This window comes from Micromonospora sp. WMMD712 (assembly GCF_029581295.1).
GTDB classification, from domain to species: Bacteria; Actinomycetota; Actinomycetes; order Mycobacteriales; family Micromonosporaceae; genus Micromonospora; species Micromonospora carbonacea.
This window is the reverse complement of record NZ_CP120743.1, coordinates 460,999-518,669: the sequence shown is the minus strand read 5'-3', so window position 1 is coordinate 518,669 and position 57,671 is coordinate 460,999. Positions and strand designations below refer to the sequence as shown.

Sequence of the window (57,671 nt, the reverse complement as noted above, 5' to 3'; positions counted from 1 at the left end):
GCGCAGGTCGACGGCGGTGGTGCCGGTGACCAGCTCGAACGCGGCCCGGGACCGCCCGCCCAGGGGCGCGGTGACCGTGTGCGGGAGGCCACCGCCGGCTGCCGGGCCGCCGCCGCCCACCGCCGGCCCGGTCCCCGCCGCGCGCAGGCCGGGCGGGCCCGCGGCGAGGGCGAACGCGCCGACGGCGAGCAGGGCCAGGATCACCCCGACTCCGACGACGCCGAGGACCGGCCGACGGCGGGGGGCCGCGCGGCGCCCGGGTTCGACGTCGATCACCGGGCCCGCGAAGAAGCCCGACCCGCCGTACGCGTCGGCCCGGCGCGCTGCGTCGACGTCGACGTGGGGATCGGGCTCCACCACCACCCCCGTGACGACACGCGGCCGGCGACCGTCGGCGTCGGACGGTGCGGGACGCGTCTCGGGTACGGACATGCGCTGAACCTCTCTCCCGGTGGACGGCACCGGGGAGTACGGATCCGGGGCCGGGATCGATCGACGCCCGGCGCGGCGAACCGAGCGTCGTCGCCGGCCGCCCCGCGCAGCACGGCCACGCCGCCGCCGGCACCCCGGCGGCGGCGTGGCGCGGGTGGGTCCGGTCAGTAACGCGACCACTTCTGGTTGGCCGCGCCCGTGCAGTCCCAGAGCTGGAGCTTGCCGCCGTTGGCCGGGTTCTGGTCGCGGACGTCGACGCAGCGGTTGGCGCTGAGGTTCACCAGGTCACCGTTGCCGTTGAGGGTGAACCGCTGGACCGGGTTGCCGTTGCAGGTGACGAGGTTGACCTCGGTGCCGTTCGCGGTGCCGGCCCAGGCCGGGTCCATGCACTTGCCCATCGCCCGCACGGTGCCGTCGGAGGCGAACGTCCAGGCCTGGGCGGCGGTGGTGTTGCAGTCCCAGATCTGGAGCTTGGCGCCGTCGACGGGGTCGGCGTTGGGGATGTCGACGCACCGGCCGCTCTGCGCGCCGCGCAGCCGGGTGGTGCCGGCCGGCGGGTTGCCGCCGGAGGTGTACCCGGACACCCGGACGTAGTCGACCAGCATCTGCTGCGGGAACTGCGTGGTGGCGTCGGGGTAGCCCGGCCAGTTGCCGCCCACCGCCACGTTGAGGATCATGAAGAACGGGTGGTCGAACACCCAGCGGTTGCCGCCGAGCCGGCTCGGGTCGACCCGGTGGTACTCGACGCCGTCGAGGTACCAGATGATCGAGTTGGGCTCCCAGTCGACCCGGTAGGTGTGGAAGGCGTCGGCCAGCGGGGCCCCGATGGTGCGGCTGTTGGTGATGCCGCCGCCACCGGAGTAGCCGGGGCCGTGGATGGTGCCGTACACGGTGTTCGGCTCGCGGCCGATGTTCTCCATGATGTCGATCTCGCCCGCGTTCGGCCAGCCGACGCTGCCCATGTCGTTGCCGAGCATCCAGAACGCCGGCCAGATGCCCTGACCCCGGGGGATCTTGATCCGGGCCTCGAACCGGCCGTACGCCTGGGTGAAGGTCGCGGCGGTCAGCAGCCGGGCGGAGGTGTACTCGCACCGGCCGTAGTGGCACTGGTAGTTGGCCGGGTTCTCCTTGCGCGCGGTGATGACCAGGTTGCCCTGGCCGTCGTGCACGGCGTTGCTGGTGCTGTTGGTGTAGTACTGCCGCTCGTTGTTGCCCCAGCCGCTGCCGCCGATGTCGAACCGCCACCGGCTCTGGTCGACGGGCGTGCCCGCCGGGGCGTTGAACTCGTCCTGCCAGGTGATCCCCCCGATGGCCGCGGCGGCGGGTTCGACGTGGCCGGGCAGGACGAGGGACACGGTGGAGGCGACGAGCGCGGCGGCGGCGAGGGCGAGCGCCCGGGGGACGGATCGGAGTCTGGTCACTGGGTCTCCTCGGTGGACGGTCCGGGCGGCGACGAGAGTGAGGCGGCCGCCCGGCGACGGCGCGCAGAGAGCGCTCTCTCTATAGCGAAGTCTGTCGATGTATCATCTTTCCGTCAAGACTCCTGCCAGTTCCGGAGGGTCACCGGGGGAACCCGGGGCGTCGCCCCGGCGGGCCGGCGGGCGGCGGAACCCGTAGAGTCTCGCCGTGATCGAGATCGGCGCACGGGTCGACCTGCCCCACCCCACCGGCCGGGTCTGGCGCGCGTTGACGGACCCGACGCTGCTGGCCCGCTGGTACACCGAGGTCGAGCCCGCCGCCGGCCGGCCGGGCCGGCTGCTGCTCTACACGGCGGGGCTGCCCGGCTTCGACGCCGCCGTCGACGCGGAGGTGACCGAGCGGCGGGAGCCGGACGCGCTCGTCCTGCGCTGCCAGGAGGCCGGCCGGCGCACCCTGCTGAGCTGCGCCGTCACCCCCACCGCCGAGGGCTGCCGGCTGACGGTCCGCGAAACCCTCGACCACGGCCCCTGGCCCGTCGAGCAGCGCGTGCGCCGCGAGCAGTTCTACCAGCAGGCGCTCGCCGGCCGGCTGCCCGCCATCCTCGACTGGCTGGCGTTCCAGCAGGTCGACCTGCTCCGCGACCAGGGCCCGCCGACGGCCGAGATGCCGGTCGTCGAAGCGGCCGGCCCCGCGCCCCGGGCGCGCCGTCGGCGCCGGGCCCCGCTGGTCGCGGCGCTCGGCGGCGGCGTGCTGGTCACCGGGCTCGTGACCTGGGCGCTGCTGCCGTCGGACCCGGACCGCGCCGCCGCCCCGGAACCGGCGACCGTCCCGCCCGTCGCGACCACCGCCGCCACCAGCGGTCCGCCCCGGGCCACCCCGACCGCCCGGCCCACCCGCGAGGCCACCCCCAGCGCCCGCCCGAGCCGCTCCGCCTCGCCCACGCCGTCGCGGACGCCCACCGCGGCCCCGACGCCGGCGACGCCCCTCGCCGCCCGGTACGAGACCGTGGACACCCGGTTCTTCGGCTACACCGGCGAGGTGGTCGTCGACAACGCGGCCGGCGCGGCGGCCCGCGACTGGACGGTGGTGCTCACCCTGCCCTCGGGCAGCACGGTCGACGACGTCGAAGGCGGCGAGTGGGAGCAGGACGGCCGGTCCGTGACCATCACCGGGCCGGCGGTGCCACCGGGCGGATCGCAGACCGTCCGGTTCGACGTCCGCGACGCCGACCCGTTCGTCAAGGCGCCCGAGGCGTGCGCGGTGGCGGACACCCCGTGCGCCGGCCTGTGACGGTCGCCGGGGCGGATCACCGGAAGGGCCGGCCCCGGCCCAGGGCGTCGGCGTACCCCCAGCGGCCCCGGATGTCGAGCAGCTCGATCTGGCCCATCTCCTCCGGCACCCCGGCGTCGACCGCCAGGTGGTCGTTGTGGGGTTCGAGGCCGAGCAGCGCGCGCAGCAGCAGCAGCGGCGCCCCGGCGGAGGGCGCGTACGGGTTGTCGGTGAAGTGGTGCGGCACGGGGACCCGGGTGACGGCCCGGTCGTAGCCGGCGAAGTACGGGGGCAGCGCGCCCTCGAAGTGCTGTCCCGCCTCCAGCAGCGCCAGCGCGATCCGGGCCGCCTCCTGGCGGAAGCCGTAGCGGCGCAGCCCCCAGACGATGAGGGAGTTGTCCGCCGGCCAGATCGCGCCGGTGTGGTGGCCCAGCGGATTGAACTGCCCCTCGGTACTGGCCAGGGTGCGCACCCCCCAGCCGGAGAACAGGGCCGGCCCGAGGAGGTGGCCCACCACGCCCGCGGCGCGTTCCGGCGCGACGATCCCGCTCCACAGCAGGTGCCCGAGGTTGGACGCCAGCGCGTCGACCCGCTGGCCGTCGGCCTGCAACGCGAGCGCGTAGCAGCCCCGGTCGGGCATCCAGAAGTCCCGGTCGAACCGCTCCCGCAGCGCGACGGCGTCGCGTTCGAGCCGGTCGGCGTAGGCCGGGTCGTTCCAGAACAGCCGGGCCATCCGGGCCGCCCGCAGCCGGGCGTCGTAGGCGTACCCCTGGATCTCGCAGATCGCCTGCGGGTAGGTGGCGAGCCGGCCGTCGCGGAAGCAGATGGCCTGCGCCGAGTTGCGCCAGCTCTCGTTGACCGGCCCGGCCCGGCGCTGCCGGCGGCTGGACCAGACGTAGCCGTCGCCGACCGCGTCGGCGTAGTCGTCGAGCCAGCCGATCGCGGCGCGGACCTCGAACTCGTAGCGGCGGACCAGCTCGGCGTCGCCGGTCCAGCGTTCGTACTCGTCGAGCAGGATGACGAACAGCGGCGTGGTGTCGGCGGCGGAGAAGTCGGTCGCGTCGGGGGTGTCGGCGAAGGCGGCCGACTCGCCGTAGCGGCTCTCCTGGACGATCCGGCCCGGCTGCTCGCCGCGGAACGGGTCCATCCGGGCGCCCTGGCTCAGCGCCAGGATCCGCAGCGTGCTCACGGCCCGGTGCGGCAGGAACGGCAGCACCTGGAGGCTGCTGACCAGGCTCTCCCGGCCGAGCAGGGTCATCGACCAGGGCAGGCCGGTGGCGGGCAGCCGGTCGCGGTAGTTGAGGCCCTGGTAGTACAGGGCGGCCAGGTCGCGCACGCTGCGCCGGTACGCCTCGGCCAGCGGCCCGTGGTCGGCGCGCAGCTCGGGCACCCCGGCGACGATCTCGTCGATCTCCCGGCCGGCCTCGGCGCGGGACCGGTGGATGGCGCTGCGCAGCCGTTCCCGCAGGTCCCGTCGGCGCAGGTCCCGCACCAGGGTCAGCACGCGCAGCCGGACCGTCCAGGTGTCGTGCGGGGCCACGGAGACCGCGAAGGAGAATCCGCGCTCGTCGACGCTGGCGGGCGCGCTGGCCGAGACGACCGTCTCCCGGTGCAGGGTGTGTCTGCGGTAGTGCAGCCGCAGCGAGCTGTCGTCGATCGTGGCGGTCACCTCGCGGGCCCGGCGCAGGCCGTCGCGGATGTCCTGCACCTCCGCGAAGTCCGCCCCGACGTCCAGCCGGACGGTGTACCGCACCGGGTCCGCGCCGTAGTTGAACAGGGTGACCTCCTCCTCGAAGGCCTCCCCCACGAAGCGGTGCCGCAGGATCGACGTGGTGGCGTTGACGTAGTGCGTGGGCTCGCCGGGCACCAGGGCGAACTTCGACTCGAAGGAGCGCACGTCGTCGATCGACAGTTCGGTGAGTCGTTCCCCGTCGAGGCTCAGCCGCCAGGTCGACAGGAAGCGGGTGTCGAAGAAGAAGAGGCCCAGCGGGGTGACCGGTTCGGCCACGACGTCCCCGTTGCGGGAGCTGAGCATGAACATGTTGCCGTAGAAGATGCTGGTCGTGTCGTGCGACCCGACGCCGTCGCGCTCGACGTCGGGCAGCACGTCGGCGCCCGGTCCGGTGCCGCGGCTGTCGGCGCGGACGGGCAGCAGCCGGCGGAAGACCAGGAACAACGGCAGGTCGCCCTCGACGGACACCACGCCGCGAAAGAGCATCGCCACACTGTGGTCGGCGCCGGCGACCAGCCGTTCGAACGTCTCGGGCCGCATCTCCACCAGGCAGTCCGGGTCGTGGCCGTGGCGGGCCACCCGGGCCCGCCCGCCGTCGAGGGTGACGAACCAGGTGCTGGTCGGCCCGTCGTCGGTGACGAAGCGGAACGCGATGAGCCCGGTGGGCGTGGTGGGCAGTCGGCCCCGGGACGCCTCCGGGAGGCCGGCGAAGAAGCGGTCGATTTCCGCGCTCACGGGGCGCTCCTGTCACCACGCACCCGCACACCCCTTCCGCTATAGCTGACGAAACGGATGTAATGGCACGAAGGCCACAGTACGCTATGGCGGCCCGCGACGGCCGCGCTTCAGTGGAACGAGAAGCTCACCCACCCACCGCCCGGGAGGGCCCGATGACCGACCGACACACCGCCGCCGGGATGCGCTACTGGACGTACGGACGCGGCCGGCGCGACACGTTTCTGCTGGTGCACGGCTGGTGCTGCGACCACCGGTTCCTGGAGCCGGTCGCCCGGCACCTGGCCGGCCGACCGGCCCGGGTGATCGCGGTCGACATGCCGGGGCACGGGCAGAGCCCGCCGCCGCCCGAGGGCTACGGCGTGGAGCAGCTCGCCGCCCGGCTCCGGGCCCTGGCCGCCGAGCTCGACCTGCGGCGGGTGGTCGTGATCGGGCACAGCCTGGGCGGGGTCTGGTCGCTCGCCGCCGCAGCCGGCGACCGGGACCGCTTCGCCGGCCTGGTCATGCTCGACTCCGCCGTGGCCGGGCCGCCGGGTGCCGCCGCCGCGATCGAGGAGATCGCCCGGTCGCTGCGCGACGACACCACCGGCGCGGTCCGGGAGTCGATCGTCCGGTCGTACTTCCTGCCGCAGTCCGACCCCCGACTGGTGGGGTGGGTGGTCTCGGCCATGGCGCGCCCGTCCACCGAGGTCGCGTACGCGCCGATCGCCGCCCTGGCCGCGTTCGTCGGCGACGGCGGCGACGAGGCGGCCCTGAGCCGGTGGGACCGCCCGCTGCTCCTGGTCGGCAGCAACGCGCCGTTCGCCGACTACGCCCGGCTCGCCCGGCTGGCCCCGCAGGCGAACATCGGCCAGGCCGCCGGCTCGGGACACTTCGTCCAGCTCGAGGTGCCGGACCAGGTCAACGCGATGATCGACCGGCACCTGGAGCTCAGCGGCTGACCAGCCACCGGCGGGGCCGGGCCGCCCGGTCAGCGGGAGTAGTGCTCGACGACGAGCTGCTCGTCGCAGACCACCGGCACCTCGGCCCGCCGGGGCAGCCGGGTGAGCCGGGCGGCGAGGCCCGCCAGGTCGACGTCGAGGTACGGCGCGGGCCGCTGCGGCGCGTGCGCTCCCCCGGCGGCGACCAGGAACGGCGTCTTGCCCCGGCTGCGCGCGGCAACCGCGATCTCGTCGCCCGGGCGCAGTCGCGCCGACGGGCGGTCCACCCGGCGGCCGTTGACGGTCAGGTGCTGGTGGGTGACGAGCTGCCGGGCCTGGTAGATGGTGCGGGCGAACCCCGCGCGCAGCACGAGGGCGTCGAGCCGGGTCTCCAGGTCGACGACGAGCTCCTCGCCGGTCTTGCCCGGCCGGCGCGCCGCCCGGTCGAACGCCCGCCGCAGCTGCCCCTCCCGCAGGTCGTACTGCGCCTTGAGGCGCTGCTTCTCCAGCAGCCGGACCTTGTAGTCGCTGTCCTTGGTCCGGGCCCGGCCGTGGTCCCCGGGCGGGAACGGGCGGCGCTCCAGGTAGCGCACGCACTTGGGGGTCAGGGCGATGCCGAGGCGGCGCGACCGCTTGGCCTTGGGGCGGGACTGATTCATCATCTGCCTCTCAGGTAAGGTAAGCCTAACCTAATAGGAGGTGCAGATGTCGGGCAACATCCCCCCGGCCACCGTCGCGGTGGCCGCCGGCACACCGGCCGAGCGGCTGCGTACCCTGCTCGTGGCCGCCGACTCGGTGACGCTGCTGACCCCGACGCACCGGGCCGAGCTCACCGGCCGGCACCGGGTGGGCCCCGACGGCCGGCTCCGCGTCGAGCTGCCGGCCGACTCCGGCGCGGCCCGGGAGCTGGCCCGGGAGGGGGACCTGCCCGCCGTCGTGCACGCGGCGGACCTCGCCCCGGTCCCGATGCCCGACCGGGTACGTGGCCGGGCCGCCCTCACCGGCTGGCTGACCGTCGAGGGGCTGCGCGGCCGGCGACCCGACCTCGTCGCGGTGCTGCACCTCGCCACGGCCGGGATCACCGACACCGGCGGCACCACCCCGATCGACCCGGACGCGTTCGCCACGGCCCGCCCCGACCCGCTCGCCCCCGTCGAGACGGAGCTGCTGCGTCGCCTCGCCACCGACGCGAGCACCGTGGAACAGCTCACCGGGCTGGTCCCCGCGCGGCTGCGGCCGGCCGACGCCCGGATCCACCTGCTGCGGCTGGACCGCGCGGGCATCGTCCTGCGGGTGCAGGCCCCCGCCGGGTCCACCGCGGGCCCGCACGACGTGCGGCTGTCCTTCGCCCGGCCGCTGCGCGACCCGGACCAGCTCGCCGCGCGCCTCGACGCGCTGCTCGGCCGGCCACCGCGCCGTGTCTCCCACACCGGGCGGTGAGGGCCCACGCCCGACCGCCGGTGGCGGACGTCGGTCATGCTCGAAGGGTGATTCGCTTTCTGTTGAACGTGTTGTGGCTCGTCTTCGGCGGCGGGATCGTGCTGGCCCTCGGGTACGGGATCGCGGCGCTGATCTGCTTCGTGCTGGTCGTCACGATCCCGTTCGGCGTCGCGTCACTGCGCCTGGCCAGCTACTCGCTGTGGCCCTTCGGGCGGACGGTGGTGCCGAAGCCGGGCGCGGGCGTCGGCTCCGGTCTGGCCAACGTGCTGTGGGTGGTGCTCGCGGGCTGGTGGCTGGCCCTGTCGCACATCGTCGCCGGCGTCGCCCTCTGCGTCACGATCATCGGCATCCCGTTCGGGATCGCCAACTTCAAGCTCGTCCCCGCCGCGTTCTGGCCCCTGGGGCGGGAGGTCGTCGACACGCCGTAGCCGCCGGTCGCCGGCCGGCCCCGAGGAGCGCGACGCCGCCGAGCCGGCGGCCCGGCAATGACCTGCGCCGTCGGGGTCAGGGGCGGTAGCGGTAGCCCATGCCCGGCTCGGTGATCAGGTGCCGGGGCCGGGCCGGATCGTCCTCCAGCTTGCGCCGCAGTTGGGCCATGTACTGCCGCAGGTAGTTGGTCTCGTTCTGGTATTCCGGGCCCCACACGTCGTGCAGCAGCTGCCGCTGGCTGACCAGCTTGCCAGGGTGGCGCAGCAGCTTGTCGAGCACCGCCCACTGGGTGGGGGTGAGCCGCACCGGCGCGCCGTCGTCGCGGGTGACGGTGCGGTCGACCAGGTCGACCGTGTGCCGCCCCACGCGCGGGGCCGGGGTCGCGCCGTCCGCCGACGGCGCGGCGAGGCGGCGGGTGACGGCGCGGATGCGGGCGAGCAGTTCGTCGACGCCGAAGGGCTTGGTGACGTAGTCGTCGGCGCCCGCGTCGAGGGCGGCGACCTTGTCCTCGCTGCCGGCCCGGCCCGACAGCACGATGATCGGCACGCTCGTCCACCCGCGCAGGCCCCGGATCACCTCCACGCCGTCGAGGTCGGGCAGCCCGAGGTCGAGCACCACCAGGTCCGGCGGGTGGGCGGCCGCGGCCTTCAACGCGGCCGTGCCCGTCTCGGCGACCCGCACGTCATAGCCGCGGGCGCGCAGGTTGATCCGCAGGGCGCGCAGGATCTGGGGCTCGTCGTCGACGACGAGGATGCGGCTCATTCCTGCGGCCCCTCCGGCTCACCTTGTGCTTGCGACTCCTGCTGCGCTTGCGGCTGACCCCGTTCCCCGGCCTCCGGCGGCCCGGGCCGACCCGGCGGATTGGCGGCGGGCAGGCGCAGCACCATGGTCAGCCCCCCACCGGGGGTGGTCTCGGGGGCGATGGTGCCACCCATGGCCTCGACGAGGCCGCGGGACAGGGCGAGGCCGAGGCCCACCCCGGTCTGGTTGTCACGGTCGCCGAGGCGCTGGAACGGCAGGAAGACGTGCTCCCACTGGTCGGCGGGGATGCCGGGGCCGGTGTCGACCACCCGCAGCTCGACCTGGCCGGCGTGGGCGCTGGCGGCGACGGTGGGCGGCCGGCCGGGCGGGCTGTGCCGCAGGGCGTTCGCGACGACGTTGACCAGCACACGTTCCAGCAGCCCGGGGTCGGCCCACGCGGCGGGCAGGTCGGCGGGGAGGTCGGTGCCGACGTCGGCGGCGGCCGGGCCGAGCTCGTCCAACGCCCGGGGCACCACGTCCTCCAGCCCGACCGCGGTGGCGGTGACGCCGAGCGCGCCGGCCTGCAACCGGCTCATGTCCAGCAGGTTCGCCACCAGCCGACCCAGCCGGTCGAGGGACTCGTCGGCGGTGGCGAGCAGCTCCTCGCGGTCGTCGGCGTCGAACTCGACGTCGGGGCTGCGCAGGCTGCTCACCGCCGCCTTCGCCGACGCCAGGGGCGTACGCAGGTCGTGGCTGACGGCGGCGAGCAGCGCGGTGCGCATCCGGTCGGCCTCCGCGAGGGGCCCGGCGGCGGCGGCCTGAACGGCGAGGCGTTCCTGCCGCAGCGCGACGGCGGCCTGGGCGGCGAACGCCTCGACGACGCGCCGGTCGGCGGCCTCCAGCCGCCGGCCGGACAGCACGACGGTGAGCGTGTCGTCGACGGGCACGGCTGTCTCCCCGGCGTCGGGGCTGCCGGCCGGGGCGTCCCCGACGCTGGCCACCACCCGCCAGGCGGCCCGGTCGCGGGCCCGGTCGGGGCGGCCCCGCGCCTCGTCGACCAGCTCCAGGACGCTGACCGCGCGCAGCGCGAACGTCTCCCGCAGCCGGTCCAGCAGGGCCGGCAGCGGGCGCTCGCCGCGCAGCACGCCGCCGGCCACGGTGGCGAGGGTCTGCGCGTCGGCGGAGGCCCGGGCGGCCTCCCGGGTGCGCCGGGCGGCCACGTCGACGACCCAGCTCACGGCGACGGCGACGCCGACGAAGACGCCCAGCGCCAGCAGGTTGTCGGCCTCGGCGATGGTCAACGTGCGATACGGCGGGGTGAAGAACCAGTTGAGCAGCAGCGACCCGCCGAGGGCGGCGACCAGCGCCGGCCAGAGGCCCCCGACCAGGGCCACCCCCACGACCCCGGCGAGGAACAGCAGGATGTCGTTGGTGAGGGTGAGATCCGGCAGAGTGCGCAGCGCCAGGGTGAGCGCCGGCATGCCGAGCGCCGCGAGGGCGAAGCCGAGCAGCCTGCGCCGCCGCGACAGGGCGGCCGGCGTGGCGGCGGCCCGCCGGCCGCGCCCGGCCTCGGGGTGGGTGACCAGGTGCACGTCGATCGGCCCGGACAGGGCGGTGGTGGTGACGCCGACGCCCCGGGAGAAGAGCTGGGCGAACCGGCCCCGCCGGCTCGCGCCGAGCACGAGCTGGGTGGCGTTGACACCCCGGGCGAAGTCGAGCAGCGCCGCCGGGACGTCCGCGCCGAGCACCTGGTGGTAGGTGCCGCCGAGGCCCTCGACGAGGACCCGCTGGCGGGCCAGCCGGGCGGGGTCGGCGCCGGCCAGGCCGTCGCTGCGGGCGACGTGCACGGCCAGCAGGTCCGCGCCCCGGCCCCGGGCGGCGATCCGGGCGGCGCGGCGGATCAGCGTGTCCCCCTCCGGCCCGCCGGTCAGGGCCACGACGACACGTTCGCGGGCCTCCCAGGTGTCGGAGATGCCCTGCTGGGCGCGGTACGCGCCGAGCTGGTCGTCGACGGTGTCGGCGAGCCAGAGCAGGGCCAGCTCGCGCAGGGCGGTGAGGTTGCCGACCCGGAAGTAGTTGCCGAGGGCGGCGTCGATCCGGTCGGGGCCGTAGACGTTGCCGTGGGCCATCCGCCGGCGCAGCGCCTCCGGGGTCATGTCGACGAGCTCGACCTGCTCGGCGGCGCGGACGACGGCGTCCGGGACGGTCTCGCGCTGGGTGGTGCCGGTGATCCGGGCGACCACGTCGTTGAGCGACTCCAGGTGCTGGACGTTGACGGTGGTCAGCACGGTGATGCCGGCGTCGAGCAGCTCCCGCACGTCCTGCCAGCGCTTGTCGTGGCGGGAACCGGGCACGTTGGTGTGGGCCAGCTCGTCGACGACGGCGACCTCGGGGCGGCGGGCCAGCACGCCGTCGAGGTCCAGCTCGGTGAGCTGCACGCCCCGGTGGGTGAGGATCCGCCGGGGCACCTGTTCGAGGTCGCCGACCATGGCGGCGGTGTGCGGGCGGCCGTGGGTCTCGACCAGCCCGATCACCACGTCGGTGCCGCGCGCGGCCCGCCGTCGGGCCTCTTCGAGCATCGCGTACGTCTTGCCGACGCCGGGCGCGGCCCCGAGGTAGACGCGCAGCTCTCCGGTGGGCACCGTGTTCCTCCTTCCGTGGGTCGACGTCGTCCGGGCGGGCATCGCCGGGCGGGCCGGCGGTGGTCCGCCCCGGCGAGGGTTCACCGAGCGGGGAACCACCGGTCGAGGGCGAGGTTCAGCTCCAGCACGTTAACGCCGGGCTCGCCCAGGAAGCCCAGCGCCCGGCCGGTGGTGTGCGCGGCCACCAGCCGCCGGACGGCCGCCGGGTCCGCGCCGCGCTCGCGGGCCACGCGGGTGACCTGGAGTTCGGCGTACGCGGGGCTGATGTGCGGGTCGAGGCCGCTGCCGCTGGCGGTCACCGCGTCGGCGGGCACGGCCGGGTCGGCCGGGGCGTCGCCGCGCACCGGGACGATCACCGCCCCGGCCGCGACGTAGTCCTCGCCGGGCCGCGCCAGCTCCACCGCGACGCCCTGCCAGGCTGCCACGAACGGGGTGGCGGGTGCGGTCTGGTTGACGCTGACGACCCGGGTGACCGGGCCGGTGAACCCGTCGCGGTGGAACACGCCGAGGACCGCGCCGACCCCGTCGACGGTGCAGTACGGCCTCCGCCCGTCCACCCCGTTCAGCGCGCCGACGGCCCGGCTGCGGGCGCAGACCCGGGTGAGCAGGCTCGCCGACGAGTCGGCGGGGTCGGCGGCCAGGGTGTCGACGACGCTCTCCGGGCCGAGGTTGCTCGCCGCCGTGGCGGTGGGATCGTAGCCGTCGCCGGCCGCCGAGGGGCGGGACTGGAAGTAGCGCGGGACGGGGTCGCCGTCGGCGTCGGTGAACGCCTGGCCGATGACCGCGCTGCCGACGGTCCGGCCGCCGGCGGTGACGAGCGATCCGTCGGCGCGGGCGTCGAGGCCGGGCAGCCGGCCGGCGGCGACCAGGGCGAGCGGGTACGCGAGGCCGAGCAGGGCGGTGAGCACGAGCAGGGCACGCAGGGCGGCCAGGTGTTGGGCGAGCCAGGTGGGTAGGCGCATCACGAGATCCCCGGGACGAACTGGACGAGCAGGTCGATGAGCTTGATGCCGACGAACGGCACGACGATGCCGCCGAGGCCGTAGACCAGCAGGTTGCGGCGCAGCAGCGTCGTCGCCGCCGCCGGCCGGTAGCGCACGCCCCGCAGGGCCAGCGGGATGAGCGCGACGATGACGATCGCGTTGAACACGACGGCCGAGAGGATCGCGGACTCCGGGCTGGCCAGCCGCATGACGTTCAGCGTGTCCAGGCCCGGGTAGATGCCGGCGAACATGGCCGGGATGATCGCGAAGTACTTCGCGATGTCGTTGGCGATGGAGAAGGTGGTCAGGGCGCCCCGGGTGATGAGGAGTTGCTTGCCGATCTCGACGATCTCGATGAGCTTGGTCGGGTCGGAGTCGAGGTCGACCATGTTGCCGGCCTCCTTCGCCGCCGACGTGCCGGTGTTCATGGCCACCCCGACGTCGGCCTGGGCCAGCGCCGGGGCGTCGTTGGTGCCGTCACCGGTCATCGCGACCAACCGGCCGCCGGCCTGCTCGCGCCTGATCAGGTCGAGCTTGTCCTCCGGCGTGGCCTCGGCGAGGAAGTCGTCGACGCCGGCCTCGTCGGCGATCGCCTGCGCGGTGCGGGGGTTGTCGCCCGTGATCATGACGGTGCGGATGCCCATCCGGCGCATCTCGTCGAAGCGCTCCCGCATGCCCGGCTTGACCACGTCCTTGAGGTGGATCACGCCGAGCGCCCGCGCCGGTGCGCCCCGGACGTGCTCGGCCACCACGAGCGGGGTGCCGCCGAGCCCGCTGATCTCGTCGACCACCCGGCCGACCTGCTCGGTGGGGTGGCCGCCGTGCTCACGGACCCACTTCGTCACGGCTGCCGCCGCGCCCTTTCGGACCCGCCGGGCGGGACCGGTGGCGTCGCCGTCCGGGGCGAGGTCGACGCCGCTCATCCGGGTCTGGGCAGTGAACGGCACGAACGTGGCGTGCGGCACGAGGCCCGGTTCCCGCTCCCGCAGCCCGAAGGCGTTCCTGGCGAGGACGACCACGGACCGGCCCTCGGGGGTCTCGTCGGCGAGGCTGGACAGTTGGGCCGCGTCGGCCAGCTCGGCGGCGTCGACCCCGTCGACGGGCCGGAACTCGGCCGCCTGCCGATTGCCGAGGGTGATGGTGCCGGTCTTGTCCAGCAGCAGGGTGTGCACGTCACCGGCGGCCTCGACGGCCCGGCCGCTCATGGCCAGCACGTTGCGCTGCACCAGGCGGTCCATGCCGGCGATGCCGATCGCCGAGAGCAACGCGCCGATGGTGGTGGGAATGAGGCAGACCAGCAACGACACCAGCACCACGCCGCTGACGCCGGCGTCGGTGATCGCGCCGGTGTCCGGCGCCGCGCCCTGGTAGCCCTTCGAGAAGACGGCGAGGGGCTGGAGCGTGACCACGGCCAGCAGGAAGATGAGGGTGAGCGCGGCGAGCAGGATGTTGAGCGCGATCTCGTTCGGCGTCTTCTGCCGGTTCGCGCCCTCGACCAGGGCGATCATCCGGTCGACGAAGCTCTCCCCCGGCCGCTGGGTGATCCGCACGACGATCCGGTCGGAGAGCACCCTCGTGCCGCCGGTGACGGCGCTGCGGTCGCCGCCGGACTCCCGGATGACGGGGGCGGACTCGCCGGTGATGGCCGACTCGTCGACGCTGGCGATGCCCTCGACGACGTCGCCGTCACCGGGGATGATCCCGCCGGCGCGGACGAGCACGACGTCGCCCTGCCGCAGCTCGGCGGCGGGCACCGCCTCGTCCCGGTAGGCGTCGGCGGGCGCGCCCGCAGACCAGCCGACCAGCCGGGTGGCGATGGTCTCCTGCTTGGCCCGGCGCAGGGTGGCGGCCTGGGCCTTGCCGCGCCCCTCGGCGACGGCCTCGGCGAGGTTGGCGAAGACCACGGTGAGCCAGAGCCAGCCGGTGATGGCCCAGGCGAAGACCGAGGGGTCGGTCACGGCGAGCACGGTGGTGAAGGCCGCGCCGAGCTCCACGATCAGCAGCACCGGGTTGCGCCACAGGGTGCGCGGGTCGAGCTTGCGCAGCGCGTCCGGCAGGGCGGCCAGGAGCTGCCCCGGGTCGAGCAGGCCGCCGCCGGCCGGGTTGCCCCGGGTGGCGGGCGTGCCGGCGGTGCCCGCGTCGGCGGTGCCGTGCGGTGCCGGCATGGACGTTGTCATGTCCTTCTCTCTCATGGTGGTCACAGCCCCTCGGCGAGGGGGCCGAGCGCGAGGGCGGGCAGGAAGGTCAGCGCGACCAGAATCACCGTGACGCCGACGACCATCCCGACGAACAGCGGCCGGTGGGTCGGCAGGGTGCCCGCGGTGGCGGGGGTGGGCGCCTGGCGGGCCAGGGCGCCGGCCAGGGCGAGCACGAAGATGATCGGCAGGAATCGGCCCAGCAGCATGCACAGGCCCAGGGCGGTGTTCCACCACGGGGTGCCGACCGTGATGCCGGCGAACGCGGAGCCGTTGTTGTTGCTCGCCGAGGTGAACGCGTAGAGCACCTCGGACAGGCCGTGCGGGCCGGCGTTCAGGGCCGTCGAGTCGTTGCCGGTGGCGAAGGCAGCCGCCGTCCCGGCCAGCACCAACGCCGGGGTGACCAGGAAGTACAGCGACGCGAGCTTGATCTCCCGTGCGCCGATCTTCTTGCCCACGTACTCCGGGGTCCGGCCCACCATCAGGCCGGCGACGAAGACGGTGATCACCGCGAGGACCAGCATCCCGTAGAGGCCGGAGCCGACACCGCCGGGCGCCACCTCGCCGAGCATCATGTTGACCAGCGGCATCATCCCGCCCAGGGCCGTGTACGAGTCGTGGAACGAGTTCACCGCGCCGGTGGAGGTGAGCGTCGTCGCCGCGGCGAAGGTCGCCGAGCCCGACACCCCGAAGCGCACCTCCTTGCCCTCCAGCGCCGCCCCGACCGCCTGGGGCACCGTGCCGTGGCCGGCCAGCTCGAAAACGTTGGTCAGGGCGACGCTCGCCACCGCCAGGATCGCCGTGACCGCGACGATGGCGTACCCCTGCCGGTGCTGGCCGACCATCCGGCCGAACACCCGGGGCAGGCTGAACGGGATCACCAGGAGGAGGAAGATCTCCAGCCAGTTCGTCCAGGCCGTCGGGTTCTCGAACGGATGGGCGCTGTTGGCGTTGTAGAAGCCGCCGCCGTTGGTGCCCAGCTCCTTGATCACTTCCTGGCTGGCCACGGGCCCGCCGGTGATCGTCTGGGTCCCGCCGGTGAGCGTGGTGACGTCGGTGCCGGCGGAGAGGTTCTGCACCACGCCGCCGAGCATCAGCACGAGCGCCCCGAGCACCGCCACGGGCAGCAGGACCCGCAGCACGATCCGGGTCAGGTCGACCCAGAAGTTGCCCAGCTCACCCGTGCGGCCCCGGGCGAACCCGCGGACCAGGGCGACCGCGACGGCGATGCCGACGGCGGCGGAGACGAAGTTCTGCACCGCCAGCCCGGCCATCTGCACCAGGTGGCCCATGGTCGACTCGCCCGAATACCACTGCCAGTTCGTGTTGGTCACGAACGACACGGCGGTGTTCCACGCGCCGTGCGGCACCACCGGGGCGAAGCCCAGGGACAGCCACAGGTGGTCCTGCACGCGCTGGAACGCGTACAGGAAGAGGATCGAGACGGCGGAGAAGGCCAGCACCGCGCGGGCGTACACGCCCCAGGTCTGCCCGGCGGCCGGGTCGACCCCGACCAGGCGGTAGACGACCCGCTCGACGCGGGCGTGCCGGGTGCCCGCCACCACGCGGTACAGGTGGTCGCCGAACGGCCGGTAGGCGGCGGCCAGGGCCGCCACGAGCGAGAGCGCGGACAGCGCGCCGGCTGTCGTCGTGGTCATCAGAACCGCTCCGGGAACAGCAGGGCGATCACCAGGAGCACGCCCAGGCCGATCGCCAGCACCAGGCCGACGGCGTTGACGGCGTTCACAGCTTCTCCACGCCCCTCACCAGGAGGGCGAGCGCCGCGAACAGCGCCACCGTCACCAGCACGTACCCCAGGTCGGACACGGTCGTTTCCTCCTACCGGACACGGTCGCCGCGACCGGGCCGGCCGCGCCGGGCCATCACATCCCGCCACGCGGCGCGCGGACAGGGGCCATAACGCGACCGTGACGGCGGCGGGCCGTTTCTTGACGCCGTTTTCACGCGGACCGGTCGCGGCCGTGAGGGCGGTCACCCCCGCCGGGCCGGAGCCGTCGCGCCGGCGCGGCCCGACGGGGAGGCGGCAGGGTGACCGCCCGGTCGCGCAGCGCCACGGAGCGGACGCTGAGCGCGGGAAAACGCGCTCCGGAGGTACTTCCCGGTAACCCGGCTATTGACCGGTTTTCATCGGCCCGCAATACTCCCCCGTGTTAGCGCTCACATCCAATTCCGTCCGGCCGGGGCGCGGCGCGTCGGGCCCCGGCCACGGCGCGCCCGGGGCGGTGCCGATGTCCAGGAGGCACACATGTTCCGACCGCACCCACTGCTCGGCCTCGCGGCGGCCGCGCTGGTGGCCACCACCGTCGCCACCGCCGCGCCCGGCCTGGCCAGGACGCCGGCCCCGCAGCCCGAATACACCATCACCGTCGACCCGGCCGCCGCCGGCACCCCGATCAGCGACTCCATGTACGGGGTGTTCTTCGAGGACATCAACTTCGCCGCCGACGGCGGGCTCTACGCCGAGCTGGTCCGCAACCGCTCCTTCGAGTTCGGCCCGGCCGACAACCGGTCCTACACGCCGCTGACCGGCTGGACGCCCACCGCCGACGCCGGCGGCGTCGGCACCGCGTCCACGGCGGACGACGCCGCCCGGCTGCACGAGCGCAACCGCACCTACCTGCGCCTCGACCTCGACAACCCCGGCGGCGGCCGGTACGGCGTGACGAACGCCGGCTTCACCACCGGGATCGCGCTGCGCGCCGGCGGCGCGTACGACTTCTCGGTCTGGGCCCGCACCGACGCCGCCGCCGGGACCCCCCTGACCGTCACCCTGCACGACGCCGCCGGCCGGCCGCTCGCCGCGCCCCTGACCCGCGCCGTGCGCGGCGACCGCTGGACGAAGTACACCGGGACGCTGAAGGCGACCCGCACCACCGACGCCGGCCGGCTGTCCGTGCGCGCGGGCGGCACCGGCGTCCTGCGGCTGGACATGGTCTCGCTGTTCCCCCGCGACACCTTCCGCAAGCGCCCCAACGGCCTGCGCCGCGACCTCGCCGAGAAGATCGCGGCGCTGAAGCCCGGCTTCGTCCGCTTCCCCGGCGGCTGCCTGGTCAACACCGGCAGCATGTCCGGCTACGACGCCGCCTCGAACTGGCCCCGGGCCCGCTCCTACCAGTGGAAGGACACCGTCGGCCCGGTCGAGACCCGCGCCACCAACGCCAACTTCTGGGGCTACAACCAGTCCTACGGCCTGGGCTACTACGAGTACTTCCAGTTCGCCGAGGACATCGGCGCGATGCCGCTGCCCGTCGTGCCCGCCCTGGTCACCGGCTGCGGCCAGAACCAGGCCACCGCCGACGAGGCCCTGCTGCAACGCCACATCGCCGACACCCTCGACCTGATCGAGTTCGCCAACGGCCCGGCCAGCTCCACCTGGGGCCGCCTGCGCGCCTCGATGGGGCATCCCCGGCCGTTCGGCCTGACCCACCTCGCCGTCGGCAACGAGGAGAACCTTCCCGACGCCTACTTCGCCAACTTCCAGAGGTTCCGCGCCGCGATCGAGGCGGCGCACCCGGGGATCACCGTCATCGGCAACTCCGGCCCCGACGACGCCGGCGCGACCTTCGACCGGCTCTGGCAGCTCAACCGCGACGCCGGCGTCGACATGGTCGACGAGCACTACTACAACAGCCCGGCGTGGTTCCTGCAGAACACCACCCGCTACGACTCCTACGACCGCGCCGGCCCGAAGGTCTTCCTCGGCGAGTACGCCTCGCAGGGCAACAAGCTGGCCAACTCGCTGGCCGAGGCGGCGTACCTGACCGGCCTGGAGCGCAACGCCGACGTGGTGCGGATGGCCTCGTACGCGCCGCTGCTGGCCAACGTGGACAACGTCCAGTGGCGGCCCGACCTGATCTGGTTCGACAACGACGAGTCGTGGGGCTCCACCAGCTACCAGGTGCAGAAGCTGTTCATGAACAACGTCGGCGACCGGACCGTGCCGAGCCGGGTCACCGGCCCGTCCACCGCGCCGACGCCGATCACCGGCGGGATCGGCCTGTCGACCTGGGCCACCTCGGCGACGTACGACGACGTGCGGGTGACCACCCCCGACGGCACGGTGCTGTTCGCCGACGACTTCTCCGCCGGGGCCGACGCCTGGACGCCGCTGGCGAACCGGGGCTCCTGGTCGGTGGTCGACGGCGCGTACACCCAGTCGGACACCGGCGCGCAGGACACGCTGGTCAGGGCCGCCGACGTCACGGCCAGCGACTACGACCTGACGCTCAAGGCCCGCAAGAACGCCGGCGCGGAGGGCTTCCTCGTCGCGTTCGGGGTGAAGGACTCCGGCAACTTCTACTGGTGGAACCTCGGCGGCTGGAACAACACCCAGGGCGCGGTGGAGAAGGCCACCAACGGGGCCAAGGAGACCCTGGTCGCCAAGCCGAACCGGATCACCACCGGCACCACGTACGACGTGCGGGTGCAGGTGCGCGGCACGAAGGTCACGCTGTTCCTCGACGGCCAGGAGTGGGCCAGCTTCACCGACGACCGGGTGACCCGCACGTTCACCCAGGTCGTCACCCGCGACGACGCCACCGGCGAGCTGATCGTGAAGGTGGTCAACGCCCAGGACCGGCCCGCCGTGACCCGGGTGGACCTGGGCGGGCTGCGGGTGCGCGACCGGGCCCGGATGACCGTGATCACCGGCGACCCGGGCGAGCAGAACACCCGCTCGGCCGAGCCGATCCAGCCGGCCACCCGGACCGTCGGCGGCATCGCCGGCACGTTCACCCGCACCTTCGCGCCGAACTCCGTCACCTTCCTGCGCATCCGGACCAAGTGAGGTAGCCACGATGACGTACCCGATGAGCCGACGTGTCCTGCTGCGCGGCGGGCTGGGCGTGGCGGCGACCGGCATGGTCGCCGGGCTGTCCTCCGCGGCCACCGCCGGCCCCCGGCCGGGCGTGGCCCGCACCGACGCCGAGGTCTACGGCGTCACCACCGTCGACCCGCTGATCACCCAGCGCGCCGACCCGTTCATCACCCGCCCGGTCGCCGGGACGTACTACTTCACCGGCTCCGTGCCGGAGTACGACCGGATCGTCGTGCGCGGCGCGTCCACCATCGCCGGCCTGGCCACCGCGGCCGAGTCCGTGATCTGGCGGCGGCCCGCCAGCGGACGGATGGCCGGGCACATCTGGGCGCCGGAGCTGCACCGCATCGACGGGCGGTGGTACATCTACTTCGCCGCCGGGGACTCCGACAACGTGTTCCGCATCCGGATGTACGTGCTGGAGTCGGGGCTGGCCGACCCGCGCGACCCCGCCGGGTGGACGCTGCGCGGCCAGATCGCGACGGAGTGGGACGACTTCTCCCTCGACGCGACCACCTTCGCGCACGCCGGGCGGCGCTACCTGGTGTGGGCGCAGGCCGAGCCGGAGATCGCGGTCAACACCAGCCTGTACATCGCCGAGATGAACACGCCGTGGTCCATCCGCACCAAGCCGGTGCGCATCGCCACCCCGACGCGGGCGTGGGAGACGCAGGGCTTCGCGGTCAACGAGGGCCCGGCGGTGCTGGTGCGCAACGGGCGGGTGTTCCTGACCTTCTCCGCCAGCGCCACGGACGCCCGCTACTGCATGGGCCTGCTGACCGCCGACGCGGGCGCGAACCTGCTGGACAACCGGTCGTGGGTGAAGACCCCCGACCCGGTCTTCGCCACCTGGGAGCAGACCCGGCGGTACGGCCCGGGACACAACTCGTTCACCGTCGCCGAGGACGGGGTGACCGACGTCCTCGTCTACCACGCCCGCGACTACCGCGACATCACCGGCGACCCGCTCTACGACCCCAACCGGCACACCCGGGTGCAGCGGCTGTACTGGCACGGCGACGGCTCCCCGCTGTTCGGGGTGCCCGTGGGCGAGGGCGGCCCGTTCGTGCGCCTGTCCCCCGCCGACGCCCGCGGCGCGTTCGTGCGGCACTGGGAGTACGTGCTGCGGGTCGACTCCGGCGTGCGCGAGCTGGCCGACACCCAGTTCCGGTTCGTGCCGGGGCTGGCCGGCGCGGGCACCGAGTCGCTGCGGTCGGTCAACTTCCCCGACCGGTACGTCCGCGTCGTCGACGGGACCGTCCAGATCGTCCCGGTGGCGGCCGGCAGCCCCGAGGCGACCTCGGCGAGTTTCCGTCGGGTGCCCCGCGACGGCGGCGGGATCTCCCTCCAGCTCGCCGGCGACGCCACCGCGTACCTGCGGCACGACCGGGGCCGGCTGATCGTCGGGCCGGCGGCCGGGAACCGGACGACGTTCCTGCTGAGCTGACCGGCGCGTGGCGGTGGCCCGGCCGGGCCACCGCCACGACGCGCCACTGATCGACGTACCCGAATGGGCGGGGCCGGTCGGTGTGAGCGCGCACATGGCGGTTCCCGGCCGCCGCGCCGACCCGTCAGGTCGCGATGTCCGGGTACGGCAGGTCGAAGTGGGCCAGCCTTGCGGCGTACGCCTTCTGGTACTCCAGCGGCTCGGTGTTGTCCCGCTCGAACATGGCGATGAACAGCGTCAGGGTGAGGAACGGGTGGGCGCCCAGCTGGAACAGCGCGACGTGGTCGTGGGCGATCAGCGCGGCCCGCTCGGCCGGGGTGAACCGCAGCCAGGTGCTCGCCTCGCCGGTGTGGCAGTTGAGCACGGCGTTGGCCCGCTCGGCCTCCCACCACCGCACCAGGGCCTCCGGGTCGGCCCGGTAGCGCTCCACCAGCTCCGGGTCCCGGTCGACGGTGTAGAGGAACTTGTCCAGCAGGTATTTGCTCATGCCGGCGCTCCGTTCGGGTACCAGGTGAAGTAGGCCTCCATCGTGTGGAACAGGTCGAGGGTGTCGACGTGGTCGGCCTTCGCGCCCGCGCCCGCGACACCCATCATGAGCATGAAGTCCATGAAGCCGTGGGTGGCGTTGCCGGGGGCGTGCAGGCTGTCGAGGGTCACCTCCGAGAGGCAGCCGTCGAGGTCGCCGTTGGCGATCCACTCCACGGCCCGGCGGTCGAACTCGGGGTCGGGGCCGTGCGGGCCGAACTGGCGGGGCCCGCCGAGCTCCAGCGACAGGTGGCCGGTGCCGATGATCGCCACCCGCAGGTGCGACGGCCACGACTCGACGATCTCGCGGATGGCCTGGCCGAGCTGGACGAAGCGCTTCGGCTGCGGCAGCGGCGGGGCGAAGATGTTGGTGTAGATCGGCACGATCGGCAGGTCGGCCTCGGGGCGCAGCGTGACGATCGGGCAGGTGATGCTGTGGTCGATGCGCAGCTCGTTGCTGAACGCCAGGTCGAAGCCGGCGTCCAGGCCGGCGCGCAGGATGTGCCCGGACAGGTCCTCCTGGCCGGTGAGCAGCATCCGCGGCAGCCCGAACTCGCGTTCCTCGTTGTACCAGTTCGCGTCGTAGAACGGAGCCTTGCCGACGAGGAACTGCGGCATGTTGTCGAGCCAGAGCTGGTGGAAGTGGTCGGAGCCGACCATCACCAGGACGTCCGGCCTCGCCCTGGTCAGGGTCTCCCGGAAGGCGAGGATCTTGCTGACCCACTCGTCGGCGAAGGGGGGACGGTCCGCGCCGGTGGCGGTGCTGGCCCGGTAGTAGAACGGGTGGTGGGTGGAGGCGATCACCGCGACGACGGTGGCCATGGCGGCTCCTTGACGGTCAGCTCTCGGGTGGTTGGTAGACGGCGTTGCGGTCGACGGCGAGGTAGACGTCCATGCCGATCGGGTCGCGGCGCTCCTCGGCGAGGTGGCCGAGCAGCCCGGCGGCGCGGGCGAGCAGGGCGAAGCCGCGCAGCAGCTCGACGGGCAGGCCCAGGTCGGCCAGCGCCGCGCCGCACACGCCGGCCCCGTTGAGCGGCAGGGTGCGCCCCAGCACCTGCGGGTGGACCCGGCCGATGGCCTCGAACAGGCGCAGGTGCGGCCCGCGCAGGCCCTCCTCCTCGGCGATGCGGATCAGCACCGGCGTGCGCGGGTCCCGCTCCTTGTGCACCGGGTGGCCCAGCCCGGGAACGAGGCGCCTGTCGGCGCGGGCCCGGCGCACCGCGTCGAGGGCGATGGCGTCCCAGTCGTCGGGCCCGGCGGCGGTCCCCGCGGCGTCGCCGGCGGCGGAGAGGGTGTCGGCGAGGAAGCGCCCGCAGTCCTCGGTGACGCCGAGGAAGCGGGAGCCGCCGCCGAGCAGGCCGGCGGCGAGCGCGCCCTGGAGGGACTCCGGCGCGCTGAGGTACGTCAGCCGGGCGGCGATCGCGGTCGGGGTGAAGCCGTGGTCGGCGAGCGCCACCAGCACGGCCTCGAACACGCGCACCTCGCCCGGGGTGGGGCGGCGGCCGGCGACCAGCCAGTAGGCCAGCTCGCCGAAGCCGACCGAGCCCATCAGGTCGGCCGCAAGGTCGTGGCCGAGCAGCCGGATCGTGGTCGGGTCGGAGGTGCCGAGGGAGGTGGGGAAGCTCAGCTCGTCAGCCATGCGCGGATCTCCTCGCCGTGCTCGTCGAGACCCGGCGGCGGCAGCTCGTACCGGGCCGGGGTGTCGGAGAAGGTGATCGGGTTGCGGACGCCGGGCACGTCGCCGACGGTGACCACGGGGTCGAGGCCGAGCTCCTCGGCCAGGGCGACCCCGCCGTCGATGGTGTTGATCGGGGCGCAGGGCACCCCGGCGGCGAGCAGGTCGCGGAACCACTCGTCCTTGGTGCGCCGGGCCAGCCGCTCGACGAGGATCGGGCGCAGGGCCTCGCGGTGGGCGGTGCGGTCCTGGTTGCGGCCGAAGCGGGGGTCGTCGGGCAGGTCGGGCAGGTCGAGCACCTGGCACAGCTTGCGGAACTGCCCGTCGTTGCCGGCGATGACGATGAGCTCGCCGTCGGCGGTGGGCAGCGGCTCGTAGGGGAACAGGCTCGGGTGGGCGTTGCCCATCCGGAACGGCACGGTGCCGCCGGCGACGTACCCGCTGCTGTGGTTGACCAGGCCGGACAGGGCCGAGGAGAGCAGGTTGACCTCGACGTGCTGGCCGGTGCCGGTGCGGGCGCGGTGGTGCAGGGCGGCGAGGATGCCGATGCTGGCGTGCAGGCCGGCCATCACGTCGAACACGGAGATCCCGGCCCGGTAGGGCGGGCCGTCGGGGTCGCCGGTGAGGCTCATCAGGCCGGAGATCGCCTGGACCATCAGGTCGTAGCCGGGGTAGTTCGCGCCCGCGCCGGTGCCGAAGCCGCTGATGGAGGCGTAGACGACGCGGGAGTTGCCGGCGGCGACGGTGTCGTAGTCCAGGCCGAAGCGGGTCAGGCCACCGGGCCGGAAGTTCTCGATCATGACGTCGGCGCGGGCGGCGAGCCGCCGGGCGACGTCGAGGTCGGCGGGGTCCTTCAGGTCCAGGGCGATCGAGCGCTTGTTGCGGTTGATGCCGAGGTAGTAGGTGGAGACCTCGTCGCGCACCGGCGGCATCCAGGTGCGGGTGTCGTCGCCGGCCGGGCCCTCCACCTTGATCACCTGCGCGCCGAGGTCGGCCAGGAGCATCGTCGCGTACGGCCCGGCGAGGATGCGCGAGAAGTCCGCGACGAGGAGCCCGTCCAGTGGCCCCGAGCGTTGCTCCCCCATGACCCGATCACCCCTCCTCGACCGACAGGCGGACAGGCGTCCGCTGTTTCGCCAGTCTTGCCGCCCGCCGCGCCGCTGTCAACGGCTGCACGCTGGCAATACGCTGGACACATCGGGTGACCGGAATGCCGGGTAGAGGGTAGGGTGACCGGTACCGAAACATGTTCTTGACATGCCTCGTGGCCCGGAACACACTTGCGCCAATCGGCTCGCCGACCGCTGCACGGACATCCGTCCGCAGGATGGGCGGGCCCCGACCCGGGAAGGGGTGGTGGCCGCGATGAGCGCAGGCGACCCGACGGCGCACGGCCGGCCGGTGGTGTTCCGCAACGGGCTGGTGCTGACCATGGACGACCGGCACACGGTGCTGCCGGACGCCGACGTCCTCGTCGTCGGCGGCCGCATCGCGGCCGTGGGCGTCGGCCTCGAAGCGCCCGCCGACGCGGTCGAGATCGACGCCACCGGCGGGATCCTCATGCCCGGCATGATCGACACGCACCGGCACATGTGGCAGACGGCCATGCGCGGCTACGGCGCCGACTGGACCCTCACCCAGTACTTCGTCTGGTACTACCTCGACCACGGCCGGCTGTTCCGCCCCGAGGACGTGCACGCCGGCAACGTGCTCGCCGCCCTGGAGGCGATCGACGCCGGGGTCACCACCACCGTCGACTGGTCGCACGGCCTGCGCACCGTCGAGCACGCCGACGCGGCGGCCGACGCCCTCGAATCCGTGCCCGGCCGGTTCGTCCTCGCCTACGGCAACATCCAGCAGGGCCCCTGGGAGTGGGCCACCAGCCCCGAGTTCCGCGACTTCCACCGCCGGCGCATCGACGGGGGCCGCCTCGGCTTCCAGCTCGCCTTCGACGTCACCGGCGACCCGTCGTTCCCCGAGAAGGCCGCCTTCGAGGTCGCCCGGGAGCTGGACGTGCCGGTGACCACCCACGCCGGGGTGTGGGGCGCCACCAACGACGACGGCATCCGGCTCATGCACGAGCACGGCTTCATGACCCCGTCCACGGTCTACGTGCACGCCGCCACGCTCAACCCCGACTCGTACCACCGCATCGCCGCCACCGGCGGCTCCGTGTCGGTGTCCACCGAGAGCGAGCAGAGCGCCGGCCAGGGCTACCCGCCCACCTGGGCGCTGCGCCGGCACGGCATCGGCGTCTCGCTGTCGATGGACACCAGCGTCTGGTGGAGCGGCGACCTCTTCTCGGCCATGCGCGCCACCCTCGGCGCGGACCGCGCCCGGGAGCACCTCGACGCGCACGCCCGCCAGGAGACCGTCACCCACGCCCACCTGCGCGCCGAGCACGTCGTCGACTGGGCCACCCGGGGCGGCAGCCGCGCCCTCGGCATGGACTCGCAGGTGGGCAGCCTCCAGGTTGGCCGCAGGGCCGACGTGGTGCTGCTCAAGAACGACGCCTCGCCGGTGATGTTCCCGCTGCTCAACCCCTACGGGCACGTGGCCTTCCAGGCGCAGCGCGGCGACGTGCACACCGTGCTGGTCGACGGCCGGGTGGTCAAGCACGAGCACCGGCTGGTCGGGGTGGACCTGGCCGCCGCGCGGCGCGGGGTCGAGGCGACGGTGTCGTACCTGATGGACGCCATGGGCGAGGAGGCGTGGCGCACGGGCATGAACCCCGACATCCCGGCCACCGCGGTGCTCGACAACCCGTACACGTACACCGAGTGGGACGCCGGCTCGGCCCAGTGGAAGCATTAGCCTGCCGCCCGGGTGACCGCCCGGGCGGCCGGTCGAGCACGGACGGAGGGAGCCCGATGGCACGCGAGGCGGGACCGGACTTCATCGAGGCCCTGGCCCGCGGGCTCGACGTGCTGCGCTGCTTCCGGCCGGGCCAGGCGGTGATGACGCTCAGCGAGATCGCGGGCGTCACCGGTCTGGCCCGGCCCACCGTCCGCCGCATCCTGCTCACCCTGGAGGAGCTCGGCTACGTCCGGGTCGCCGACCGGGGCTACGCGCTCACCCCCCGGGTGTTGGAGCTCGGCATGTCCTACATCAACTCGCTGACCATGTGGGACGTCGCCCGGCCGCACATGCAGCGGCTCGTCGGGCAGACCGGCGAGTCCACCTCGATGGCCCAGCTCGACGGGGGCGACATCGTCTACGTCGCGCGGGTCGCCGTACCGAAGATCGTCACCCTGGCGGTGACCATCGGCACCCGCTTCCCCGCCCCCGCCACGTCGATGGGCAAGGTCCTGCTCGCCGCGCTCGACCCCGCCGACCTGGACCGGGCCCTGGCCGAGCCGGGCCGCTCCGGGGTCGTCTCGCGGTGGCAGCCGGACCGGGCCGAGCTGGACCGGGCGCTGCGCGACGTGCGGGCCAAGGGCTGGGCGCTCGCGGACCAGGACCTCGCCCCCGGCATCCGCTCGGTGGCCACCGGCGTGCGCAACGGCGACGGCCGCATCGTCGCCGCGCTGAACGTGACCGTGCACGCGGCGGACACCAGCGTGGAGACCCTGGTCGACGAGCACCTGCCGCGCCTGCTGCGCACCGCCGCCGACATCAGCCGCGACTGGGCGCTGCGCGACAGCGTCCCGCTCGCCGCCCCCGCCGCCGGCTGACCGGCGGTCAGCCGGCGGTCAGTGCCCGGTGCAGGCGGCGCGCCTCGGTCACCACCCGGCTCGACCCGCCGCGCCCGGCCACCTCGGCCAGCCCCGGCACCTCGACGCGCGCCCCGGTGGCCGTGGCCGTCTCGGTGGCCAGGGTCAGCAGGTCGGGCAGGCCCCGGGGCGGGGTCGGCGCGGCGAGCAGCGGCGGCAGCGCCGCGGCGAGCAGCCGCCACACGCTGCGCGGCGCGCCCGCGCCGGCCGCGTCGCGCAGCGGCTCGACGGCCCGGGTCAGCTTCACCAGCTGGCCCGCGCCCAGGTCACCCAGCCGCGCGCCCACCCCGGCGGCGTCCAGCCGGCCGGTCGCGGCCAGGCCGAGCAGGGCGTCCAACGCGGCGACCCGGTCGACGCCGTGGCGCGCGGCGAGCCCGTAGGCCAGCGCCACGTCGACGGCGGGCCCGCCGGTGCCGCCGCACTCGGCGAGCAGGGGCAGCGCCAGCGCGCCGTCGCGCCGGTCCAGGTCGGCGGCGGCGGTCACCTGCGGCAGCATGTACGCGGCGACGACGCCGAGGTGGTGCGGCAGCACCGACGGCCACATCCGTGCCCAGGTGGCGTGGTCCGTCTCCATCGGCGGCGGGTCGACGGTCAGCAGCCCGTACGGGTCGGGGTGGCCGGCCGGGGGACGCAGCTCGACCGCGATCCGCCGGGGCGGGAACTGGCCGTGCTCCCAGTCGTGGCCGACCCGGCGGGGGCGGCGGGCCTGCGGGACGAGCCGGGCGACCGGGTCGGGCAGCCCGCCGGCGCGCAGCCAGGCGGCCATCCGGTCACCGGCCGGGGTGCGCAGCGCCTCCGCCTTGCCGGCGAGGGTGTCGTCGACGCCGGTGGGCAGCCGCAGCAGCGCCTGGGTGAGGTCCCACCGCCAGGGCTGGCGCTCGCCGAGCGCCGTGAGCCGTTCCAGCAGGGCCAGCGGGTCGAGCGCCCCGTTGGCCGAGGTGGGGGCGGCGAGCAGGCCGGGGTGGCCGGGCTCGCCGAGGTGGTGGCCGATCTCGGCCAGGCGGGCGCGCAGCAGGGCGTGCGGCGCCGGCACCCGGGGGTCGGTGCGGGTCAGCTCACGCGCCGGCCCCGCCGGGCCGGGGCGCCGCACGGCGGCGAGCAGCGCGGCCCATCGGCCGCGCTGCGGGGCGGCCGGGCGGGGCACGCCGGCGGTCTCCAGCAGGTCGCTGACGAGGCCGCACAGGCAGCACGGGTCCCAGGTGTGTTCGTTGGCCCAGGCCCAGTGCCGCCGGGCGAGGACCGGGTCGAGCGCGGCGCGCAGCCGCGGGCCGTCGGTGGGGGCGAGCCGGACCAGCCCGTCGAGGATCCGGTCGAGGGGCTCGCCGCGGTGTTCGGTGCCGACCAGCGCGGCGACCTCCTCGGTGAGTTCGTCGAGGTCGGTGATCGGGGCCGGCGCGGGCGCGGGCGGGCCGGGGTGGGGCAGGTCGTCGCCGCGCGCGCCGGCGGCCGCCGGACCGCCGGCCGACGCCGGTTCGGCGGCCGGGGCGGCGTCGGCGGCGGCCGGGGCGGGGCCGTGCCGGGCGGTCAGGGCCGCGGCCCGGTCGCGCACATCGACGGCGGGGTGCCCCGCCGCGACGGCGATCACCTCGGCGATCTGGGCCGCGCGGTCCGGGTGCCGGCGGACGAGCCGGTCGAGCCAGGCGAGCTGGCCGCGCACCAGCGCCTTGTCGGGGCGCAGCAGCACCTCGCGGGAGGCCGCGAGCACCGCCTCCGGCTCGGGGTCGGGCAGGGCGCGCAGGGCCTTCTGCGCCATGACGGCGACGGGGGCCGGGGCGTCGGCGAGCAGCCGCAGGTAGTCGGTGGCACGGGCGGCGACCTCCTGCGAGGTGGGTTGCAGCTCGTGCAGCAGGACGGTGAACGCGCGCAGCGCCGCCGGGCGGTCGCCACGCAGGAGCCGGCCGAGCGCGCCGTCGAGCAGGGCGGCCCGGTCGACGACGCCCTCGGCGGCGAGCTGCGCGAGCGCGGTCGGCAGGACGTGACGCCGCCGGTTCTCCCAGTCGGTGTGGACCTCGTCGAACATCATCGGCCCGCCGAGCCCGTCGATCTCGAACAGCCGGGGCAGCAGCGCCGGCAGCAGCGGGTCGGCGCGGAGCCGGTCGACCAGCGGCACGGGCGCGCCGCGGCGGCGGTCGGGCATGCCCAGCGACTGCACCCACAGCTCGACGAAGCGCTCCCCGGTCGGCGGCGCGGCGTCGGCGGGCAGCAGCCCCGCGACGAACCGCCAGTGCCCGAGCCAGACGTCGCGGGTCAGCTTGTCGGCCAGCCGGCGGGCCAGCTCGGGCAGCCAGTCGATGCCCCGCTCGACGGCGACGACGCGGACGAGCCGGGCCGCCCGGTCGCCGTCGATGGCGACGGACCGGCGGCTCAGCAGCGCGGCGGCCTGGGCGGCCGTGGGCAGGCAGCCGACCACGGCGACGGCCAGGGCGGTGCCCTTGGCGCTGCCCCAGAAGGTGGACCGGCGCGTCTTGAACCACTCGGTCAGCTCGACGCCGACGGCCCGGCGGCGCTGCTCGGGCAGCCCGGTCAGGGCGGCGGCGACGAGGTCGGCCGACCCGGCGTCGACGAGGTCGAACAGGTCGCTGCTGCCGCCGGCCGCCAGCTCCCACCGACGCCGGACAGTGGACTTCACACCGCCTCCCGCTCGCCGACGCCGGCCATCCGGGTGGCCAGCGCGTGCTTGCACGGCCCGCGCTGGCCGCGGTGCTTGGCCCACCAGGGGCAGGTGCAGGTGTACGCGTCGTCGGCGAGCCGCCGGACCCGGTAGACCTGGCCCGCGCTGCGGACGGTGGCCCCGGCGTCGTCGGGGTCGACGGCGCCGGACTCGACCAGCGCCCGCGCGCCCACCAGGCGGGGGTTGTCGCGCTCGGCCCGGCCGGCGTCGTAGGGCATCACGCGGTGGAAGTACGCCGCCTCGGCGACGTCGTAGCCGACCCGGCCGGCGGTGCCGAGCTGGGCGAGGGCGCCCCGCACCCGGGCCGCGTCGAGGCCGGCGGAGGTCGCCAGGGCGTCCACGTCGATCGTCGGGTCCCAGGCCAGCAGCGCCGAGACCAGCTCGGCGTCGTCGGCGACGTCGTCGCCGGCCAGGGCGGCCAGCGCGGCGCCCTCGCCGGAGAAGCCCCGGTAGGGCTCGGGCGACAGGGTCAGCGACAGCCGCAGCGCCCCGGTGTCCAGCTCCCAGGTGCTGGGCAGCGCCCCGACGCCGGGCGCGACGGTCGGGCCGTAGACGGTCAGGGTGCGGGCGTGGCGCAGCAGGCCGCGCAGGGCGGCGAGCCGGCCCGCGCCGGCCAGGCAGACCGCGCCGGCCACGGGCCGGGAGGTCAGCCGCAGGCTCCGCCCGGCGGGCACGGCCCAGAGCACCGACCGGTCGGTGGCGGTGGGCAGCCGGCGCAGGAACGTCGCCGCCTCGGCCGCCGCGAGCTGGGCGCGCGGCTCGAACCCGGCGGCGAGCACCTGCACCTCGGCGAAGCCCCGCAGCCACCGCTGCGGCAGCGGCACCTTCTTCTCCACGACCGCGCCGTCCATCGTCTCCACGGTGAGGTCGTCGGGGCCGACGGACAGGCGCAGCGGGTCGAGGCCGCCGACGCGCGACAGCGCCTCGCGCAGCGGGTTGTTGACGTCCACGTTGGTGGTGCCGTGTTCCAGCACGTCGCCGTCGAGCCCCTCGGGCAGGGCGTCCAGGCGGGCGTAGACGCCGCAGCAGCCGGAGAACGACTCGAAGCGCAGCCGGTCGCGGCTGCCCGTGACCACCGGGTCGAGGCTGGCCGGACTCACCGGCCGGAAGTAGCGGGTGCGGGCGACCTCGGCGACCGCGAGCAGCCCGACGGCGGCGGCCTGCGGCGTGGTGAGGAAGCCGCTGAAGAAGCGGGGGTTCGGCGCGGGCCCGCCGCTGGTGGACAGGGCGAGGCCGGACCGGCTCAGGGCGGAGGATCCGAGGTACCTGTACGTCTGTTGGGCGCTCACGGGCCCGGACGCTACAAGATCCCTCCGACACCGCGCCCCCGCGCGGCTTGCCGGCCGGCGGCGTCACCAGGGGTGCAGGGTGCCGTCCTCCAGCCGGTTGACCGGCAGGTACGCCGGGGAGTAGGGGTAGCGGGCGGCGGCCTCCTCGTCGATGTCCACCCCGAGCCCCGGGGTCTCGGCGGGGTGCAGGTAGCCGTCGGCGAAGTGGTAGCGGTGCGGGAAGACCGCGTCGGTCTCCTCGGTGTGCCGCATGTACTCCTGGAGGCCGAAGTTCGGGATCGCGAGGTCCAGGTGCAGGGCGGCGGCCAGGCAGACCGGCGACAGGTCGGTCGCGCCGTGCGAGCCGCTGCGCACGTGGTGCAGCGCGGCGTAGTCGAAGATGCGCCGCAGGTGGGTGATGCCGCCGGCCCGGACCACGGTGGTGCGGACGTAGTCGATGAGCTGCTCGCGGATGAGCGTGGTGGCGTCCCAGACGGAGTTGAACACCTCGCCGGTGGCGATCGGCGTGGTGGTGTGCTGCCGGATGAGCCGGAAGCCCTCCTGGAACTCGGCGGGGACCGGGTCCTCCAGCCAGGTCAGCGCGTACGGCTCCAGGCTGCGGCCGAGCCGGGCCGCCTCGATGGGGGTGAGCCGGTGGTGCACGTCGTGCAGCAGCCGCAGGGTCGGGCCGAACTCCTCGCGGACCCGGGCGAACACGTCGGGGGTGTGGGCCAGGTAGCGGGCCGTCGACCAGACCGTCTCGGTGGGCAGCGCCGCGTCGGCCGGCTCGTAGAACATCTTGTCGGCGCTCACGCCGTACGTCTTGGCCAGGCCCGGCACGCCGCACTGCACGCGCACCGCCCGGTAGCCGAGGTCGACGAAGCGGGCCACCTCGGCCAGCACCTCGTCCACGGTCTCGCCGTTGGCGTGGCCGTAGACGGTGACGCCCTCGCGGGACCGGCCGCCGAGCAGCTGGTAGACCGGCAGGCCGGCGACCTTGCCCTTGATGTCCCACAGCGCGGTGTCCACCGCCGCGACGGCGCTCATGGTGACCGGGCCGCGCCGCCAGTACGCCCCCTGGTAGAGGTACTGCCAGGTGTCCTCGATCCGGGCCGGGTCGCGCCCGATCAGCAGCGGCACCACGTGCTCGCGCAGGTACGCCTCGACGGCCAGCTCGCGACCGTTGAGGGTGGCGTCGCCGACCCCGGTGACGCCCTCGTCGGTGACGATCTTCAGGGTGACGAAGTTGCGGCCCGGGCAGGTCACGATGACCCGGGCGTCGACGATCCTCACGCGGTCTCCTCCGTCGTGTCGGTGGCGGGGCCGGTGGCGTCGCCCGGCGCGGCGAGCACCCCGGCGAGCCACGCGAGCTGCCGACGGACCTGCACCGCCTCCCCGCCCTCGTGGCCGTTGAACGGGTAGACGTGCATCACCCGCTGCGGCGGCCCCGGCCGGCCGTTGGCGGCGCCGTACTGGTTGTGGGCGGCGAACACGGTGCTCGGCGGGCACACGGTGTCGCGCAGGCCGACGCCGAAGTGCGCGGGCGCGACCGCCCGGCGGGCGAAGGCGACGCCGTCGACGTAGGACAGGGTGCGCCGCACCGCGTCCTCGGCCGTCCGGTCGGCGGCGAGGTAGCGGGCGATCTCGCCGTACGGCTCGGCGTCGGTGATCTCGATGGCCCGCTGGACGTGGCACAGGAAGGGCGCGGTGGTGATCAGGGCCGCCAGGTCGTCGACGAGGCCCGCCACCGCGAGGGCGATCCCCCCGCCCTGGCTGTTGCCGGCGACGACGACCCGGCCGGGGTCGACGCCCGGCAGCGCGCGGGCCGCCTGCACGGCCCGCACGGCGTCGGTGATCAATCGCCGGTAGTAGTAGTTCTCGGGCGCGAGGATGCCCCAGGTCACCGGCCAGGGGCCGCCCTGGGCGCCGGCGCGCGGGTCGGGGGTGTCGCCGGCCGCGTAGTGGCCGGACTGGCCCCGGGCGTCCATCAGCAGGTGCGCGTAGCCGGCCACCGGCCAGGTGAGGCGCTCGTGCGGCAGGCCCCGGCCGCGCCCGTAGCCGACGTACTCCACGACGGCGGGCAGCGGCCCGTCCGCCCCGGCGGGCCGGGTGTACCAGGCCCGCACCGGGTCACCGCCGTAGCCGGCGAACGTGACGTCCCAGGTGTCGACCAGGCGCAGGTGGGTCGGCTCGGGCCGGACCTCGCCGAGCACGGGGTGCTCGGCCGCCGCCGCGAGGGTCGCCCGCCAGAACGCGTCGAAGTCGGCGGGCTCGGCCACGGCGGGGACGTACTGCCGGAGCTGGTCGAGGGGCAGGTCGAACTGGGGCATGGAACCTCTCCGAAATTTTCGAGGACTGTATCATGCGCGATGCCCGGGTACGATGACCACCGTCGATCCGCTTCGGGCGGGACGAGCCTTGACATGCCCATTTAAGGCCCTTAAGTTGCCCGAAATAGGTCACGCGGAGATTTCCGAAAATTTCGGGCCGGCTCGCCGTCGTCAGTCGTCGCGGGCCACCGGGGAGCCTCCCGGGCCCGGCTGAAGGGGTGTGGCATGAACAGTCAGCTGCCCGTGCACGACGCGGAGGCGTCCCCGGACGCCGCGCGGTGGCGCGACCCGCGGCTGAGCCCGACCGAGCGCGCCGACGCCCTGCTGCCGCTGATGTCGCTGGAGGAGAAGGTCGCCCAACTGGTCGGGGTGTGGGTCGGCGCCGACGCCTCCGGCGAGGGGGTCGCGCCGCACCAGGCCGACATGGTCGACGGCGAGCTGCGGTGGGACGACGTCATCCGGCACGGGCTCGGCCAGCTGACCCGGCCGTTCGGCACCGCGCCGGTCGACCCCGTGGCCGGCGCGCGCTCGCTGGCCGCGTCCCAGGCCGAGATCGCGGCGGCGAGCCGGTTCGGCATCCCCGCGCAGGTGCACGAGGAGTGCCTCACCGGCTTCGCCGCCTGGCGCGCGACCGTGTACCCGACGCCGCTGGGCTGGGGCGCGTCCTTCGACCCCGAGCTGGTCGAGCAGATGGCCGGCCACATCGGCCGGTCGATGCGGGCGGCCGGGGTCCACCAGGGGCTCGCGCCGGTGCTCGACGTCACCCGCGACTACCGGTGGGGCCGCACCGAGGAGACCATCGGCGAGGACCCGTACCTGGTCGGCACGACCGGCGCGGCCTACGTGCGCGGCCTGGAGGCCGCCGGCGTCGTCGCCACCCTCAAGCACTTCGCGGGCTACTCGGCCTCGCGCGGCGGACGCAACCTGGCCCCGGTGTCGATGGGTCGCCGGGAGCTGGCCGACGTGATCCTGCCCCCGTTCGAGATGGCGCTGCGCCTCGGCGGCGCCCGTTCGGTGATGCACTCCTACGCCGAGATCGACGGCCTGCCTGCCGCCGCCGACGAGGGCCTGCTGACCCGGCTGCTGCGCGACGAGTGGGGCTTCACCGGCACGGTGGTCGCCGACTACTTCGCGGTGCGCTTCCTCCAGACGCTGCACCGGGTCGCCGCCGACGGCGTCGAGGCGGCGCGGCTGGCCCTGCGCGCCGGCATCGACGTGGAGCTGCCCACCGTGGACGCGTTCGGTCCTGCGCTGGTCGAGGCGGTCCGGGCCGGCGCGGTCGACGAGGCGCTCGTCGACCGGGCGCTGCGCCGGGTGCTGGCGCAGAAGGCCGAGCTGGGCCTGCTCGACCCGGGCTGGCGGCCGCTGCCCGACGGCGTGGACGGGCTGCGCCTCGACGACGCGGGCGCGCAGGAGGTGGCCCTGCGCCTGGCCCGCGAGTCGGTGGTGCTGCTGCGCAACGACGGCGGGCTGCTGCCGCTGGAGGCCGGCCGCCGCGTCGCCCTCGTCGGCCCGGTCGCCGACGACCCGATGGCGATGCTCGGCTGCTACACGTTCCCCTCCCACGTGGGGGTGCGCCACCCCGAGCACGGGCTCGGCGTGGAGCTGCCCTCCCTGCGCGAGGCCCTCGGCCGCCTGGTGCCGGGGCTCACCCACGCCCCCGGGTGCGCGGTCACCGGCGGTGACACCGCCGGCTTCGCCGCGGCCGTGGCGGCGGCCGCCGCGGCCGACGTGTGTGTGCTCGCCGTCGGCGACCGGTCCGGGATGTTCGGCCGGGGCACGTCCGGCGAGGGCTGCGACGCCACCGACCTGCGGCTGCCCGGGGTGCAGCCCGAGCTGGTCCGGGCGGTGCTCGCCACGGGCACGCCCGTGGTGCTGGTGCTGCTGGCCGGGCGGCCCTACGCGCTCGGGCCCGAGGTCGAGGCCGCCGCGGCCGTCGTGCAGGCGTTCTTCCCCGGCCAGCGCGGCGGGCAGGCCATCGCCGAGGTGCTCACCGGCGCGGTGAACCCGTCCGGGCGGCTGCCCGTCGGCGTGCCCCGGGACGCCGGGGCCCTGCCGTCGACCTATCTCAACCCGCCGCTGGGCCGCCGGTCGGAGGTGTCGTCGGTCGACCCCACCCCGGCGTTCCCGTTCGGCCACGGGCTGAGCTACACGACGTTCGAGTGGAGCGACGCGGGCGTACGCGGGGCCGACGACGTCCCCACCACCGACGCGGGCGGCGGCGACCGCCTCGACTGGGCGGTCGACGGCGAGGTCGAGGTCGACGTCACGGTCCGCAACACCGGCGACCGGGCCGGCGTCGAGGTCGTCCAGCTCTACCTGCACGACCCGGTCGCGCAGACCACCCGGCCGGTGGTCCGCCTGATCGGCTACGCCCGCGTCCCGCTCGCGCCGGGCGAGAGCGCCCGGGTGACGTTCGGCGTGCCCGCCGACGTCACGTCGTTCACCGGGGCGCACGGCCGACGCGTCGTCGAGCCCGGCGACGTGGAGCTGCGGCTGGGCCGCTCCAGCGGCGAGTTCGCCGCCACCCTCCCGCTGCGCCTCGTCGGCGCCGAACGCGCCGTCGGCCACCACCGCCGGCTGGTGTCGACGGCGCGGGTCGCCCCGGCCGCCGTCCCGCAGTCCGCCTAGGCACCTCCGCCCCGTCCTGGAGGCCGTCGATGACCGTCCCCGACACCCTCGATCCCCCGCCGGTGCCCCCGACGCGGGACGCCCCCTCGCCGGCGGGCCGCCCCGCGCCGCGCCGCCGCGGGCGACGCCGCACCTGGCGGCAGGCGCTGCGCAAGGACTGGCAGCTCTATTCCCTCGCCGTGGCGCCGCTGCTGTTCTTCCTGGTCTTCCGCTACCTGCCGATGGCCGGCAACGTGATCGCCTTCCGGAAGTTCTCCCCCGGCGGCAGCCTGTTCGGCGAGACCTGGGTGGGCCTGCGCTACATCCGCCTGTTCCTGGCCGACCCGACGTTCTGGGACGTGTTCACCAACACCCTCGTGCTGGGGACGCTGACCCTGCTGTTCTGCTTCCCGCTGCCGATCGTGCTGGCGCTGCTGCTCAACGAGGTCCGCGCCCGCCGGCTCAAGCGGTTCGTGCAGTCGGTGTCCTACCTGCCGCACTTCCTGTCCATCGTGATCGTGGCCGCCATGGTCATGCAGCTGACGTCGATGGACGGGACGGTCAACCAGATCGTGCGCGGCCTCGGCGGCGAGGCGGTGCCGTTCCTGCAACGGCCGGAGTGGTTCCGCACGATCTACGTCTCCTCCGAGGTCTGGCAGACCGTCGGCTGGGGCACCATCCTCTACCTCGCCGCGCTCACCACGATCGACGAGAACCTCTACGAGGCGGCCCGCATCGACGGGGCGAACCGGTGGCGGCAGACCTGGCACGTGACGCTGCCCGGCATCCGGCCCACGATGGTGACGCTGCTGATCCTCAACATCGGCACGTTCATGGCGGTCGGGTTCGAGAAGATCCTGCTGCTGTACAACCCGCTGACCTATCCGACCGGCGACGTGATCTCCACGTACCTCTACCGGATGGGCTTCGAGTCGAGCAACTTCAGCTACGCCGCCGCGATCGGCCTGTTCGAGGCCGTGATCGGGCTGACCCTGGTCCTGTCGGCGAACGCCATCTCCAAGCGCACGGTGGGGACGAGCCTGTGGTGACCGTGGAAGCCGCCGGGACCGGCGAGACCCGGCGGATGGCCCGCCGGCCGAAGGGGATCCGCCCCACCCGGGGCTACCGGGTCTTCCAGGCGGTCAACGCCGTCATCCTCACCGGCGTCGTGATCGTGACGCTGTACCCGTTCGTCAACATCGTGGCCCGCTCGCTCAGCGACGAGGCGTACATCATCGCCGGGCGGGTGAACCTCGTCCCGCGCGGGTTCAACCTGACGACGTACAAGCTGGTGATGTCCGACGCGTTGTTCTGGACGAACTACCGCAACACGGTGGTCTACACGGTGGTCGCCACGGCCATCTCCATCGTGCTGACCACCTGCTACGCGTACGTGCTGTCGAAGCCGCGGCTCAAGGGGCGCGGGGCGCTGGTCGGCATCGCCGTGTTCACCATGTTCTTCTCCGGCGGGCTCATCCCCAACTACGTGCTGATCACCAGCCTGGGCATGAAGAACACCATCTGGGCCGTGGTGGTGCCCAACGCCATCAACGTGTTCAACCTGCTGGTGATGAAGGCGTTCTTCGAGAGCCTGCCGGAGGAGCTGGAGGAGGCCGCCGCCGTCGACGGGCTGAACACGTACGGGACGCTGCTGCGGATCGTGCTGCCGCTGTCGAAGGCCATCATCGCCACGATGGTGCTGTTCTACGCGGTGTCGTTCTGGAACTCCTGGTTCACCGCGTTCCTCTACCTGGACCAGCAGGAGATGTTCCCGGTGACCGTCTACCTGCGCAACCTCATCGCGGGGGCCACCGGCGCCCAGTCGGCCGGCGGCGTGGCCGAGTCCGACGCCGTCCAGGCCGCCGCGACGTTGCAGGCGGTGACCATCGTGCTCACCACCCTGCCCATCCTGGCGGTCTACCCCTTCATCCAACGCTACTTCGTGTCGGGCGTGATGCTCGGCGCGGTCAAGGGGTAGCCCGGCGAGGTTTCCCCTCCACCCCACCACCGTTTGCGAAAGGACGAGCCGTGCTCCACAGAACGTGGCGGCGCGCGGCCATAGCCGCGGCCAGTCTGCTCACCCTCACCCTCGTCGCCTGCTCCTCCGAGGAGGCCGGCGACGCCAAGGACCTGTCCGGCAACCGGGCCGGTGCCATGGCGGACTACGGCGTCGGGACCCAGTTCACGGCCACCGAGCCGCTCTCCTTCTCGATCCTCTACAACAACCACCCGAACTACCCTCTGAAGAACGAGTGGCTGTTCTGGTCGGAGCTGACCAAGCGGACGAACGTCAAACTCGAACCGGTCGCCGTGCCGCTGAGCGACTACGAGCAGAAGCGCAGCCTGCTCATCGGTGCCGGCGACGCCCCGCTGATCATCCCGAAGACCTACCACCCGGCGGAGAACCAGTTCGTCTCGTCCGGCGCGATCCTGCCGGTCAGCGACTACCTGGACCTGATGCCGAACCTCAAAGACAAGATCGACAAGTGGGGGCTGAAGCCGGAGATCGACACGCTGCGCCAGTCCGACGGCAAGTTCTACCTGCTGCCGGGCCTGCACGAGAAGCCCTGGCAGGAATACACGGTCGCGGTCCGCACCGACATCCTCGACGAGCTCAAGCAGCCGGTCCCGAAGACGTGGGACGAGCTCTACACGGTGCTCAAGGCGATGAAGGCGAAGTACCCGGACTCGTACCCGTACTCGGACCGGTGGAGCAAGCCCAACCCCGCCGGCGCGCTGCTGCGGATCGCCGGCAACTCCTGGGGCACCCAGGCCGGCTGGTCGTTCCAGCACAACACCTGGGACCCGGCCGCCGGGAAGTTCGTCTACACCGGGGCCACCGAGCAGTACAAGCAGATGGTCCAGTACCTCAACAAGCTGGTCACCGAGGGGCTGCTCGACCCGGAGAGCTTCACCCAGAGCGACGAGGCCGCCCGGCAGAAGCTGGCCAACGGCAAGTCCTTCGTCATCACCAGCAACGCGCAGACCCTGGTCAACGACTACCGGCCGGACCTGGCCAAGACCCTGCCCAACGCGAAGCTGGTCAACATCCCGCTGCCGGTCGGCCCGGCCGGTGAGATCAACCCCGCCTCCCGGCTGGAGAACGGCGTGATGATCTCCAAGAAGGCCCGGGACAGCAAGAACTTCGTGGCGATGATGCAGTTCATCGACTGGCTCTACTACTCCGACGCCGGCCAGGAGTTCGCCAAGTGGGGCATCGAGGGCACCACGTTCGTCAAGGACGCCGCCGGCAAGCGGATGCCCGCCCCCGACGTCGACATGATCGGGCTCAACCCCAAGGGCACCAAGCACCTGCAGAAGGACTTCGGCTTCGCCAACGGGGTCTTCGCCTACGGCGGCAAGCTCGACCTGGTGCAGTCCTTCTTCTCCCCGGAGGAGCTGGAGTTCCAGAAGGTGATGAACACCCGCAAGCCGATCGAGGTGCCGCCGCCGGCACCGCTCACCGACGCCGAACGCGAGCAGGTGTCGCTGTGGGAGACGCCGCTGAAGGACTACGTCACCCAGAACACGCTGAAGTTCATCCTCGGCCAGCGGCCGCTGACCGAGTGGGACGCCTACGTCGGTGAGCTGAAGGCCCGCAACTCCGACAAGTACATCGACGTGGTCAACAAGGCGTACGAGCGGTTCAAGAAGGACAACGGCTGACCGTCCGGTCCCGGCCGGGCCCCGCGACCGGGGTCCGGCCGGGACCGGCGGCCCGGCCGGCACGACGAGCACAACGAGCAGGACGAGCAGGACAAGGACGAGATGCGGATCCACGTACCCGGGCGGCCCACGGGCCGGCTGACCGACGCCTGGCGGGCCTGCGTCGGCACCGGCCGGTTCGAGCTGGCGCTGCGGCGCGACTACCAGGACTCGCTGGCGCTCGTCCAGCGGGACATCGGCTTCCGGCACATCCGGGGGCACGGCCTGCTCAGCGACGGCGTCGGCGTGCACCGCCCCTACGAGCACGCGGGTTCGCGGCGCGTACGGCACTCGTTCACGTACGTCGACCAGGTCGTCGACGCGTACCTGGAGCTGGGGATCCGGCCCTTCGTGGAGCTCGGCTTCATGCCCTCGGGCCTGGCCTCCGGCGACCAGACGGTGTTCTGGTGGCAGGGCAACGTCACCCCGCCGGCGTCCTGGACGGAGTGGGCGGACCTGGTCCGGGCCACGGTCGCGCACCTGGTCGACCGGTACGGCCTCGACGAGGTGCGCGGCTGGCCCATCGAGGTGTGGAACGAGCCGAACCTGACGGCCTTCTGGCAGGATGCGGACCGCGACGCCTACCACCGGCTGTACGAGGTGTCGGCGCACGCCGTGAAGGAGGTCGACGCGTCCCTCCAGGTCGGCGGCCCGGCCATCTCCCCCGGCTCCGACGAGTGGCTGGTGCCCTTCGCCGAGTTCGTCGCCGCGCGCGACGTCCCGTGCGACTTCGTCAGCCGGCACGCCTACACCTCCGGCCCGGCGCAGCACGTGCCGTTCGGCACCCACCAGACCCTCGCCCCGGCGGAACACCTGCTGGAGCAGTTCGCCGCGCCGTGCCGGCTGCTGGCCGGCACCGCCCTGGCGGAGCTGCCCGTGCACATCACCGAGTTCAACTCCTCCTACCGACCCGACAACCCGATCCACGACACCGCGTTCCACGCCGCGTACCTCGCCCCCGTGGTGGCCGCCGGCGGCGACCTGGTCGACTCCTTCTCGTACTGGACGTTCAGCGACATGTTCGAGGAGGCGGGGATCCCGACGGCGCTGTTGCACGGCGGCTTCGGCCTGCTCACCCACCGGCAGCTCAAGAAGCCCACCTACCACCTGTACGCGTTCCTGGCCCGGATGGGCGACGCGGTGCTGGCGCGCGGGGCGGACCACCTGGTCACCCGCGACACCGACGGCCGGGTCACGGTGCTGGCGTGGGCGCCGGTGGACGTCACCGGCCGCGCGCCGGTGCCCGAGCGGCACACGCTGGCGCTGTCGGTGCCGCTGGACGCGCCCGGGGCGACGTCCGCATACCTGGCGCGCTCGTCGGTGAGCGAGGAGGCGGGCAACGTCCAGGCGGCCTGGGCCGAGATGGGCCGGCCCCGGTCCCCGCTGCCGCGCCAGCTCGACGCGCTGCGGGAGGCCGCCGAGCCGGCCCGCAGCCACCGGAGCCTGCCGGTGGTGGGCGGCCGGGTGGAGGTCGACCTCACCCTCGCCCGGCACGAGGTGACCCTGGTCGAGATCGACGCGGTGCGCGACGAGACCCCGCCGTGGTGGGACGACGACCGGCTGCTCGGCCTGCCCGGCCGCGGCGTCGGCGGCCACGACGGAAACGGCCACGACGGCGACGGGCGACGCGACGGCGTCCCGGCCGGCGGGGACGGGCGGCCGTGAGCGGCGACGCCGCGCGGGCCGCCCGGCAGTTCGGCGAGGGCCCGCTGTCGCGGTCCGCCGCGCGGGTCTACACCCTGCTCGTCGTCGAGCTGCTCCTGCTGCTGGCCTGCCTGCCCGGCCTGGTGCCGCTGGTCCTGCTCGACGCCGACGCGAGCAACATCCCGCTCTACGCCGCCTGCGCGTTGCCGCTGGGCCCGGCGCTGTCGGCCGCGCTGTACGCGCTGCACCACCAGCGCCCCGACCTGACCGACCTGCGGCCCGCCGCCGCGTTCCGGCGCGGCTACCGGGCCAACCTGGCGGGGGTGCTGCGGATCTGGGCGCCGCTGCTGGCGTTGCTCACCGTCGTCGCGGTGAACCTCGCCCACCTGGACGTCGCGGGCGTGCCCCGGTGGTGGGCGGTGCCGCTGGTCGGCGTCGCCGCCCTGGCGGCCCTCGTCGGGGTGAACGCGCTGGTGATCACCTCCCTGTTCGCGTTCCGGGCCCGCGACGTCGCCCGGCTCGCCCTGCACTTCACGGTCCGCGCCCCCGGGGTGGGCATCGGCACGGCCCTGGTGCTCGTGGCGGGAGCCGCCGTCACGGCGGTCACCTCGGAGGCGGTGCTCGCGCTCGCTGGCTCGGTGTGCGCCCTCGCGCTGCTGCGCGTGGCCGCCCCGATGGTCGAGACGATCCGCGAGGAGTTCACCGCATGAGCCTGCCCTCCGCCACGACCGGCCCCGCCGCCGCGGGCCACGCCGCCGCGGGCCACGCCGCGGGCCACGACCCGGCGGGCCCCGGTGGGGACGTGCACGCCGCCTGGCTGCCGCCGGAGGCGTTCGCCCCGCTCGGCTCGCGCCGCGTCCTCGTGCGGGGCGACGGGGTGCTCGTCGACACCGTCTTCGACGAGGTCGAGCGGGCCTGCGCCCGGCACGGCGGCCGGGCGGACCGGACCGCCGGGGACCGGGCGGTGGACCTGGTGCTCGCCCTGCGCGACGCCGGTCCCCTGCCCGCCGCCGCGACCGCGCTGGCCCGGGCGGCAGGGGCCGACGGGCCGCTGGGCGGCGAGGGGTTCGCGCTGGCCCGCGCCGAGGGCGTCACCGTGATGCTGGCCGACGCGCCGGCCGGCCTGCTGTACGGGCTGTTCCACCTGGTGCGTCTCGGCGCGGCGGCGTTCGAGGGCGACCACCCGGTCCGGCGGCACGCCCCCGCGATGGCGCTGCGCATGCTCGACCACTGGGACAACGTCGACGTGCACCCGGTGATGGGGCAGGTCGAGCGGGGCTACGCGGGCGGGTCGATCTTCTGGCGGGCCGGGGCGGCACGCCGCGACCTCGACCGGGTCCGCACGTACGGGCGGCTGCTGGCCGCGTGCGGCGTCAACGCGATCTCGGTGAACAACGTCAACGTCCACGCGACCGAGGCGCGGCTGCTCACCGACCGCCTCGGCGACGTCGCCGAGCTGGCCGACGCGCTGCGCCCCTACGGCGTGCGGGTGCACCTGTCGGTCACCTTCGCCGCGCCCGTCGTCCTCGGCGGCCTGTCGACCGCCGACCCGGTCGACCCGGCGGTGCGCGCGTGGTGGGCCGCCGCCACCCGCCGCGTCTACGCGCGCATCCCCGACTTCGGCGGCTACGTGGTGAAGGCCGACTCGGAGGGGCAGCCGGGCCCGTTCACGTACGGGCGCGACCACGCCGACGGCGCGAACCTGCTCGCGGAGGCCCTCGCGCCGTTCGGGGGCGTGGTGCACTGGCGGGCGTTCGTCTACAACCACCGGCAGGACTGGCGGGACCGCTCGACCGACCGGGCGCGGGCCGCGTACGACCACTTCGCCCCGCTCGACGGCCGGTTCCGCGACAACGTGGTGGTGCAGGCGAAGTTCGGCCCGATCGACTTCCAGCCCCGGGAGCCGGTGTCGCCGGTGCTGGCCGCGATGCCGGCGACCCGGCTCGCGGTGGAGTTCCAGGTCACCCAGGAATACACGGGACAGCAGCAGCACGTGTGCTATCTCGCGCCCTGCTGGAGCGAGGCGCTGACGTTCGCGCCGTGGGGGCCGGGCGGGCCGACGGTCGCCGACGTGGCCGCCGGCACCGGGCCGGGGCCGGCGGCCGGCGGCGGCCTGGCCGCCGTGGCCAACGTGGGCGACGACCCGTTCTGGACCGGGCACCCCCTCGCCCAGGCCAACCTGTACGCCTACGGCCGGCTCGCCTGGGACCCCGGCCTCGATCCGGTCGCCGTCCTCGACGAGTGGATCGACCTCACCTTCCCCGCGTCGACGGTCGGGGACCCGGCCCTGGTGCGCGAGACGCTGCACGCCGTCATGGACGACTCGTGGCGCACCTACGAGCGGTACACCGCCCCGCTGGGCGTCGGCTTCATGGTCAGCCCGGCCCGCCACCACTACGGCCCCGACGTCGACGGCTACGAGTACTCGCGGTGGGGCACCTACCACTTCGCCGACCGCGACGGGGTGGGCGTGGACCGCACGCGCGCCACCGGCACCGGCTTCACCGGGCAGTATCCGCCGCCGTGGTCGCAGGTGTACGAGTCGCTGTCCGACTGCCCCGACGAGCTGCTGCTCTTCTTCCACCACGTCCCGTACGGGCACGTGCTGCGCAGCGGGTCGACCGTCATCCAGCACATCTACGACACCCACTTCGCCGGGGTGCAGCAGGTGGCCGGGATGCGGCAGCGGTGGCGACGCCTCGCCGGGGTGATCGACCCGGCGGTGCACGCCCGGGTGGCCGAGCGGCTGGAGGAGCAGCTGCGCTGCGCGATCGAGTGGCGCGACCAGGTCAACACGTACTTCTTCCGCAAGTCCGGGGTGCCGGACGTGCGGGGGCGGACGATCCACTGAACGCAGGCGGCGGGCTGTCAATCATGTGACAGCTTCCCCGCCGCCGCCCCGCCCGGGCGCGGGTTCCCGCAGGTCGGAGGGCCCAGCCCGCGGCGGCGGGCCCGGGGCGACGCCGGCGGGCGGCCAGGACGACGTTCCCACGGCACCGCCCGCCTGCCTAGGCTCGCACGGTGATCGAACCCGCTGGCCCGGACCCGCTGCCGGCCGTGCCGGAGGACGACGGCCGCCGGGCCACGGGCGACCGGCCGCGCGTCCTGCTCGTCGTGCTCCTCGCTGCCCTCGTCTTCCTGGTGCCGGTGACCATCGTCTTCCTCGCCACCGAGGGGATCGACCGGGCGGACAAGTACGCGAGCGTGTTCGGGCTGTTCGCGGGGATCTCCAGCGTGCTCCTCGGCCTCGTGTCGCTCCTTCCGCGCCGGCGGGACCGGCAGGCGGGGCCCGGCGACGGCGCAGGCCCGGGAGGCAACGCACCGGGAGGCGGCGGTACCGGGACCGGCGGCGGCCCCCGCTCGCGGCAGCGCAGCCGGACCTTCGGGTTCACCGCCGGCGTGGTGGGCACCACGATCCTCTCGTGCACCGTGGCGACGACCACACAGTCGAGCCTGAACGCGCCGCCCCCGGTCGACGAGCCGCCGCCGCTCGCGGTCGTCGCCGCGGTCGACTGGGCGTGGTGCGACGGCGCGGTGCTCGCCGCGGTGTCGCCCGCCCGGCTCCCGGCCCCGCCGCGGCGGTACACGTCCGGGGACTGGGCCGACTGGTTCACCCGGCTCGGCGGCGCCCGGACCGGCGCCGCCTGGGTGACGCTGACCCTGCGGTCCCGCTCGGATGCCACCGTCACCGTCACGGGCATCCGGGCTGCGGTGGCCGGGCGGAGCGAGCCGCCCGAGGTCTCGACCACCGTCGGCGTCGCCTGCGGGGGCCCCGGGGGCGACGAGCCCGGGGGCGACGAGCTCCGGTTCGACCTCGACGCCGAGCCCGCCCGATCGACCGGGGGCGTCCGCTTCCCGCTCGCCGTCACCAGGTCGGTGTCGGTGCTGCCCGTGCGGGCGCAGTCCGGCCAGCCCCGGGTCCTCTCCTGGCGGCTGGAGATCGACTGGGTGTCGCAGGACCGACGGGGGACCCTCACCGTGGACGAACTGGACGGGCTCCCGCTGCTCACCGGCGGCGAGGGGCGGTCACGCTGCTTCTATACGGAAACCGGCACGATCATCGAGAGCCTCTCCGGCGAGGGCTGCCCCACCCGCTGACCGCCCCGGCTGCCGTGATCGTAACCACAGTTCACGCGGCCGTATTGGGCGCGTGAAACCGTGGACCACCTTGTTACCGTTTCGCGGTGCGTTCGCGTGGCCGCGCGTCCACCAGGGGGGCGGTTGCATCCAACCGGGCGCACGGGGCCGCCGTGTGCGACAGCCCCGCCCGACAGGTAACCCACAACGTGCTGCCGCCCGAGGTGCGGCACGCGGCCGATCGGCGGCATCCGCCAGCTTCATCAGGAGATTCCGTGAGCAGTCAACCCGCGGCGCCGGCCAAGCTCGACGCCGCCGTACTGAAGATCGCCGGGGTCGTGGTCCTCGGTGCGATCATGTCGATCCTCGACGTGACCGTGGTCAGCGTGGCGCTGCCCACGTTCCAGACCGAGTTCGACGCCTCCTACGCCCGGGTCGCCTGGACGATGACCGGCTACACGCTCGCGCTGGCCACGGTGATCCCGCTGACCGGCTGGGCCGCCGACCGGTTCGGCACGAAGCGGCTCTACATGGCGGCGCTCGTGCTGTTCACGCTCGGCTCGGGCCTGTGCGCCACCGCCGACTCCATCGGCCAGCTCATCGGCTTCCGGGTGTTGCAGGGCCTCGGCGGCGGCATGCTGATGCCGCTCGGCATGACGATCATGACGCGGGCGGCCGGGCCGGAGCGGATCGGCCGGCTGATGGCGGTGCTGGGCATCCCGATGCTGCTCGGCCCGATCGGCGGCCCGATCCTGGGCGGCTGGCTGATCGACGTGGCGAGCTGGCACTGGATCTTCCTGATCAACCTGCCGATCGGCGTCGTCGCGCTGGCCTACGCGCAGTGGGCGCTGCCGAAGGACGCCCCGGAGCCGTCCGAGTCGTTCGACTTCGTCGGGATGCTGATGCTGTCGCCGGGCCTGGCCCTCTTCCTCTACGGGGTGTCGTCGCTGCCCGAGACCGGCACGTTCGCCGACCGGAAGGTGTGGCTGCCGATGCTCGTCGGCGGGCTGCTGGTCGTCTCGTTCGTCGTCTACTCGTTCAAGCCGAAGCACCCGCTGCTCGACCTGCGGCTGCTGCGTGACCGCAACCTCACCGTCGCGTCCGTCACGATGGCCGTCTTCATGGTCGCGTTCATGGGCGCCGGCCTGCTGTTCCCGAGCTACTTCCTCCAGGTGCGCGGCGAGTCGACGCTCGACGCCGGCCTGCTGATGGCCCCGCAGGGCATCGGCGCGATGGTCACCATGCCGATCGCGGGCATGCTGGCCGACAAGATCCCGGTCGGCCGGACGGTGCCGTTCGCGCTGGTGCTGATCGCGGCCGGCTTCTTCGCGTTCACCCAGGTCGGCACCGACACGTCCTACCTGCTGCTGTGCGGCTCGCTGTTCGTCATGGGCCTGGGCATGGGCGGCACGATGATGCCGATCATGACCTCGGCGCTGAAGACGCTGACCAACCACGAGGTGGCCCGGGGTTCCACGCTGCTGAACATCCTCCAGCAGATCGCCGGGTCGGTGGGTTCGGCGATCATGTCGGTGATCCTCACCAGCAAGCTGAACGACGCGCCGGTCATCCCGGGGGCGGTCGACCCGAACACGGGCGCGCCGGTCACCGAGGCCGGGCTGGCCATCGCCGTCAAGCAGAACCCGGACCTGGCCCAGCAGTTCCCGGTCGACCCGGGGCTGCTCCAGCGGGGGCTGGAGTTCGTCGCCGACTCGTTCGCCACGACGTTCTGGGTGGGCTTCGCCCTGGTGCTGGTGACGTTCGTGCCGGCCTTCTTCCTGCCCCGCCGGCGTCAGGTGTCCCACCTGCTCGACGACGAGCAGGCCCCGGCCCCGGTGCTGATCCACTGAACCGCCGAACCGCTGGTCCACCGATCCACCCGTCGCGGCGTGGGGCGTCCCGCCCCACGCCGCGACGGCGTCCCGGCCCGCGCCCACCCGGCGGGGCCGGGCCTCAGGCCAGCGGGGCCACCGGGCGGAAGGAGCTGTCCGCCCGGAAGACGGCGGTGTCCTGGTACAGGTCGATGCGCAGCGCGTAGTCGTAGTGGCGCAGGTAGCGGCCGGGGAAGTTGTAGGACTCCAGCGAGACCGCCCCGCTGACCGAGCCGGGCCGGGCGCAGAAGGTGGCGTCCCGCCCGAAGATCGCGCTGCCGTCGTTGGCGTCGGCCCGGATCCGGTAGTCGTAGTGCCGCAGGTACCGGCCGTCGGCGGTGCGCAGCGAGTAGCAGTTGGCGTCGGCGAGCCCGGCGACGACGGTGAGGGTCGCGTCCTGGCGGGCCTGCGCCGGGCTGGCCGTGGAGACCGGGTCGAGGTAGCCCAGGTTGTCGGCGCGGCGGGCCACGTACCGGTCGGGGAAGTTGACCGACTGCAACGACCGGCCGCCGGTGGGCAGCGTGACGCCGCCGGGGACCGTCTCGCGGAGCACGGTGAAGTGCCGGGCGAAGCCGGACAGCCCGGGTAGCTCGACCGGCGGGGTCCAGGTGCGCAGCCCGTCGGAGCTGTCGCTGAAGTAGTACTTGCCGACCGTGTACCCGTCGAAGTAGATCCGCCAGCCGCCGTTGTCGAGCGGCACCAGCGCCTGGCCCTCGCGCGGGCCGCCCCAGCCGGCCCAGTCGCCGGTCCCGACGAAGGTGTAGGGGCCGTTCAGGCTGCTCGCCGTCGCGTGCTCGATGTACTTGGTGGTCTCCTGCTTGGCGAACGCGTGGTACGTCGCGCCGACCTTCACCACGAACGTGTCGATGTGGTTGGGGCCGATCCCGGAAAGGAGCGTGGGCGTCGCGAACGCGGTGAGCGAGGAGTTCGTCGCGCGCAGCCGGTACGGCTTGAAGTCGGCCCCGTTGGTGGAGAGCGAGACGATCACGTTGACGCTGCCGTCGCTGTCGACGAACCACTCGGGGGCCCAGGTGTTCTGCACCGTCATGGGGATGGTGTGGTTGCGCAGGAACGTCCAGTTGACCCGGTCGGTGCTGGTGGCGAAGCCGATGGTGTTGCCGGTCCAGTTGGTGGTGTAGACGACGTAGTAGCGCCCGTCGGTGTGCCGGATGATGCTCGGGTCGCGGATCAGCCCGGTCGGCGGCGTGTAGGCGGGGCCGCGCAGCAGCCGGTAGCCGGTGGCGTCGGCCGCCTCGTAGACGTACATGTTCGATTCGCTGCTGTTGGTGAACGCCGTCATCGTGTAGCGGGAGGTCTGCCCGGCGGGGGGCGCGGCGGCCGCCGCCGGGGTGACCCCGACGGCCGGCAGCCCGGCGGCGAGCGACGCGAGGACGGTCGCGGCCGTCAGCGCCGCCCGACGCCACGACCGGCGGACGGTTCGGAACATCTGCCACCCCCACGTCAACAATCGAAGTTACTCGATGTTAACGCTCCCCTGACCGGGTGACAACGAGATCGTTCCTCGTCAGTGCGCCGCCACGACCACCGCGTCGGCCGGCAGGCCGGCGAGCCGGGCCGGCCGCACGACGACGAGCAGGACCACCGTGGCGGCCACCATCCCGCCCGCCACCACGAGGGCCATCGCCACCGCGCCGGTGCCGAGCATCCCCACCAGGGGCGCGGCCACCGCGCCGACGCCGAACTGCACCGCCCCGAGCAGCGCGGAGGCGGTGCCCGCCGCCTCGCCGTGCCGGGACAGCGCCAGCGCCGGCGCGTTCGGCATCGCCAGCCCCGCTGCGGCGAGCACCGCCCACAGCGAGGCCAGCAGGGTCGGCAGCCCGCCCAGGCCGGTCACGGCGAAGAAGAGCAGCGCCAGCCCCGCCACGGTCCCCGCGCCCAGGGACGCCACGAGGATCCGCTGCGGGGAGTGGCGACGCAGCAGCCGCACGTTGAACTGGGTCGCCCCGATCAGCCCCACCGCGCCCGCCCCGAAGGCCAGCCCGAACTGCTGCTCGTCGAGGCCGTACTGCTGTTGCAGGACGAACGACGACCCGGCCACGTACGCGAACAGGGCCGCCATGGCCAGGCCGGCGACCAGCACCAGGCCGACGAACGTGCGGTCGCGCAGCAGCGACCCGTACACGGCCAGGGTGGCGAGCGCCCCGCCGGGTCGCCGCCGCTCGGCCGGCAGCGTCTCGCGCAGGCCGAACACGGCGACCACGACGAGCGCCGCCCCGAAGACGGCCAGGGCCACGAACACGCCCCGCCAGTCCGTCCAGCGCAGCAGCCCGCCGCCGAGGGTGGGCGCGAGGATCGGCGCGGCCCCCATGACCAGCAGCAGCCGCGACAGCAGCGTGGCGAAGGCCGCGCCGCTGAACAGGTCGCGGACCACGGCCATCGCGACCACCGAGGCCGCCGCGACGCCCAGACCCTGCACCACCCGCAGCGCGCCGAGGACGGCGACGTTCGGCGCGACCACGCACAGCGCCGACGCCACGATGTGCAGCGCGATGCCGGCGATCAGTGGCTTGCGCCGGCCGACCGCGTCGGACAGCGGGCCGATCAGGAGCTGGCCCACGGCGAGTCCGGCGAGCGTGCCGGTGAGGGTCAGCTGCACCGCCGCCGACGTGGTCTGGAAGTAGGCGACGAGCGCCGGGAAGGTGGGCAGGTACATGTCGATGGTGAGCGGGCCCACCGCGATCAGCGAGCCGAGCACGAGGACGAGCCGCAGGCGCTGCCGGCGTCCCATCGCGTCGCCCGGCGTCGACGGGGCCGCCGTCGCCACGGTGGCGGCCTTCATCGGGACGCTCCGGCACGGCCGGCGCGCAGCCGGGCGGGAAATGATGCAACTGTCACAACAGGCTCCAAATCCGGGGCCCGGCTGCTGATTCCCCGTCCGGCGACAGGTAACGCAGGTCACAGGGCGGTGGGCCCCCCGCGAACACTACGGGCGCAGGGGGCCCACCGGGCGTCAGACGGTCGAGCAGGCGGCGCCGTTGAGGGTGAAAGAGGACGGTTTGCCGGCGTTGCCGGTGTGGCTCGCCTGGAACCCGATCTCCACCGACCCGTTCGGCGCGACGCTGCCGTTGTAGGAGACGTTGCGGGCGGTCACCGCGCCGCTGGTGGGCGTGTAGGTGGCGTTCCAGCCGCCGGTGATGCTCTGCCCGGCCGGCAACGTGAACGCCAGGGCCCAGCCGTTGACGGCCGCGGTGCCGGTGTTGGTGATCGTGACGGACGCGGTCAGGCCGTTGCCCCAGGCGTTGACCGTGTACGCCACCCGGCACGCACCGGACGCCGGGGGCGTGGTCGGCGGCGGGGTGGTGGGCGGGGGCGTGGTCGGCGGGGGCGTCGTGGGCGGCGGCGTGGTCGGCGGGGGCGTCGTCGTCGGGGGCGTGCCGCCGATGCTGCCCGGCACCGCGCGCAGCGCGTTGTACCAGGCGGTGGCCATCTTGCCGTAGCCCGTCGCGTTGGGGTGGATGCCGTCGGCGAGGTCGGCGTAGGTCAGCGCGCTGCCGATGTCCACGAGGTGCACGCGGCGGCCGGCGTTGACCTTGCTCTGCACGATGCCCGGGATGGCCGCGTTGTACGTCCGCACCGCGTTCTCGGTGCCGGAGCGCGGGATGATCGTCGCGACGAAGACGTCCGCCGACGGCGCGGTCGAGGTGATGCGGTCGATCAGCGTGGACAGGCGGGACGCGGCGGCGGTCGGGTCGCCGTACATGTCGTTCGTGCCGATGTGCAGCAGCACCGTGCGGGGGGTCGTCGCCCGCAGCCAGTTGACGACGTTGGCGTCGACCTGGGAGATGGTCCAGCCCGAGTGGCCCTCGTGGTCGTGGTCGCCGAGGCTGGCCGGCCCGTTGAACATCGAGCCGACGAAGTCGATCCGGTAGCCGCCGGCGGCGAACTTCTGCCACAGGTCGATGCGGTAGCCGCCGGGGACGTTGAAGCCGTCGGTGATCGAGTCGCCGAGCGGCATCACCCGGACGCCGCCGTTGGACTCGGCGTTGGCGGGGGCGATCGCGAACGTGACGGCGGTGGCGACGACCGCCATGACGGCCGCCGCGGCGCCGAACAGGCGATTTCTTCGTGTCATGCGTATCCTCCCGATGGTGGTTGCCCGGGCGAGGGACGTGCCGGGGCGAGGTGCGGAATCCGGGCGCGGCGTCGGCCCCGTCGAGGTCCGCCCGCGGACGGCGGGCGGGGATGAACGGCGGCACGGCGGGTCGGCGCGCCACCGCAACTGCCGGGGGCGGCGCGGGAAGGCCAACCGTCAGCAGTGCCCGTGCGGCTGCGCCGCCGGCCCCGGTGTCCGGGCGGACGACCGGCGGCCCGTGGCTGGAGCGTGCCCTTCACCCTGGCCGCCGACACCATAACGTGTTACCGCTAACACCCACAATGGATCGTCAGCTGGCGATACTTCCAGGCGCGCGGCGGGCGGGACCGGGCCCCGGCTGCGGCGGCGGAACAGCGCGTGCCGGGCGCGGAGGAGGCGCGGCGGGACCGGCGTCAACGAGGGGTGGGCGACGGGGACGAGGACACCTGCGGGGTCGGGTCGGGCGGCGCGCCCAGCGGCCCGTCGAACACCACCGCCGGCCGTTGCGCGTCGCGCGCCCGGTGGAAGATCTCCATGCGCAGCCGCGCCGCGTCGGCGGGGACGAGGAAGGCGTAGTTGAGCCGCCGCACCGCCCCCGCGTCCACCGTCGGGCCGGCCTTCGGGTACTCCGGGTCGGGCACGACCAGCGCCAGGGTCTCCCGGTCGTCGACCAGCCCCCGGAAGGAGAACTCGTTGACGTCCAGCGCCCCGGGGCGGCCGTTGGTGAGGCTGGCGATCACCAGGGCGTACCAGGCGCCCTGGACCTGGACCCGGTGCGGCGCGGCGAGGGTGAGCGTGACGCCGTCGGGCCACGCGTACGTCTGCCCGAAGGCCAGCCGGGCCGGCGTCGGCACCGGCCCCGACGGGACGGGGTCCGGCGGCGGTGGGGTGGCCGGGCCGGGACGGCCGGCGGTGGCGGGCAGCCACCGGCAGTAGTTGGTGACGGCCACCTCCGCCGGGTCCTCGCGCCTTGCCTCGCCGCGCCGGGTCCCGTCGTAGAGCACCTGGCCCAGGGCGCGCAGCCCCGGCGCGTCGGAGCCGGCCGCCCGCCGGCCCACCTCGACGTGGGCGACGGCCCGCTGGTCGACCAGCAGCAGGCGGCCGGGCGCGGCCTGCGCGAACCGGCAGGCGTCGGCGGCGGCGACGGAACCGGCGGCCGGCGGGGGCGCGGCGGCGGCGACCTGTTCCGGCACCAGCGCCCCGGCCCGGCCCGGCAGGAAACCCTTCGTGGCCAGCCACATCGCGACGACCGGCGCGGCGTAACCGAGCACGAGCAGCCCGGTCACGACGGCCACGACGGCGCGCGGCCAGCCCCGGCCCCGGCGGAGCCCGGCCGGCCCCGCCGGGTGGCCCTGCGGCCACCGCGCGCGACGCCGCCGCGCCAGCCGGGCCACCGCCGCCACGACCGTGCCGGCCACCAGCGCCGCGGCCAGGCCGAACACCCCGACCACGGTGTACGCGCTGCCGATGGCCAGCACGCCCTGGTAGACGTCGCCGCAGCCGGTGCCCAGGCAGAGCTGGACGAACGTGATCGTGAGCAGCACCGAGACCAGCGCGTAGCCGGTGAGCACCGCCGCGACGAGGGCGTGCGCGGGGCCGAGCCCGACGTCGGCCCGGCCGCCGAGGGCTGCGGCGACGAACGCCACCACGAGCTGCCCGAGCGCGACCGCGCCGAGCAGCGCGTAGACGTTGAGCAGCGCCCGCTGGTAGCTGCCCGGGTCCAGCTCGCGGCCCAGCCAGGTCGCCGCCGCCACCAGCAGCCGCCCGGAGGTGGCCTCGTTGACGGCCAGCGCCACGACGAAGACCAGCACGGGCGGCAGCAGCGCCACCGCGGGCCGGATGCGCGGCCGGGGCAGGGCGGCCGCGCCGTCGGCCCGGTCGAGGCGCACCGCCCGCAGGGCCCCGCCGCGCCGCGCGGCGGCCGTCAGCGGGTACGCCGCCGCCGCGAGCAGCGGCAGCAGCACCCACGGGTCCAGCGCGCTGGCGAACACGCCGACGGGCAACGCGACGGGCACGCCCGTGGCCGCCACCGAGGTCCCCGTCGACCAGGCCGTCAAACCGGCGCCGAAGGCGAGCGCGGCCAACGCCTGCCCCGCGCGGACGACCGGGGTCAGGGTGCGGCCGGCCGCCGACGGCAGCCACGCCGCCGCCGAGGCCACCGACCAGCGGGCGAACAGCAGGCAGCCCAGGGCGAGCAACGCCAGCGCGAGCACGCCCTGCACCGGGACCTGCCGCAGGATCGACGGCCAGGTCCCGTCGTCGCTCAGCGGCGCGGCGACGAGTTCGCCGCCCGCGATGCCGGCGGCCAGCGCCAGGCCAGGGCGCACGCCGGTGGGCAGCGGCGCGCCGGCCACCAGGGACACGAGGGCCTGCCGCCACAGGCCGGTGCCGACGACGGTCACGGTCAGCGCGCCGAGCAGCGCCGAGGCCAGCAGCAGGCCGTGCAGCCGGTCGCCGCCGAGCAGGTTGGTGGTGATGGTGCTCAGGTACGGCAGCGAGACGCCGACGGTCACGCCGGCCGCCAGCGCCTCGACGGTTCCGGCGCGCAGCAGCGCCTCGGGCCGGCGTACCACCTCGGCGCGGTCCGCGTTGGTCGGGTGCAGCCGCAGCAGCCGCCACCAGGCGCGCCGAGCCGGCCCGAGCGGCCCACCCGCCGGTGGCCGGCGCTCCGGGAAGGCCGGCGGGTGGAAGAGCGGGTCGGCGCGGTCGGGGCCGGTCGCCGACGCGCGCACGTCGGCGTGGTGCTCCCGGGCGCGGACCACCGCGGCCCGGACGAGCCAGAGCAGGGCGACCGCGACGGCGAGCCGCCACCCGACGGGCCACAGCAGGGCGGGGCTCCGGACGGCCACGAACGCCAGCAGCGGCACGGCCACCACCAGCAGGAACGCCCAGCCGCTGAGCAGCGCCAGGACGGTGCGGTCGACGTCGCGGTTGCGCAGGTGGGCGAGTTCGTGCCGGACCACCGCCCGCAGCGCCAGCAGGCCGTCGTCGCTGGTGTCGTGCAGCAGTCCCCGGTTGAGGCGTACGTGGTAGTGGGGGTGGCAGCCGAAGGCCCGGCCGCCCGGCCCGGTGCGGTACGGGTTGACGACGAACCGGGGCGGACGGGCCACCCGCGCCTCGTCGACCAACCGGGCGACCTCCCGCGCCGCGACCGGGTACACGGCCGGGTCGAGGGGGCGCAGCCCCTGCCGACGGATCAGCCGGCGGGGGTGCCGCCGGTAGCCGACGAACATCGCGGTCGCCACCAGCGTCGCCGCGCCCAGGCCGACTCCCGCGCGGCGCACGTCGACGGCCGAGTTGCAGGCCAGGTAGTCGTCGGTGACCCGCTGCGGCGAGGCGGTCGCGGCCGCCGTGTCGGCGGCGGCGACGCACCGCCAGTAGCTGCTCTCCCAGCCGGTCAGGCCGCCGGCCACCGCGTCGTAGGTGTAGGCGGCGGCGCTGAGGGTCAGCGTCATCAGCAGCAGGAACAGCGAGGTGGTGGCGGGCGGGAGGGTGAACGGGTTCAGCCGTGCCCGGTCGGCGGCCGGGTCCGCTACGGCCGGGCGTTCCACCGCTTCACCAGCACGGCGGCGAGGTCGGCGGCGAGGGCTTCGGGCGCGCCCCGGTCGGCGGCGCGCCCGGCCGCCAGGGCCCTGATCCGCTCCTCCTGCCCGGGCGGGATCGGCGGGGCGACGCTGTCCTCGTCGACGGTGGGCCCGCGGAACGGCCACCAGCCCGCCGCCCGGTAGCGACGCCCGGCGGCCTTCGCGCCGGCGACGACGAGGTCCTTGCAGATGTCGACGACCACGGCCGCGGCGAGCACGCCGACGGCCTGGCCCGCCTCCTCCCAGCCGGCGGCCGTGGGCTCCGCGCCGGCCCGCCGCGCCCGGCGGGCGGCGGCCGGGTCGCGCAGGTAGGCGGTCGCCACGAAGTCGAAGTCCGCCAACTCGTCCGGTGCCACCTCCGCGACGATGTCGCGGGCGATGTCGATGACCTTGCGCTGTTCTGTGACCGGCACCACGTTCTCCCCTGAATCCGGAGTCAGGGGGGAGCGTGGCAGAGCGGCGCGGGGCGAGGTGTCGGCTGACCGACACAGCCCTCGCGTCCGCCGGATCGGCCGACCGTCGACGCAGCCGATCGGCCGGCGGCCCCCGGGCGGATGACGGCTCCCGGGCGGATGACGGCTCCCGATGTCGGGCGGGCGGCGGCGGCGGGCGGCTACCGCCCGCCGCGCGGGCGGGCGGCCCGCGCGCCGGCCAGTGCCAGGGCGGCCAGCGCCAGCACCACCGCGACGCCGCCCACCACGAGGGACGCGCCGTCGCGCCCGGCCCGGCCCGGCAGGTCGCGCCCGGCGGCGGCACGGTCGCCGCGCGCGCCGGTCCGGTCGGCTGCGCCCGGAGCGGCGGCGCGACCGGTCGGCCCCGCAACGCCGGGGCGTGCGGACGGGGTCGGGCCGGCGGGCAGGGCGTAGCGCAGGATCCGCGGTCGGGTGCCGGGTGGCTGGTTCGCCGTCTCCGAGACCGTCAGCAGGGACCGGCCGTCGCGGCTGTAGCTGACCGACTCCCCCTGCGGCTCGTGCGGCAGCGCGATGCTCCTCGGCCGGCCGGTGGTGAGGGCCGCGACGAGATCACCGTCGGGGACGTCGAACTCGAAGGCGTCGGCGTAGGTGCGCAGCACCACCCGCCGCCCGTCGGGCGCGTTCGCCCCGCCCGTGACCACCCGCCGCCCCAGGAAGGAGTACGGGTTGCGGGTCGTGGTGGACGGGAGTCGCACCTGTCCCACCCGGGCCAGCGGCACCGTCCCGCCCGCCCGCAGCGGCGCGGCCGGGCGGTACAGGCCCGCGCTGCCGCCCTGTTTCGTCACGACCACGGGCCGCCCGCCGTCGTCGACCAGGAGGGCCTCCGCGTCGTGGGCCCCGTCCGGGTACGTCATCCGGTGCAGCACCGGACGGGCCGCGCCGGGCGACAGCCGCCACAGGGCGACGGTGCGGCGGGCCCGGTCGTTGTCGCCGATGTCGGCGACCCAGATCGTGCCGTCCGCGCCCACGGCCAGGTCCTCGGTGTCGCGCGGGCGCGACGGGTAGCGCACCGCCCGCACCACCCGGCAGCTGGCGTCGAGGAAGAAGATCCGGCGGCGGGACTCCTCGTCGGCGCCGTCGTTGACCGCGACGAACCCGTCGTCGGTGGCGGCCAGCCCGGAGATCTCGGTCAACCGGTCGTCGCGGATGTCGCACACCGGCCGCCCTGCCGGCGGGGCGGGCGCGGCGCCGGGGCGGGCCGCCGCGACGACGGGGGCCGCCGCGACGACGGGGGCCGCCGCGACGACGGGGGCGAGGACGACGGCCACCGCGGCTGCGGCCACCGGCCACCGCCACCGGGGGTGCCGGGCCGATCCAGGTCTGGTCACCCCCGCATCATCGCGGCCGCACCGTCCATCGGGGAATCCGGTGCCGCCGCCTACTGATCCACCTGGCACGCGGCCCCGTTGAGCGCGAAGTCGGCGGGGCGCGGATTGCTCGCACCGGAGCTGGCCTGGAAGCCGAAGCTCGCCGTGGCGCCCTGCGGCAGGCTGGCGTTCCAGTCGACGTTGCGGGCGGTGACGGCGGCCCCGGACTGGGTGACCTGCGCGTTCCAGGCGTTGGTGACCCGCTGACCGGCGGCGAACGACCAGGTCAACGCCCACCCGTTCAGCGCCGGCCCCCGGTTGGTGACCCGCACCTCCGCCGTGAACCCGCCCGTCCACTGGTTGGGGGTCCAGGTGACCAGGCAGGTCGCCGGCACCCCGGTCGGCGGGGGCGTCGTGGGCGGGGTCGTCGGCGGGGCGGTCGTCGGCGGGGGCGTCGTGGTCGGCGGGGGCGTGGCGTCGCGCGGCGGGAAGCGCAGGATCCGGTCGTCGGTCGCGGTCGGCGAGCCGCGCCCGTCGCGGTTGCTGGTGGCGACCCAGAGCCACCCGTCCGGGCCGTACTCGACCGTGCGCAGCCGCCCGTAGGTGCCGACCAGCTCGGCGACCGGGGTGCCCGCGCCGCCGACGCCGTCGAGCGGCACGTTCCACAGCCGGGTCCCGCGCAGCGCGGCGACGAAGAGCCGGCTGCCGGCGATCGTCGCGCCGCTCGGGGACGCCTCGGCGGTCGTCCAGACCAGCAGCGGGTCGCGGAAGCGGGGGTCGTTGCCCCGGCCCTCCACCGTCGGCCAGCCGTAGTTGCCACCGGCGACGATGACGTTGACCTCGTCCCAGGTGTTCTGCCCGAATTCGGTGGCGTAGAGCCGGCCCTGGGCGTCCCAGGCCAGGC

At 74.6% G+C, this 57,671-nt stretch carries 42 protein-coding genes (2 of these 42 only partly in view); 17 read left to right on the top strand and 25 right to left on the bottom strand.

Annotation, left to right across the window (positions count from 1 at the left end; translation table 11 throughout):
* Both O7633_RS02060 and O7633_RS02055 read right to left on the bottom strand, forming a co-directional pair.
* Positions 1–432, bottom strand: partial view of a hypothetical protein gene (locus O7633_RS02060; RefSeq protein WP_278134998.1) — the start only. It extends 525 nt beyond the left edge of the window; only the first 432 of its 957 coding nucleotides appear in the window; the start codon lies at positions 430–432; its stop codon lies beyond the left edge, outside the window.
* 164 nt (positions 433–596) lie between these two features.
* Positions 597–1,853: a family 16 glycosylhydrolase gene (locus tag O7633_RS02055; protein ID WP_278134996.1), complete on the bottom strand. Its 1,257-nt coding sequence runs from the start codon at positions 1,851–1,853 to the stop codon at positions 597–599.
* Between the two features lie 205 nt (positions 1,854–2,058).
* Here O7633_RS02055 and O7633_RS02050 point away from each other — a divergent pair, with 205 nt between their 5' ends.
* Entirely contained in the window at positions 2,059–3,141 is a 1,083-nt protein-coding gene (locus tag O7633_RS02050; protein WP_278134994.1) for an SRPBCC family protein, read from the top strand.
* A gap of 16 nt (positions 3,142–3,157) precedes the next feature.
* Here the strand turns inward: O7633_RS02050 and O7633_RS02045 are convergent, their stop codons facing one another.
* Entirely contained in the window at positions 3,158–5,587 is a 2,430-nt protein-coding gene (locus O7633_RS02045) for a glycogen debranching N-terminal domain-containing protein (protein WP_282325655.1), read from the bottom strand.
* A 155-nt stretch (positions 5,588–5,742) separates the two neighbouring features.
* On the opposite strand from O7633_RS02045, the gene O7633_RS02040 reads away from it, so the two are divergent.
* Positions 5,743–6,528, top strand: a complete 786-nt coding sequence (locus O7633_RS02040) for an alpha/beta hydrolase (RefSeq protein WP_282325653.1) — start codon at positions 5,743–5,745, stop codon at positions 6,526–6,528.
* 29 nt (positions 6,529–6,557) lie between these two features.
* On the opposite strand, the gene rpsD is transcribed toward O7633_RS02040, so the two are convergent.
* Positions 6,558–7,166: a 30S ribosomal protein S4 gene (rpsD, locus tag O7633_RS02035; protein ID WP_278136424.1), complete on the bottom strand. Its 609-nt coding sequence runs from the start codon at positions 7,164–7,166 to the stop codon at positions 6,558–6,560.
* A 46-nt stretch (positions 7,167–7,212) separates the two neighbouring features.
* On the opposite strand from rpsD, the gene O7633_RS02030 reads away from it, so the two are divergent.
* Positions 7,213–7,947, top strand: coding sequence for a DUF2470 domain-containing protein (locus O7633_RS02030; RefSeq protein ID WP_282325652.1), 735 nt, complete (start codon positions 7,213–7,215; stop codon positions 7,945–7,947).
* 47 nt (positions 7,948–7,994) lie between these two features.
* On the top strand, positions 7,995–8,375 hold the full coding sequence (locus O7633_RS02025) for a YccF domain-containing protein (RefSeq protein ID WP_282325650.1): 381 nt from the start codon (positions 7,995–7,997) through the stop codon (positions 8,373–8,375).
* 76 nt (positions 8,376–8,451) lie between these two features.
* Here the strand turns inward: O7633_RS02025 and O7633_RS02020 are convergent, their stop codons facing one another.
* The 6 genes from O7633_RS02020 to kdpF all read right to left on the bottom strand — a co-directional run bounded on the left by O7633_RS02020 (position 8,452) and on the right by kdpF (position 16,684).
* Positions 8,452–9,138: a response regulator gene (locus O7633_RS02020; protein WP_043963474.1), complete on the bottom strand. Its 687-nt coding sequence runs from the start codon at positions 9,136–9,138 to the stop codon at positions 8,452–8,454.
* Complete coding sequence (locus tag O7633_RS02015; RefSeq protein WP_282325647.1) at positions 9,135–11,759, bottom strand: DUF4118 domain-containing protein; 2,625 nt, start codon at positions 11,757–11,759, stop codon at positions 9,135–9,137. The genes O7633_RS02020 and O7633_RS02015 overlap by 4 nt, the downstream gene beginning before the upstream one ends.
* Positions 11,760–11,839: 80 nt before the next feature.
* Positions 11,840–12,721: a potassium-transporting ATPase subunit C gene (locus O7633_RS02010; protein ID WP_278134983.1), complete on the bottom strand. Its 882-nt coding sequence runs from the start codon at positions 12,719–12,721 to the stop codon at positions 11,840–11,842.
* Positions 12,721–14,907 carry a potassium-transporting ATPase subunit KdpB gene (kdpB, locus tag O7633_RS02005; protein ID WP_282328448.1) on the bottom strand — a complete coding sequence of 729 codons (2,187 nt, stop codon included), beginning with the start codon at positions 14,905–14,907 and terminating at the stop codon, positions 12,721–12,723. Before kdpB ends, O7633_RS02010 begins: the two co-directional genes overlap by 1 nt.
* 32 nt (positions 14,908–14,939) lie before the next feature.
* Positions 14,940–16,595, bottom strand: coding sequence for a potassium-transporting ATPase subunit KdpA (gene kdpA, locus O7633_RS02000; protein ID WP_278134982.1), 1,656 nt, complete (start codon positions 16,593–16,595; stop codon positions 14,940–14,942).
* On the bottom strand, positions 16,595–16,684 hold the full coding sequence (gene kdpF, locus O7633_RS01995) for a K(+)-transporting ATPase subunit F (RefSeq protein ID WP_278134980.1): 90 nt from the start codon (positions 16,682–16,684) through the stop codon (positions 16,595–16,597). The genes kdpA and kdpF overlap by 1 nt, the downstream gene beginning before the upstream one ends.
* A gap of 519 nt (positions 16,685–17,203) precedes the next feature.
* Here kdpF and O7633_RS01990 point away from each other — a divergent pair.
* A complete protein-coding gene (locus tag O7633_RS01990) occupies positions 17,204–19,744 on the top strand; it encodes an alpha-L-arabinofuranosidase C-terminal domain-containing protein (protein WP_282325645.1) in 2,541 nt (846 codons plus the stop codon).
* A gap of 22 nt (positions 19,745–19,766) precedes the next feature.
* Complete coding sequence (locus tag O7633_RS01985; RefSeq protein ID WP_282325644.1) at positions 19,767–21,221, top strand: family 43 glycosylhydrolase; 1,455 nt, start codon at positions 19,767–19,769, stop codon at positions 21,219–21,221.
* Positions 21,222–21,345: 124 nt separating this feature from the next.
* Here O7633_RS01985 and O7633_RS01980 read toward each other — a convergent pair whose 3' ends face one another.
* From O7633_RS01980 to O7633_RS01965, 4 genes are read right to left on the bottom strand one after another with little or no spacing between them, the layout of a single operon-like run.
* Complete coding sequence (locus O7633_RS01980; RefSeq protein ID WP_278134974.1) at positions 21,346–21,708, bottom strand: hypothetical protein; 363 nt, start codon at positions 21,706–21,708, stop codon at positions 21,346–21,348.
* The gene (locus O7633_RS01975) at positions 21,705–22,568 is read right to left on the bottom strand and encodes an extradiol ring-cleavage dioxygenase (protein ID WP_074476092.1); all 864 of its coding nucleotides are present in this window, start codon (positions 22,566–22,568) and stop codon (positions 21,705–21,707) included. The genes O7633_RS01980 and O7633_RS01975 overlap by 4 nt, the downstream gene beginning before the upstream one ends.
* Before the next feature lie 16 nt (positions 22,569–22,584).
* Complete coding sequence (locus O7633_RS01970) at positions 22,585–23,385, bottom strand: citryl-CoA lyase (protein ID WP_278134970.1); 801 nt, start codon at positions 23,383–23,385, stop codon at positions 22,585–22,587.
* Positions 23,370–24,506 (bottom strand): CoA transferase, encoded by a 1,137-nt coding sequence (locus tag O7633_RS01965; protein WP_282325643.1) that lies wholly within the window; start codon positions 24,504–24,506, stop codon positions 23,370–23,372. The genes O7633_RS01970 and O7633_RS01965 overlap by 16 nt, the downstream gene beginning before the upstream one ends.
* A gap of 280 nt (positions 24,507–24,786) precedes the next feature.
* Here O7633_RS01965 and O7633_RS01960 point away from each other — a divergent pair, with 280 nt between their 5' ends.
* Positions 24,787–26,235 carry an amidohydrolase family protein gene (locus O7633_RS01960; protein ID WP_282325642.1) on the top strand — a complete coding sequence of 483 codons (1,449 nt, stop codon included), beginning with the start codon at positions 24,787–24,789 and terminating at the stop codon, positions 26,233–26,235.
* Positions 26,236–26,291: 56 nt separating this feature from the next.
* On the top strand, positions 26,292–27,095 hold the full coding sequence (locus O7633_RS01955) for an IclR family transcriptional regulator C-terminal domain-containing protein (RefSeq protein WP_278134964.1): 804 nt from the start codon (positions 26,292–26,294) through the stop codon (positions 27,093–27,095).
* A 7-nt stretch (positions 27,096–27,102) separates the two neighbouring features.
* Here O7633_RS01955 and O7633_RS01950 read toward each other — a convergent pair whose 3' ends face one another.
* The 4 genes from O7633_RS01950 to O7633_RS01935 form a co-directional block, all read right to left on the bottom strand.
* Positions 27,103–29,763 carry a DUF6493 family protein gene (locus O7633_RS01950; protein WP_282325640.1) on the bottom strand — a complete coding sequence of 887 codons (2,661 nt, stop codon included), beginning with the start codon at positions 29,761–29,763 and terminating at the stop codon, positions 27,103–27,105.
* Complete coding sequence (locus tag O7633_RS01945; protein WP_278134961.1) at positions 29,760–31,094, bottom strand: SWIM zinc finger family protein; 1,335 nt, start codon at positions 31,092–31,094, stop codon at positions 29,760–29,762. Before O7633_RS01945 ends, O7633_RS01950 begins: the two co-directional genes overlap by 4 nt.
* A gap of 63 nt (positions 31,095–31,157) precedes the next feature.
* Positions 31,158–32,366, bottom strand: coding sequence for a D-mannonate dehydratase ManD (gene manD / locus O7633_RS01940; protein ID WP_282325639.1), 1,209 nt, complete (start codon positions 32,364–32,366; stop codon positions 31,158–31,160).
* Positions 32,363–33,403, bottom strand: a complete 1,041-nt coding sequence (locus tag O7633_RS01935) for an acetylxylan esterase (protein ID WP_282325638.1) — start codon at positions 33,401–33,403, stop codon at positions 32,363–32,365. Before O7633_RS01935 ends, manD begins: the two co-directional genes overlap by 4 nt.
* 225 nt (positions 33,404–33,628) lie before the next feature.
* Between O7633_RS01935 and O7633_RS01930 the strand changes: the two genes are divergently transcribed.
* From O7633_RS01930 to O7633_RS01890, 9 genes are all read left to right on the top strand, one after another.
* The gene (locus tag O7633_RS01930; RefSeq protein WP_282325637.1) at positions 33,629–36,034 is read left to right on the top strand and encodes a glycoside hydrolase family 3 N-terminal domain-containing protein; all 2,406 of its coding nucleotides are present in this window, start codon (positions 33,629–33,631) and stop codon (positions 36,032–36,034) included.
* Positions 36,035–36,063: 29 nt separating this feature from the next.
* Positions 36,064–37,062: an ABC transporter permease subunit gene (locus tag O7633_RS01925; RefSeq protein ID WP_282325636.1), complete on the top strand. Its 999-nt coding sequence runs from the start codon at positions 36,064–36,066 to the stop codon at positions 37,060–37,062.
* Positions 37,059–37,991: a carbohydrate ABC transporter permease gene (locus tag O7633_RS01920; RefSeq protein WP_282325635.1), complete on the top strand. Its 933-nt coding sequence runs from the start codon at positions 37,059–37,061 to the stop codon at positions 37,989–37,991. Before O7633_RS01925 ends, O7633_RS01920 begins: the two co-directional genes overlap by 4 nt.
* A gap of 50 nt (positions 37,992–38,041) precedes the next feature.
* Entirely contained in the window at positions 38,042–39,679 is a 1,638-nt protein-coding gene (locus tag O7633_RS01915; RefSeq protein ID WP_278134950.1) for an extracellular solute-binding protein, read from the top strand.
* Between the two features lie 102 nt (positions 39,680–39,781).
* Positions 39,782–41,383: a xylan 1,4-beta-xylosidase gene (locus O7633_RS01910; protein ID WP_282325633.1), complete on the top strand. Its 1,602-nt coding sequence runs from the start codon at positions 39,782–39,784 to the stop codon at positions 41,381–41,383.
* Positions 41,380–42,072, top strand: a complete 693-nt coding sequence (locus O7633_RS01905) for a hypothetical protein (RefSeq protein WP_278134948.1) — start codon at positions 41,380–41,382, stop codon at positions 42,070–42,072. Before O7633_RS01910 ends, O7633_RS01905 begins: the two co-directional genes overlap by 4 nt.
* Entirely contained in the window at positions 42,069–44,213 is a 2,145-nt protein-coding gene (locus O7633_RS01900; protein ID WP_282325632.1) for an alpha-glucuronidase, read from the top strand. The genes O7633_RS01905 and O7633_RS01900 overlap by 4 nt, the downstream gene beginning before the upstream one ends.
* 170 nt (positions 44,214–44,383) lie before the next feature.
* A complete protein-coding gene (locus O7633_RS01895; RefSeq protein ID WP_282325631.1) occupies positions 44,384–45,460 on the top strand; it encodes a hypothetical protein in 1,077 nt (358 codons plus the stop codon).
* 254 nt (positions 45,461–45,714) lie between these two features.
* Positions 45,715–47,289, top strand: coding sequence for a DHA2 family efflux MFS transporter permease subunit (locus O7633_RS01890; protein ID WP_178064728.1), 1,575 nt, complete (start codon positions 45,715–45,717; stop codon positions 47,287–47,289).
* Between the two features lie 103 nt (positions 47,290–47,392).
* Here O7633_RS01890 and O7633_RS01885 read toward each other — a convergent pair whose 3' ends face one another.
* The 7 genes from O7633_RS01885 to O7633_RS01855 all read right to left on the bottom strand — a co-directional run.
* Positions 47,393–48,757: a glycoside hydrolase family 43 protein gene (locus O7633_RS01885; protein WP_282325630.1), complete on the bottom strand. Its 1,365-nt coding sequence runs from the start codon at positions 48,755–48,757 to the stop codon at positions 47,393–47,395.
* Between the two features lie 78 nt (positions 48,758–48,835).
* Entirely contained in the window at positions 48,836–50,110 is a 1,275-nt protein-coding gene (locus O7633_RS01880) for a multidrug effflux MFS transporter (protein ID WP_282325628.1), read from the bottom strand.
* A gap of 171 nt (positions 50,111–50,281) precedes the next feature.
* Positions 50,282–51,361, bottom strand: coding sequence for a cellulose binding domain-containing protein (locus O7633_RS01875; RefSeq protein ID WP_282328447.1), 1,080 nt, complete (start codon positions 51,359–51,361; stop codon positions 50,282–50,284).
* 455 nt (positions 51,362–51,816) lie between these two features.
* Positions 51,817–54,954: a M48 family metalloprotease gene (locus O7633_RS01870; protein WP_282325627.1), complete on the bottom strand. Its 3,138-nt coding sequence runs from the start codon at positions 54,952–54,954 to the stop codon at positions 51,817–51,819.
* On the bottom strand, positions 54,936–55,400 hold the full coding sequence (locus tag O7633_RS01865; RefSeq protein WP_278134935.1) for a hypothetical protein: 465 nt from the start codon (positions 55,398–55,400) through the stop codon (positions 54,936–54,938). The genes O7633_RS01870 and O7633_RS01865 overlap by 19 nt, the downstream gene beginning before the upstream one ends.
* A gap of 200 nt (positions 55,401–55,600) precedes the next feature.
* Complete coding sequence (locus O7633_RS01860) at positions 55,601–56,788, bottom strand: hypothetical protein (RefSeq protein WP_282325626.1); 1,188 nt, start codon at positions 56,786–56,788, stop codon at positions 55,601–55,603.
* A 50-nt stretch (positions 56,789–56,838) separates the two neighbouring features.
* Positions 56,839–57,671: the 3' portion of a PQQ-dependent sugar dehydrogenase gene (locus O7633_RS01855; protein WP_278134931.1), read on the bottom strand. 676 nt of this gene lie beyond the right edge of the window; only the last 833 of its 1,509 coding nucleotides appear in the window; its start codon lies off the right edge, out of view; it ends in the stop codon at positions 56,839–56,841.

Coding starts and splice junctions, on each gene's coding strand:
- O7633_RS01960 (WP_282325642.1), top strand. CDS start 24,787: ATGAGCGCAGGCGACCCGACGGCGCACGGCCGGCCGGTGGTGTTCCGC.
- O7633_RS02030 (WP_282325652.1), top strand. CDS start 7,213: ATGTCGGGCAACATCCCCCCGGCCACCGTCGCGGTGGCCGCCGGCACA.
- O7633_RS01990 (WP_282325645.1), top strand. CDS start 17,204: ATGTTCCGACCGCACCCACTGCTCGGCCTCGCGGCGGCCGCGCTGGTG.
- O7633_RS01970 (WP_278134970.1), bottom strand. CDS start 23,385: ATGGCTGACGAGCTGAGCTTCCCCACCTCCCTCGGCACCTCCGACCCG.
- kdpB (WP_282328448.1), bottom strand. CDS start 14,907: ATGCCGGCACCGCACGGCACCGCCGACGCGGGCACCGCCGGCACGCCC.
- O7633_RS02040 (WP_282325653.1), top strand. CDS start 5,743: ATGACCGACCGACACACCGCCGCCGGGATGCGCTACTGGACGTACGGA.
- O7633_RS01900 (WP_282325632.1), top strand. CDS start 42,069: ATGAGCCTGCCCTCCGCCACGACCGGCCCCGCCGCCGCGGGCCACGCC.
- O7633_RS01885 (WP_282325630.1), bottom strand. CDS start 48,757: ATGTTCCGAACCGTCCGCCGGTCGTGGCGTCGGGCGGCGCTGACGGCC.
- rpsD (WP_278136424.1), bottom strand. CDS start 7,166: ATGAATCAGTCCCGCCCCAAGGCCAAGCGGTCGCGCCGCCTCGGCATC.
- O7633_RS01980 (WP_278134974.1), bottom strand. CDS start 21,708: ATGAGCAAATACCTGCTGGACAAGTTCCTCTACACCGTCGACCGGGAC.
- O7633_RS02020 (WP_043963474.1), bottom strand. CDS start 9,138: ATGAGCCGCATCCTCGTCGTCGACGACGAGCCCCAGATCCTGCGCGCC.
- O7633_RS01965 (WP_282325643.1), bottom strand. CDS start 24,506: ATGGGGGAGCAACGCTCGGGGCCACTGGACGGGCTCCTCGTCGCGGAC.
- kdpA (WP_278134982.1), bottom strand. CDS start 16,595: ATGACCACGACGACAGCCGGCGCGCTGTCCGCGCTCTCGCTCGTGGCG.
- O7633_RS01955 (WP_278134964.1), top strand. CDS start 26,292: ATGGCACGCGAGGCGGGACCGGACTTCATCGAGGCCCTGGCCCGCGGG.
- O7633_RS01935 (WP_282325638.1), bottom strand. CDS start 33,403: ATGCCCCAGTTCGACCTGCCCCTCGACCAGCTCCGGCAGTACGTCCCC.
- O7633_RS01925 (WP_282325636.1), top strand. CDS start 36,064: ATGACCGTCCCCGACACCCTCGATCCCCCGCCGGTGCCCCCGACGCGG.
- O7633_RS01985 (WP_282325644.1), top strand. CDS start 19,767: ATGAGCCGACGTGTCCTGCTGCGCGGCGGGCTGGGCGTGGCGGCGACC.
- O7633_RS02010 (WP_278134983.1), bottom strand. CDS start 12,721: ATGCGCCTACCCACCTGGCTCGCCCAACACCTGGCCGCCCTGCGTGCC.
- O7633_RS01910 (WP_282325633.1), top strand. CDS start 39,782: ATGCGGATCCACGTACCCGGGCGGCCCACGGGCCGGCTGACCGACGCC.
- O7633_RS01880 (WP_282325628.1), bottom strand. CDS start 50,110: ATGAAGGCCGCCACCGTGGCGACGGCGGCCCCGTCGACGCCGGGCGAC.
- O7633_RS01930 (WP_282325637.1), top strand. CDS start 33,629: ATGAACAGTCAGCTGCCCGTGCACGACGCGGAGGCGTCCCCGGACGCC.
- O7633_RS01875 (WP_282328447.1), bottom strand. CDS start 51,361: ATGGCGGTCGTCGCCACCGCCGTCACGTTCGCGATCGCCCCCGCCAAC.
- O7633_RS01975 (WP_074476092.1), bottom strand. CDS start 22,568: ATGGCCACCGTCGTCGCGGTGATCGCCTCCACCCACCACCCGTTCTAC.